46 protein-coding genes (1 of these 46 running past the window's edge) are annotated in these 57,671 nt (G+C 66.4%); 30 read left to right on the top strand and 16 right to left on the bottom strand.

Annotated features, from left to right (window positions below; genetic code table 11):
• Positions 1–191, top strand: partial view of a response regulator gene (locus tag BMX37_RS05570; protein ID WP_093664489.1) — the 3' portion only. 187 nt of this gene lie to the left of the window's left edge; 191 of the gene's 378 nt are visible here — the last part of the coding sequence; its start codon lies beyond the left edge, outside the window; the stop codon is at positions 189–191.
• A 164-nt stretch (positions 192–355) separates the two neighbouring features.
• Positions 356–1,135, top strand: a complete 780-nt coding sequence (locus tag BMX37_RS05565) for an SDR family oxidoreductase (protein WP_093664488.1) — start codon at positions 356–358, stop codon at positions 1,133–1,135.
• A 70-nt stretch (positions 1,136–1,205) separates the two neighbouring features.
• Here BMX37_RS05565 and BMX37_RS05560 read toward each other — a convergent pair whose 3' ends face one another.
• Complete coding sequence (locus BMX37_RS05560) at positions 1,206–1,721, bottom strand: GAF domain-containing protein (protein ID WP_093664806.1); 516 nt, start codon at positions 1,719–1,721, stop codon at positions 1,206–1,208.
• Between the two features lie 174 nt (positions 1,722–1,895).
• Positions 1,896–2,465: a hypothetical protein gene (locus BMX37_RS18985; RefSeq protein WP_212611399.1), complete on the bottom strand. Its 570-nt coding sequence runs from the start codon at positions 2,463–2,465 to the stop codon at positions 1,896–1,898.
• A 478-nt stretch (positions 2,466–2,943) separates the two neighbouring features.
• Between BMX37_RS18985 and BMX37_RS05550 the strand changes: the two genes are divergently transcribed.
• Both BMX37_RS05550 and BMX37_RS05545 read left to right on the top strand, forming a co-directional pair.
• Positions 2,944–4,002: a glycosyltransferase gene (locus tag BMX37_RS05550; RefSeq protein WP_139198028.1), complete on the top strand. Its 1,059-nt coding sequence runs from the start codon at positions 2,944–2,946 to the stop codon at positions 4,000–4,002.
• Entirely contained in the window at positions 3,999–5,084 is a 1,086-nt protein-coding gene (locus BMX37_RS05545) for a glycosyltransferase family 4 protein (protein ID WP_244501412.1), read from the top strand. Before BMX37_RS05550 ends, BMX37_RS05545 begins: the two co-directional genes overlap by 4 nt.
• Here BMX37_RS05545 and BMX37_RS05540 read toward each other — a convergent pair.
• The gene (locus BMX37_RS05540; protein ID WP_093664485.1) at positions 5,070–5,978 is read right to left on the bottom strand and encodes a glucosamine inositolphosphorylceramide transferase family protein; all 909 of its coding nucleotides are present in this window, start codon (positions 5,976–5,978) and stop codon (positions 5,070–5,072) included. The two genes, BMX37_RS05545 and BMX37_RS05540, sit on opposite strands and share 15 nt — an antisense overlap.
• Before the next feature lie 71 nt (positions 5,979–6,049).
• On the bottom strand, positions 6,050–7,270 hold the full coding sequence (locus BMX37_RS05535; protein WP_244501411.1) for a hypothetical protein: 1,221 nt from the start codon (positions 7,268–7,270) through the stop codon (positions 6,050–6,052).
• Between the two features lie 112 nt (positions 7,271–7,382).
• Between BMX37_RS05535 and BMX37_RS05530 the strand changes: the two genes are divergently transcribed.
• The 4 genes from BMX37_RS05530 to BMX37_RS05515 are packed head-to-tail and all read left to right on the top strand — an operon-like array spanning position 7,383 to position 12,603.
• Positions 7,383–8,723 carry a lipopolysaccharide biosynthesis protein gene (locus BMX37_RS05530; RefSeq protein ID WP_244501410.1) on the top strand — a complete coding sequence of 447 codons (1,341 nt, stop codon included), beginning with the start codon at positions 7,383–7,385 and terminating at the stop codon, positions 8,721–8,723.
• The gene (locus BMX37_RS05525; RefSeq protein WP_093664484.1) at positions 8,720–9,271 is read left to right on the top strand and encodes an RNA polymerase sigma factor; all 552 of its coding nucleotides are present in this window, start codon (positions 8,720–8,722) and stop codon (positions 9,269–9,271) included. Before BMX37_RS05530 ends, BMX37_RS05525 begins: the two co-directional genes overlap by 4 nt.
• Before the next feature lie 13 nt (positions 9,272–9,284).
• Positions 9,285–10,232 (top strand): FecR family protein, encoded by a 948-nt coding sequence (locus BMX37_RS05520; protein ID WP_170841875.1) that lies wholly within the window; start codon positions 9,285–9,287, stop codon positions 10,230–10,232.
• Entirely contained in the window at positions 10,219–12,603 is a 2,385-nt protein-coding gene (locus tag BMX37_RS05515; RefSeq protein WP_093664482.1) for a TonB-dependent receptor, read from the top strand. Before BMX37_RS05520 ends, BMX37_RS05515 begins: the two co-directional genes overlap by 14 nt.
• A gap of 48 nt (positions 12,604–12,651) precedes the next feature.
• On the opposite strand, the gene BMX37_RS18725 is transcribed toward BMX37_RS05515, so the two are convergent.
• The gene (locus BMX37_RS18725; protein ID WP_280139230.1) at positions 12,652–12,822 is read right to left on the bottom strand and encodes a hypothetical protein; all 171 of its coding nucleotides are present in this window, start codon (positions 12,820–12,822) and stop codon (positions 12,652–12,654) included.
• Between the two features lie 191 nt (positions 12,823–13,013).
• Between BMX37_RS18725 and BMX37_RS18445 the strand changes: the two genes are divergently transcribed.
• On the top strand, positions 13,014–13,253 hold the full coding sequence (locus tag BMX37_RS18445) for a hypothetical protein (RefSeq protein ID WP_139198026.1): 240 nt from the start codon (positions 13,014–13,016) through the stop codon (positions 13,251–13,253).
• A gap of 53 nt (positions 13,254–13,306) precedes the next feature.
• Here BMX37_RS18445 and BMX37_RS05510 read toward each other — a convergent pair whose 3' ends face one another.
• Positions 13,307–13,750 (bottom strand): hypothetical protein, encoded by a 444-nt coding sequence (locus BMX37_RS05510; RefSeq protein ID WP_212611398.1) that lies wholly within the window; start codon positions 13,748–13,750, stop codon positions 13,307–13,309.
• A gap of 90 nt (positions 13,751–13,840) precedes the next feature.
• Between BMX37_RS05510 and BMX37_RS19295 the strand changes: the two genes are divergently transcribed.
• Complete coding sequence (locus BMX37_RS19295) at positions 13,841–13,963, top strand: hypothetical protein (RefSeq protein ID WP_280139222.1); 123 nt, start codon at positions 13,841–13,843, stop codon at positions 13,961–13,963.
• 109 nt (positions 13,964–14,072) lie between these two features.
• On the opposite strand, the gene BMX37_RS05505 is transcribed toward BMX37_RS19295, so the two are convergent.
• Entirely contained in the window at positions 14,073–14,966 is an 894-nt protein-coding gene (locus tag BMX37_RS05505; RefSeq protein ID WP_093664481.1) for a DMT family transporter, read from the bottom strand.
• A 92-nt stretch (positions 14,967–15,058) separates the two neighbouring features.
• Between BMX37_RS05505 and BMX37_RS05500 the strand changes: the two genes are divergently transcribed.
• Positions 15,059–15,241 carry a hypothetical protein gene (locus BMX37_RS05500; RefSeq protein WP_093664480.1) on the top strand — a complete coding sequence of 61 codons (183 nt, stop codon included), beginning with the start codon at positions 15,059–15,061 and terminating at the stop codon, positions 15,239–15,241.
• 127 nt (positions 15,242–15,368) lie between these two features.
• Here BMX37_RS05500 and BMX37_RS05495 read toward each other — a convergent pair whose 3' ends face one another.
• The gene (locus BMX37_RS05495) at positions 15,369–15,806 is read right to left on the bottom strand and encodes a GFA family protein (RefSeq protein ID WP_093664479.1); all 438 of its coding nucleotides are present in this window, start codon (positions 15,804–15,806) and stop codon (positions 15,369–15,371) included.
• Between the two features lie 407 nt (positions 15,807–16,213).
• Here BMX37_RS05495 and BMX37_RS05490 point away from each other — a divergent pair, with 407 nt between their 5' ends.
• The 3 genes from BMX37_RS05490 (at position 16,214) to BMX37_RS05480 (ending at position 17,575) form a co-directional block, all read left to right on the top strand.
• Positions 16,214–16,420, top strand: coding sequence for a cold-shock protein (locus tag BMX37_RS05490; protein WP_093664478.1), 207 nt, complete (start codon positions 16,214–16,216; stop codon positions 16,418–16,420).
• 64 nt (positions 16,421–16,484) lie between these two features.
• Positions 16,485–16,721, top strand: a complete 237-nt coding sequence (locus BMX37_RS05485) for a hypothetical protein (protein ID WP_093664477.1) — start codon at positions 16,485–16,487, stop codon at positions 16,719–16,721.
• 53 nt (positions 16,722–16,774) lie between these two features.
• Positions 16,775–17,575: a spermidine synthase family protein gene (locus BMX37_RS05480; RefSeq protein WP_212611397.1), complete on the top strand. Its 801-nt coding sequence runs from the start codon at positions 16,775–16,777 to the stop codon at positions 17,573–17,575.
• Here the strand turns inward: BMX37_RS05480 and BMX37_RS05475 are convergent.
• Complete coding sequence (locus tag BMX37_RS05475; RefSeq protein ID WP_093664476.1) at positions 17,479–18,696, bottom strand: ROK family transcriptional regulator; 1,218 nt, start codon at positions 18,694–18,696, stop codon at positions 17,479–17,481. The two genes, BMX37_RS05480 and BMX37_RS05475, sit on opposite strands and share 97 nt — an antisense overlap.
• Before the next feature lie 224 nt (positions 18,697–18,920).
• On the opposite strand from BMX37_RS05475, the gene BMX37_RS05470 reads away from it, so the two are divergent.
• Together BMX37_RS05470 and BMX37_RS05465 are read left to right on the top strand one after the other, a co-directional pair.
• Entirely contained in the window at positions 18,921–20,384 is a 1,464-nt protein-coding gene (locus BMX37_RS05470) for a glycoside hydrolase family 125 protein (protein ID WP_093664475.1), read from the top strand.
• 33 nt (positions 20,385–20,417) lie between these two features.
• On the top strand, positions 20,418–22,733 hold the full coding sequence (locus BMX37_RS05465; protein ID WP_244501407.1) for a GH92 family glycosyl hydrolase: 2,316 nt from the start codon (positions 20,418–20,420) through the stop codon (positions 22,731–22,733).
• A gap of 60 nt (positions 22,734–22,793) precedes the next feature.
• Here the strand turns inward: BMX37_RS05465 and BMX37_RS05460 are convergent, their stop codons facing one another.
• A complete protein-coding gene (locus BMX37_RS05460) occupies positions 22,794–24,029 on the bottom strand; it encodes an amino acid deaminase (RefSeq protein WP_212611396.1) in 1,236 nt (411 codons plus the stop codon).
• Between the two features lie 89 nt (positions 24,030–24,118).
• On the opposite strand from BMX37_RS05460, the gene BMX37_RS05455 reads away from it, so the two are divergent.
• Genes BMX37_RS05455 through BMX37_RS05445 form a run of 3 tightly spaced genes read left to right on the top strand, consistent with a single transcriptional unit; the run spans position 24,119 to position 27,304 of the window.
• Positions 24,119–25,561, top strand: coding sequence for an N-acyl-D-amino-acid deacylase family protein (locus BMX37_RS05455; protein WP_093664473.1), 1,443 nt, complete (start codon positions 24,119–24,121; stop codon positions 25,559–25,561).
• Between the two features lie 15 nt (positions 25,562–25,576).
• Positions 25,577–25,969, top strand: a complete 393-nt coding sequence (locus tag BMX37_RS05450) for a RidA family protein (RefSeq protein WP_093664472.1) — start codon at positions 25,577–25,579, stop codon at positions 25,967–25,969.
• Complete coding sequence (locus tag BMX37_RS05445) at positions 25,970–27,304, top strand: GntT/GntP/DsdX family permease (RefSeq protein ID WP_093664471.1); 1,335 nt, start codon at positions 25,970–25,972, stop codon at positions 27,302–27,304.
• A gap of 9 nt (positions 27,305–27,313) precedes the next feature.
• On the opposite strand, the gene BMX37_RS05440 is transcribed toward BMX37_RS05445, so the two are convergent.
• From BMX37_RS05440 to BMX37_RS05430, 3 genes are all read right to left on the bottom strand, one after another.
• Complete coding sequence (locus BMX37_RS05440) at positions 27,314–30,781, bottom strand: glycosyl hydrolase 2 galactose-binding domain-containing protein (protein WP_093664470.1); 3,468 nt, start codon at positions 30,779–30,781, stop codon at positions 27,314–27,316.
• A gap of 147 nt (positions 30,782–30,928) precedes the next feature.
• On the bottom strand, positions 30,929–33,502 hold the full coding sequence (locus BMX37_RS05435) for a glycoside hydrolase family 3 C-terminal domain-containing protein (RefSeq protein ID WP_093664469.1): 2,574 nt from the start codon (positions 33,500–33,502) through the stop codon (positions 30,929–30,931).
• A gap of 65 nt (positions 33,503–33,567) precedes the next feature.
• Complete coding sequence (locus BMX37_RS05430) at positions 33,568–36,516, bottom strand: TonB-dependent receptor plug domain-containing protein (RefSeq protein ID WP_244501406.1); 2,949 nt, start codon at positions 36,514–36,516, stop codon at positions 33,568–33,570.
• 913 nt (positions 36,517–37,429) lie between these two features.
• Here BMX37_RS05430 and BMX37_RS05425 point away from each other — a divergent pair.
• Entirely contained in the window at positions 37,430–39,427 is a 1,998-nt protein-coding gene (locus tag BMX37_RS05425; RefSeq protein WP_093664467.1) for a glycoside hydrolase family 84 protein, read from the top strand.
• Positions 39,428–39,681: 254 nt separating this feature from the next.
• Here the strand turns inward: BMX37_RS05425 and lldD are convergent, their stop codons facing one another.
• Complete coding sequence (lldD, locus tag BMX37_RS05420) at positions 39,682–40,830, bottom strand: FMN-dependent L-lactate dehydrogenase LldD (protein WP_093664466.1); 1,149 nt, start codon at positions 40,828–40,830, stop codon at positions 39,682–39,684.
• A gap of 194 nt (positions 40,831–41,024) precedes the next feature.
• Here lldD and BMX37_RS05415 point away from each other — a divergent pair, with 194 nt between their 5' ends.
• From BMX37_RS05415 to BMX37_RS05390, 6 genes are all read left to right on the top strand, one after another.
• On the top strand, positions 41,025–41,852 hold the full coding sequence (locus BMX37_RS05415) for an SGNH/GDSL hydrolase family protein (protein ID WP_093664465.1): 828 nt from the start codon (positions 41,025–41,027) through the stop codon (positions 41,850–41,852).
• A gap of 38 nt (positions 41,853–41,890) precedes the next feature.
• On the top strand, positions 41,891–43,495 hold the full coding sequence (locus BMX37_RS05410; RefSeq protein ID WP_093664796.1) for an alpha-L-fucosidase: 1,605 nt from the start codon (positions 41,891–41,893) through the stop codon (positions 43,493–43,495).
• A gap of 228 nt (positions 43,496–43,723) precedes the next feature.
• Positions 43,724–44,671: an aldo/keto reductase gene (locus BMX37_RS05405; protein ID WP_093664464.1), complete on the top strand. Its 948-nt coding sequence runs from the start codon at positions 43,724–43,726 to the stop codon at positions 44,669–44,671.
• 180 nt (positions 44,672–44,851) lie between these two features.
• Positions 44,852–45,580 (top strand): SDR family oxidoreductase, encoded by a 729-nt coding sequence (locus BMX37_RS05400; RefSeq protein WP_093664463.1) that lies wholly within the window; start codon positions 44,852–44,854, stop codon positions 45,578–45,580.
• 47 nt (positions 45,581–45,627) lie between these two features.
• Positions 45,628–46,470, top strand: a complete 843-nt coding sequence (locus BMX37_RS05395) for a fumarylacetoacetate hydrolase family protein (protein ID WP_093664462.1) — start codon at positions 45,628–45,630, stop codon at positions 46,468–46,470.
• A complete protein-coding gene (locus tag BMX37_RS05390; RefSeq protein ID WP_093664461.1) occupies positions 46,470–46,826 on the top strand; it encodes an L-rhamnose mutarotase in 357 nt (118 codons plus the stop codon). The genes BMX37_RS05395 and BMX37_RS05390 overlap by 1 nt, the downstream gene beginning before the upstream one ends.
• Before the next feature lie 7 nt (positions 46,827–46,833).
• Here the strand turns inward: BMX37_RS05390 and BMX37_RS05385 are convergent, their stop codons facing one another.
• Complete coding sequence (locus BMX37_RS05385; RefSeq protein WP_244501405.1) at positions 46,834–47,619, bottom strand: GDSL-type esterase/lipase family protein; 786 nt, start codon at positions 47,617–47,619, stop codon at positions 46,834–46,836.
• A gap of 280 nt (positions 47,620–47,899) precedes the next feature.
• On the opposite strand from BMX37_RS05385, the gene BMX37_RS05380 reads away from it, so the two are divergent.
• A complete protein-coding gene (locus BMX37_RS05380; protein WP_170841855.1) occupies positions 47,900–50,776 on the top strand; it encodes a TonB-dependent receptor in 2,877 nt (958 codons plus the stop codon).
• 105 nt (positions 50,777–50,881) lie between these two features.
• Here the strand turns inward: BMX37_RS05380 and BMX37_RS05375 are convergent, their stop codons facing one another.
• A complete protein-coding gene (locus BMX37_RS05375; protein ID WP_093664458.1) occupies positions 50,882–52,516 on the bottom strand; it encodes a DUF5597 domain-containing protein in 1,635 nt (544 codons plus the stop codon).
• 207 nt (positions 52,517–52,723) lie between these two features.
• Here BMX37_RS05375 and BMX37_RS05370 point away from each other — a divergent pair, with 207 nt between their 5' ends.
• The 3 genes from BMX37_RS05370 to BMX37_RS05360 all read left to right on the top strand — a co-directional run bounded on the left by BMX37_RS05370 (position 52,724) and on the right by BMX37_RS05360 (position 57,563).
• On the top strand, positions 52,724–53,485 hold the full coding sequence (locus BMX37_RS05370) for an IclR family transcriptional regulator (RefSeq protein ID WP_093664457.1): 762 nt from the start codon (positions 52,724–52,726) through the stop codon (positions 53,483–53,485).
• Positions 53,486–53,754: 269 nt separating this feature from the next.
• Entirely contained in the window at positions 53,755–56,082 is a 2,328-nt protein-coding gene (locus BMX37_RS05365; protein WP_093664456.1) for a glycoside hydrolase family 31 protein, read from the top strand.
• 185 nt (positions 56,083–56,267) lie between these two features.
• On the top strand, positions 56,268–57,563 hold the full coding sequence (locus tag BMX37_RS05360; protein ID WP_093664455.1) for an L-fuconate dehydratase: 1,296 nt from the start codon (positions 56,268–56,270) through the stop codon (positions 57,561–57,563).
• The last annotated feature ends 108 nt before the right edge of the window (positions 57,564–57,671 follow it).

Genomic DNA, 57,671 nt, shown 5'->3' with positions numbered 1-57,671 from the left:
AGATGCCCGGATCGATGGATGGGCTGAAACTGGCGCATTACATCCGCGACCGCTATCCGCCGACCCTGCTGGTCGTCGCGTCGGGCGCGATCCGTCCCAGCGCGGCCGAGTTGCCCGAGCATACCATCTTCTTTGCCAAACCCTTCGATCCGCGACGTGTGCTGGCCGAGATCGACCGGCTGACCGCGTAAGTACGGCACGGCGGTCGCGCATGATGCCAGCGGCTTGCCCCCGGCATGGTACGCGGCTAGCGTCGCCGGGAGCCAGGGAGTTTTCGAGATGATCCAGCGTCACCGCTGAGGCGGCACATCCGGTTGCGGAGCCATCCGCTGATTAGACCTGATCCGGGATCATCATGCAAAGACTGAACAACAAGACGTGCGTCGTGACCGGCGCAGCGCGCGGCATCGGCCGCGCCATCGCCGCCCGCTTTCACGAAGAGAGCGGCACTGTCGTCCTCACCGACATCGACACACGTGCAGGTACCGCCGCGGCCGCCGCGATCGGGTGCCGCTTCGAACCATTGGACGTGGCCGAGGAAGCGGACTGGGCGCGACTGGCCGAGGTCGTTCCGGCCGCCGACGTGGTCGTCAACAACGCCGGTATCACCGGGTTCGAACAAGGACCCGTCGCCCATGATCCGGAACATGCCAGCCTGGCCGACTGGCGCGACGTGCACCGCGTCAATCTGGACGGCACGTTCCTTGGCTGTCGCTACGCGATCGCGGCGATGAAGGCGCGGGGCAGCGGGTCGATCATCAACATCTCGTCGCGGTCGGGCATGGTTGGCATCCCCGCGGCGGCGGCCTATGCCTCGTCGAAGGCGGCGATCCGCAACCACAGCAAGACGGTGGCGCTGTATTGCGCGCAACAGGGCTGGACGATCCGTTGCAACTCGATCCATCCGGCGGCGATCCTGACGCCGATGTGGGAGCCGATGCTGGGCACCGGCGACGATCGGGAGGCGCGCATGGCGGCGCTGGTCGCGGACACCCCACTGCGCCGCTTCGGCCTGCCGGAGGAGGTCGCGGCGGTCGCCGCCATGCTGGCGAGCGACGAGGCGGCGTACCTGACGGGGACGGAGGTGACGGTGGACGGCGGCCTGCTCGCGGGGTCCGCAGCTTCGCCGGGCTGATCCTGGCGGCGGAGCAGCGCCTGGCTGGTCCGCCACCGCCCCGGCCGGAGCGGGGGCGGTGGGACCCCGGTCAGGCGTTTCCGGCCGTCATGGTCGCGCGGCGATGCTCCATGGCCAGCACCACCCGGTCGGCCAGCTCGTGCAGCAACGCCTGTTCCTCGGTCGTCAGGACGCGGCCCGGCTCGGTGTCCAGGACGCACAGCGTACCCATGCGAATGCCGTCCACCGTCTTCAGCGGCGCGCCCGCATAGGAACGGATGCCCGGATCCTCGGTGACCAGCGGATTGGACGCGAAGCGCTCGTCCCGCGTGGTGTCGGGGACGGAGAACACGCCGTGCCCCCGGATGGCGTGGGTGCAGAAGGAGATGGAACGCGGCGTTTCCGATGCCTCCATGCCGACCTTCGCCTTGAACCACTGCCGGTTCTCGTCGAGCAAAGAGATCAGCGCGATCGGGGTGTGGAAGATCGCCGCCGCCTCTCGGACGATCTCGTCGAACTCGGGCTCGTTCGGCGTGTCGAGGATGCCATAACCTTCGAGCGCGGCGACACCGGCGCGTTCGGAATCGTCGAGCTGATGAAGGGACATGACCATGCGCCGGGGAATACGCCCCCGAATGCTAACGGTCGGTTAGCGGCAGGGCGCTCCGCCCCTGCACCGCTGACACGACAAGGGGCGCAGCGGATCCGCCACGCCCCCTCTGTCGTCTCCCGGCGCGGACCCTGGGGCGGCTGACTGCCCAAGGGTGCCGATCTGCTGCGATCAGAAGCGCATCTTGACCGAACCGCGATACGCCTGGTTGCGGACGTCGTCGCGCGCGAAGGTGGTGTCCGCGCTGGCCGACAGGGTCACGCGCCCGGTGTCGACCGACAGGCCCAGGCTCGCCTCGCCCCAGTTCTTGTCCTGGTCGGGCAGAGCGAACAGCGCGCTGGGGCCGATGCCACCGACGAAGTTCGCGCCGAACGATCCCAGCGAGTCCGGGTTATAGGTGACCTGGCCGACGTTATAGAAGACGTTCGCCTTGTTGTTACGGTACTGATTGGCACCGGCGTAATACCAGTTTGCGATGCCCGTATTGTTGTTGGCCTCGAACCCGAACCCGATCGGCAACGGGCCTTGGCCCGTGCCGTAGTTCCACGGGTTCATCGTCGCGCCCGTCGGGCTTTCGTTGACACAGTGCGCCGCGAAGATGACCGTGCGCGGGTTGATCAGCGTACCGGTGCACAGGCCGATACTGCCGTTCGGCGTTTTCAGGTCGATGACCATCTGGCCGACGCCCGTGATGTTGACCGGATCGACCGCGCTGCCCGGCGTTCCGGGCTGGGAAATCACCAATTGCGGTTCCGTCACTACTCCAGACGGTGAACATCGCTGACGGCTTCCTGCGCAAAGGCAGCGGCAGGCATCATCGCCGGGAACGCGATCAGCGCAGAAGTCCCAAGCAAGAGATTACGCGCACGCCGCACCGTCGAACGGACGCATCATGGAAAACTCCCCCTGTTCCAGCCGCCCCGTTGAGATCGGCTCATGACAACGGACAGGATCAACCGGACAGGGACCGTCAATCAGCAGAAATGTCACACAAGCCACTTATCGTTATACAGTCCTGCGCCATGTGAAGCCGGAGACCGACCCCCGGTCGACCCGTTCGTTTCCGCTCGCAAACGGCGCGCGGCCGGGGCAGGACGGCGACGGAACTGGCGGTTGCCTCAGCGACACGCGCTGGCCGCCTTCTCGACATCGGCGTCATGGGAGCATTCGTCTGGATCACGGCACTTCAACACCGGCGACGCCCCTCGCCATTCTGGTCGTGCTGCATGATTTCGCGTTGGGCGGCACCGAGCGGATTGCCGTGCGGCTGGCAAATCGGTGGGCGACGGACGGCGCGACGGTGACGATCTTCTGTGGATCCAAAGCAGGTCCGCTGCGCGCCATGCTCGATCAGTCCGTGAAGGTTGTCGTGGCCGATCCGCCCGTCGCGCGCGGGCCCGCCTCCCGCCGGGTGCTCGCTGCCGCGCTCAGGCGGTGGGGACAGGCGGCGAGGTTCGACGTCGCCTTCGTCCCCGGCAACTTCCACTGGCCGCTGATCCCGGAGTTGTCGCGGCAGGGCGTGCCCGTGGTCGCCCAGGTAAGCGCGGCCCTCGACAAGCCGCAGCGGGGCCGGTTGCGGCAATCGCTGTTCGACGCGCGCATGCGCCGCCTGCTGGGCCGGGCGGACGCGGTGGTCACACTGACCGGACGCGCGCGCGGTCAGGTGGAGCGCGCGATCGGGCGTGGCACGAGCCATGCCATCCCGCTGCCGGCGCTGTCCGATGCCGACGCCCCGCCCCGCCCGGTCGCGCCGGATACGCCGCCGGTCGTACTGGCGGCGGGTCGACTGGTGCCGGAAAAGGGCTTCGCGACGCTGATCGCCGCCTTCGCGCGGATTGCGCAGCGCGACGCCAAATTGACGATCGTCGGTGAAGGACCGGAACGCCAGGCGTTGGAACGCCAGGTACGCGCGCTGGGTCTGAGCGATCGGGTCGATCTGCCGGGATACGCGCCCGACGTCCGGCCGTGGCTGGATGCGGCGCGGCTGTTCGTGCTGAGCTCGCAGTTCGAGGGCTATCCGGCGGTGCTGGTGGAGGCGCTGGCGGCGGGCCGTCGGGTGGTGGCGACAGACTGCACGCCCGCCACGGACCTGTTGCGCGCGCCCGGTGCCGGCGCGGTGGTGCCGATCGACGATGAGGCAGCCATGGCCGCGGCGATCGAGCGCCTGCTTGGTGCTCCGCCGCCGTCCCCGGATGCCCTCGCCTCGCTGGTCGCGCATCATCGTATCGAACAGGTGGCGCCCGCCTATCGCGCGGTGTTCGAGGCGGTGGCGCGGTGAGCCGGCCCCTGCGCATCGCCTATGTGATCAACTCGTTGGAGGGCGGCGGCGCTGCCTCGCCGGTGCCGGCGGTACTGTCCGTGTTGCGCGACGGCGGTGCGGAGGTGGCGGTGTTCGCCCTGACGCCGCGCGATCGACGCGGAGAGGCGGCGATGCTGGCGGCCGGCATCGACGTGACCGTGCGCGACGGCGGCACCACCGATCACCTCGCGGCGCTGCGCTGGCTCGACCGGACGCTCACCGCATGGCGGCCGACGCATGTCTGGACCTCGCTCAGCCGGGCGACGCTGCTGGGGCAACTGGTCGGCCTGCGGCGCGGGTGGCCGGTGGTCAGCTGGCAGCACGCCGCCTTCCTGAAGCCCGCCAATCGCCGGCTGTTGCGCGCGACGCAGCGCTTGTCCTGCCTGTGGGTGGGCGACTCGCCTGCGGTCACCAGATTGACGGCAGAACGGTTGAAGGTGCCTGCCGCACGACTGACCCAATGGTCGATCTTCCGCGCCAACCCGGATGCGCCACAGGGCCGGCCATGGCAGCCGGGCGAGCCGATCCGGATCGGCAGCCTGGGGCGGCTGCACCCGGTCAAGGGCTATGACGTGCTGGTCGAGGCGCTGGCGATGATCGACCCGGCGCAAGTGCCCGCATTCGAGGTGATCGTCGCCGGAGACGGCGCTGCCCGCGACATGCTGGAGCAACGCGCAGCGGCGCTTGGTGTCACCACCCTGCGCTTCCCCGGCTATGCACCGCGCCCCGCCGACTTCCTCGCCGGATTGCACCTGTACGTGCAACCGTCCCGGTCGGAGGGGCTGTGCATCGCCGCGCACGAGGCGATGCAGGCAGGGTCGCCGATCATCGCCTCGGCCGTCGGCGAGCTGCCGGGCACCGTGGTACAGGGCGACACCGGTCTGCTCGTGCCGCCCGGCGATCCGGCGGCGCTGGCGGATGCGTTGAGGAAGTTGCTCAGTCAACCCGATCGGCTGGCCGGCATGGGGCAGCGTGGCCGCGCGCGCGTTCTGGATCGGTTCGGGCCGGAGCGCTTCGTCGCGGCGGGCCGGGCGATCCTCCATCGGTTACGCGCGCAGTGAACGGACCAGCTTGCCGAGTTCGCGTCGCGCCTCGATGAACAGGCCGTGCGGCGACAATTCGGTGCGCTTCATGTCGACCAGGGTCACCGGCCCCGCCGCCGCCAGCGTGTGCAGCCCCTCCACATAAGGTGACGCGCTGGCCGGCGGCGTCAGGGGCGCGCCGACGCCGGCGGCGAAGTCGGTGGTGGTCAGCGTCGTGATCGTCAGCGGCCGGATGGCGCCACCATAGGTGCGGCTGCAATCCTGCACGGGCAGCACGATGCGACCCTCCACCACGACCGGCGTGCCCCCCGGCCGGGCGCTCGCGACATCGATGCGCACCGGGTTCATCGGATGCGGGCTCCACGGCCCCGCCAGCCGGTCGGCATAGGCGACGTGAAGCGCGCTCATCTTGTCCGCCTCGCGATCGGCCGAGGTGTAGAACAGCCACCATCGCCCGTCATGGAACAGTGGCGTCGCATCCACCGCGACATGATCCAGCGCGATGACGTGCGCCGGCTCCCACCGATCGGGGAAGCGCGCGGCGCGGTACAGTGTCAGCCGGTTGGAGCGGTGCGCCTCCGGCAGCATCCACGTCTCCCCCTCCCCCTCGAACACATAGGGGTAGGACAGGTGCCACGGCTCCGCCAGCGCGGGACGGCGGTCGATCAGGGACATGTCGGCGGCGTAGACCAGCACCTCGATCGCGCCGACCCGGACCCGATAGTCGTAGGTTTCGACGAACAGGTACAATCGTCCGTCTCGCCACAGGCCGAACGGGTCCGCCAGGAACTGGAAACTGCCCATCGGCGGCAACCAGGTCAGCGGCAGGCCGTCCAGCGTCCCGCGCCGCCACAGCTCGGCGGCGTCGACCGGCACGATGGCGGGCCGCCATATGTCCTTGCGCAGTCCCATGGGTTCAGCCTTCGATCGTCCGGGTCGGGCCGCCGGCCTTTGACCAGCATCGCACCGCGTGCAAGCCCACGTCAGGCGACGCGCAGGCCCTCCGCCGCCTCCGGCTGGACGTCGGGTCCGATCGGCGCGGCCTGGGCAGAGCCGCCGAGCACGCTGATAACCGCCCGCGCCGCGCGCACCGCCGATGGCTCCGCCGTCAATTCGAAGCTGCGTGCGAACAGGGCGCGCTGGACCGGCCGATACCGATCATGCGTCGCCACTGCGCGGTCCAGCGCCGCGCCCAGATCGGCGGCGGACCCGATCACCTCCCCCGCCTGCCAATGCGCATAGTTCGCGTCGCCCTGCCAGGCGGTCGCGTGGGCATCGAGGAACAGACAGGGGCGCGGGCGGTGGAGGAACTCGTACACCTGGCTGCTGACATCGCCCAGATAGATGTCGGCGGCGGCGGTGTAGGTCATGTCCGTCGACGCGGAACTGCCCAGATCGATATGGATGTTGGGCGCATCGTAGAAACGCTGGTCGATGGTCCCGGCGCGATCGAACCGCAGCTTGTCGATCGTCATCACGAACTTGCGATGGAACAGCATGACATGCGGGGCGAAGATCAGGTTGTAGCGGTCGTCGTACAGGAAATGCTCCAGCACCGCCCGCCCCTGCTCGTACCAGGACGACAGATGCGGCGATGGGTGCGGGTTGTAGAGCACCGTCGGCTTGCCGTTCGCCTGGAACGGCAGGCGCGGCGCGGGATCGGGCATCAGGTCGAACTTGGGATATCCGACCAGGCTGGTACGCTCCGGCGCGACACCCGCCTCGCGGATCAGGCGCTCGCGAACCTTCGCGCCGGACACCAGCACGTGATCGAACAGCGCGCTCTGCCGGTTGAACCCGATCGCCCGGTCGCCCGCGCCGTGCCGGGTGTGGATGATGCGCAGGTCCTTCAAACCGTAGCGGGTCTTCAGCAACAGCGACGTCTTTTCCGCCACCACCAGCGCATCCAGCGACCGGAAGAAAGGCAGGTTGTCCCGGTACACCCCGATCTTCGTCACCGGCACCGCCCATTCCAGCGCGCGGGCCGCGACGCGGGTGGACGGACGGGTAAGGCCCAGCTGGACCAGCTCCACATCGACGCCCAGACGCGCGCAGAGCCGGCGCACTTCCGCCGTCAGCGTGGCATTGGTCGTCGCCACGACCACCTGCGCCTGCGGATAGCCGCGCGCCATCGCAAGCGCGACCGGCAGTGCGTGCGCGACCTGATGGACCTGATCGTGGTTGAACAGAAAACCGATCTTCATGTTCGCTAGACGACGCCGACTTTGACGATCCCCAGATAATTCTCGGCGCCTGCGCAAAAAAGGGGAACATTTCCTGTCGCCCGGCGTGGCCGGCCGATCTACAGCACCACCCATGTCGCCTGCCCCGCATATCGCCACCGCCGATGGGGGAGCGGTATCAGGGCTGCGCCGGGTGCTCGCCAATCTGGCGAAGCTGCTGGGTGGAAAGGCGGCGGCCGGGCTCATCAGCCTGATCTATCTGGTGCTGGCGACGCGCAGGCTGGGGGTGACCGACTACGGCGTGCTGGTGCTGGTCAACGCCTATGCCGTCCTGATCGGCAGCGTTGTCGCGTTCTCCGGCTTTCATGGCGTGGTGCGATACGGTGCCATCGCGCTGGAGGCCGGCGATCGGGCGGGCTTTGCACGGCTGGTGCGCTTCATGGCGGTGATCGAGGTCGGCTGCGGCGTGGTCGCCGTCCTAGTCGCGGCGATCCTGGCGCCGGTGGTCGGACCGCATCTCGGCTGGTCGCCACGCACGATCGCGCTCGCGACCATCTATGCGCTGGCGGTTGTCGGAACCGTGCGGGCGACGCCGCAGGGCGTCTTGCAGATCGCCGGGCGTTTCGACCTGCTGGGGCTGCACCAGGCGGTGTCGCCGCTGGTGCGGCTGATCGGCGCGACGGGTGTGTGGGTGACGGGCGGTGGGCTTTACGGCTTTATCGCGGTGTGGCTGGCCTCCGCGATCGCGGAGGGCGCGGCGATGTGGTTGCTCGCCCTGCCCGCGTGGCGGCAGCTGGCCGAAGGAGAGCGGGTACGCGGCCCCTGGCGCGAGCCCCAGGGCGAAGGGTTCCTGCGCTTCATCCTGGTCACCAACGCCGACATCACGATCCGCGAACTGGCGCCCAACCTTGCCCCGTTGACGGTCGGCTGGCTGCTCGGACCACCGGCGGCGGGCCTGTTGGCATTGGCGCAGCGCGCGACATCCCTGCTCGCCCAGCCGACGGTACTGCTCAGCCACGCCAGCTATTCGGTACTGACCGAACAGGTCGCGCGGCGGGAGATCGGCCTGTTCAAGCGCACCGTGTCGCGCAGCACCGCGCTGGCGCTGCTGGTCGCGGCGCCGATCGTGCTGGCGCTGGCGTTCGGCGGCGAACGGCTGATGGTGCTGATCGGCGGGTCGTCCTTTGCCGGCGGCACCCTACTCCTGATCCTGATCGCGGCGGCGCGCGCGGCGGGTCTGGCGAGCGCGCCGCTGGCGGCGGGGCTGACCGCGCTCGGCCGGCCGCAGCGATCAATGGCGGTGGGATTGGCGACCAATCTCCTCATGTATCCATTGCTGCCGCTGCTGTTGTGGACGACCGGTGCGGACGGCGCGGGGTGGCATGCCCTCGCGCAGGGGTGGGTCGGACTGATCGTGCTGGCGATGCTGTTCCGCCGCGACGCCGCCGACGAGGAGGCGAGCGACCGGCAATGACCCAGGGCGGGCTGCGCGCGATCTTCCTGGCCGAGCGGACGCAGTTCCGACGGTTGTTGATCGCCCGCACCGGCAGCGCCGACGAGGCGGAGGAGGTGTTGCAGGAGCTGTGGCTGAAGCTCGACCATGCCGCTGGCCCTGTGGCGGAGCCGGTCGGTTACCTGTTCCGCATGGCCGCGAACCTCGCCACCGACCGCCGCCGCAGCGCGACCCGGCGCGAAGCGCGCGAGGCGGATTGGGCGGGCGCCCAGCCGGACGCGCAGGCGCATCCCGGCATGGAGCGTGCGATGCTGGCGAGAGAGCGGCTGGCCGAGGTGGAGAGTGCGCTGACCACCATGCCCCCGCGGGTGTCGACCGCGTTCCGGCTCTATCGCTTCGAGGAACTGCCGCAGAAGCAGGTGGCCGAGCGCATGGGGATCAGCGTCAGCCGGGTGGAGCAACTGCTCCACGACGCCTATCGGCGGCTGCACCTCGCGGCCACGGGGGGTGGGGATCCTCGCCCGCCGCGCCGTCTGTCGAAGAAGGAGGATGGTCGCGATGTCGGGTGAGGGAGGCAGGTCGATGGATGAGGCGATCGCCTGGCACCTCCGCCTGCCCGATGCCCGCCCCGACGAATGGAACGCGTTCGTGGCCTGGCTGGAGGCATCGCCGGATCATGCGGCCGCGTATGATCGGATCGCTGCGGACGACGCGCTGCTGACCGATGCGCTGCGGCCGGCGGAATGGGCGCCCGCCCCCTCCCCCCAGGTCAACGCGTCCGCCGATCGATGGTGGGGTCGTTGGCGCTGGGGCGCGACCGCGGCCGGGTTCGCTGTCGCCGCCGCCCTTGCGCTCCCGCTCTGGCCGGATGGCTCCTCCAACCCGGTCGCCCCAATCCTGCTGGAAACCGCACCGGGCGTGCGGCGCAGCGCACGGCTGGAGGACGGCAGCGTGGTCGCGATGAATGGTGGCACGCGGCTGTCGATCGACCGCGCCAGCCCTCGCCTGGTCACGCTGGAGAAGGGCGAGGCGGTGTTCACGGTCGTTCACGACGCCGCGAAACCGTTCGAGGTGCGATCGGGCGGCGTGCGATTGCAGGACGTCGGAACCGTGTTCAACGTGACCAGCGAAGGGCGCGGAGTATCGGTGCAGGTCGCGGAGGGTGCGGTGCTGTTCCGCCCGGATCGGGAGCGGCTGACGCTGACGGCAGGCGACGCGCTGTCGATCGCGGACGCGGCGGGACGGCCGCGCCTGACGCGCGTCCCGGCGGCCGACGTGGGGGGCTGGCGCCGCAATCGCCTGGCGTTCAGCGCGACGCCGCTGCCGATGGTCGCCGCCGCACTGGCGCGCAATCTGGGCACGGAGGTGACGATCGACGCGGCGCTGGCCAAGACACTGTTCACGGGGTCGCTGTCCCTGGCGGGTGGCAGCGAAAGCACCGTGCCGCGTCTGGCGCGGCTAGTGGATACCGGCTGGAGCCGGGTTGGTCGGCGCTGGACACTGACACCGCGGAACCATGTCACGCGCTGACCGCCGACTGAGCCTGCCCGCCGTCCTGCTGATCGCCGCCGCCCCCACGCCGGCGTTGTCGCGGGAGGCGAACGTGCCGGTGGCGGTGGCGGCGGGGCCGCTCGACCGGGCGCTCGCCAGCCTGGCGGAGCAGGCGCGGATCGACATCGGCAGCACGGAACCCGGACTGGCGGCGATCCATGTGCAGGGCGTGCGCGGCCACCTGACCGCATCGCGCGCGCTGGCGATGTTGCTGCAGGGGACGCCATTCCGGGCCGAACGCATCGACGCCACGACCTATCGCCTGCACCGCACGATGGCGCGCGCCAAGCCGATGCCGAGACGCACGGTGCCGCCCACGCCGCCCGCCGTTAAGCCTGCCGCAGACGCACCGCTTCCGCCGGACGTGATCGTGACCGCGGCGAAGACGGGTGTCGGTGCCCTGCGCCTTCCCGGCGCGATCACGGTGATGCGAGCCGGGGCGGGCGACGCGTTCGGGCATGACGCGGCCGGCGGACTGAGCGAGGCCGCGGCCACGACGCCGATCCTGCAGGAAACCGCCCTGGGCGCGGGGCGGAACAAGCTGTTCATCCGGGGTGTGGCAGACAGCAGCTTCAGCGGGCCGACCCAGTCGACGGCGGCGGTATATTGGGGCGACGTGCCGGTGGCCTATACCGGGGCCGATCCGGGGCTGAACCTGTACGACGTCGACCGGGTGGAGGTGCTGGAGGGTCCACAGGGCACGCTGTACGGCGCCGGTGCGATCGGCGGCGTCATCCGGATCGCGCCGCGCGCGCCCGATCTGTCATCGCCATTCGGCCAGGTGGCGAGCGGCATCACCCTGACGCGCGGCGCCTCGGCCGGCGGCGATGTCGCCGCGATGCTCAATCTGCCCCTGGCGACGGACAGCCTGGGGCTTCGCGCGGTGGGATATCGGCGCAACGAGGGTGGCTATATCGACGATCTCGGCCGGGACCGGCGCAACGTCAACGACGTGCGCACCACCGGCGGCCGGCTGACATTGCGGGCGAGGCCGGCATCGGAGGTGACGATCGATCTGGGCCTGATCGGTCAGCGGGTCATGGCGGACGACCTGCAATATGCCGAACGCGGGCTGCGCGACCTGGCCCGCTCCGCTGCGCTGGCACAGCCGTTCCGGCAGGATTACGGCCTGGCCCAGATATCGGTGGAACAGCGTTGGGCAAGCGGGCTGACCTTCGTCTCCGCGACCGGCTATGCCCGGCGTCACGCGGAAAGCCGGTTCGACGCGACCCGCCAGCGCACCGTTCCCGTCGCCTATGACACCGACGAGCGCAGCCGGCTGTTCTCCCAGGAATTCCGTCTGTCGCGCAAGGGCGACAATGATGCGGGTTGGCTGGTGGGCGTCGCCATGGTGCGCGCGATCGACCTTTACGGCCGGCGGCTGGGTCCGATCGATCGCCAGCGCGAAATCGTCGGTACGGCCAACCGCACGACCGATGCCGCCCTGTTCGGGCAGGTCGGTATCGCCCTCACCCCCAAGCTGGCGGTGACGCTGGGCGAGCGGCTGACCCACCAGCGATCCGACGGGGAGCCGATCGCGGGCAAGCGGGCCCGCAACTTCATCCGCGGGGTCAGCGTGACCCGGCTCGATCCGACGGCCGGCCTATCGTGGCTGGTCGCGCCCGGCACCGCCCTTTACGCGCGCTATCAGTCGGGATTTCGGACTGGGGGGATCACCGTCGCGCCGGGCGTCGGCCGCGTCGCGAATCTCGCACCCGACACCATCCATGTGGCGGAGGCGGGTGTCCGGCACGAGCGGCAGGGACCGCTGGGGCTCGCCGGCAGCATCGGTGTATCGCGGGCCGACTGGCGTGACGTGCAGGCCGACCTGATCGACCCGTCGGGTTTCCCGTTCACCACCAACATCGGCAACAGCCGGGTGGTCGGGCTGGAAGCGACAGGAAGCTGGATTCCGTTGGCGGGGCTGACGCTGGCGGCGGCGGCTTTCATCGCCGATACCCCGCTGGAGGCACGGTCCAGGCGGATCATGCAGCTGCGCACCGACCGGGTGCCGAACACGCCGCATGTGTCCGCGTCCGGCAGCGTGGAATATGCATGGCGTCCGACCGCGGTTGCCTCCGCGTCGATCGGATTGGATGGCCGCTATGTGGGGCATTCCGTGGTCGGATCGGTCGCGCCATTCGACCTGCGACAGGGTGGCTTTGCCATCGCCGACGCGCATGCCGAGTGGCGGCAGGACCAATTCCGGTGGACGTTGAGCCTGGACAACCTGCTGGATGTCCGGGGCGACCGCTTCGCCAGCGGAAACCCGTTCGCCATCGCGACCCGGCCGGCCTACACGCCCGTCCGCCCTCGCGCGGTGAGGATAGGCGTTGCCGCGGATTTTTGAGACTTAGCCGGACGAGCAGCCCCACGGCGTGCCTTGACCCGGCGGGGGTCAGCGATCCTGCAACCCCTTGAAGCCGCAGGCGAAGATGCGCACGCTGGTCCGCAACACCGCGCCCATGTCCGTCGAGGTGCAGGCGCCGTTGGACAGCCGGTCGATGCGGCCGCTCTGCGCCATCGAAAACGTTAGCGAGCCGAGCAGATGGTGCACGAACCAGAGCAGGTAAGGCCGGCGATAACGGAACTGGCGGAGGACTATTTCGGACTATACTGTCTGCGAGCGACATGACCTCGCATGCCGTGGCAGGGCACCGACTGTCCCAATCCGGTACAGCCGTAAAATGTGCGGATCGGACGGGCTGTCCGGCTGTTTGGCTCCCTCATTCCGCTCGTCGGGATCACGAGGAGCGGAATTTGCAATCTGACGTAAACTGGCGGGCCCCTGCCCGCCTCTGCCGCCGTCACGGCTTCGTTGCCTATCGCGCGACCGAGATCGGGCGCGGCGATCTTGCGGAAATGGTGGCCCTGGCGTTGCGGCAACCAGAAGACCAGCAGGCCGAACTGTACGTGTCGTGTGAGGCCGTACGCCGCAAGCTTCCCTGGCCCCGCATCCGCGAACTTGCCGCCCGTGCGGACTTCCCGACGTTCATCTGAGATCGGCGGAAGCGACAGTGCGCCGTCGGGCCGTGATGGTCGGACGAGCCATATTACTTGCCGATGTCAGCCTTGTTCAGCAGGACGTCCAAGCGATACACGTGCGCGGGCTGCAAGAGGATATCGTTCATGCGGGCGTTGTCGCGGAAGATATCGCCTCCCCCACCCGCGACATGCGCATGACGCCCCGCGATGTTGGGAAATGACTCAAAGATGCCGAACACCCGTTCCGAGTAGCGCACCCCCAACCAGGGGCCAGTAGCCGGTTCGTCGAGCACACAGCCGTAGATGTCCCGGAGCATCTGCACGATTCCGTCCCCCCTGCCGGGCTTGGCCTCTATATGGATATAGAAGGCCTCGCGCCCGTCCTCGCGATTTTTGCCGGTGACGATGGCCCCATCGTGACGCGCCTCCGATGGTTGTTTCGCAAAGGGGATGGGACCGGGCATGGTCGCGAGGCCTTCCGGGCGGGTCGATGGCGCGGTCGCGTTGGTCATTTCCTGCTCTACGAGGGCACGGTAAGCGGGGCAGCTGTCGCGATCGGCATCGAGCCGCTGGTCTCCCGCCTGTTGGAGGAGAACCGGCTGATGGCCCTGACATCGTGCCGGCTTCGTTCGGCACGCAGCTTCTTCCTGCTCCAGGCACCCGCCCCGCCGACGCGTGCGGCGCGCCTGTTCCACGATTGGCTATGGAGCGAGGCGCGGCGCTGAACGACGCCCTGGTGCGTGCGCGGCAAGCGGGTGAACGATGTCGCGCCGGGCGTGATCCGATGGTGGCTTTGCCATCCCGCGCTGTTCTCAAGACGCAACGTCGGAGGGTTCAGGCCTGCTCGGCTGACGCGCTTGATCGTTTCGGCCGCGATTGCCCGAGCAACACACCGCCAAGGGCCAGTCCAAAGCCGATCAACTGGAGCACACCCAGCCGCTCGCCGAACAGGGCCCACGCCTCCACGGCGGCGAGTGGCGGCACCAGAAGCAACAGCATCGACATGCGCGTCGGCCCTTGATGACGCACCAGCCAGACGAGCAGGCTGAGACCACCGACCGACAGGCCCGCCACCGACCAGCCGAGGCTCAGCCACAGGACAGGGTGGCCATCCCAACGCCACTCGCCGACGACCAGGGCCGCGGCAACCGCGACCAGCGCGCCACCCAGGTTCTGGACGGCGCCCGATACGAGGATCGGGTCCCCCGACAGCGCGCCGCGCTGAATCAGCGTGCCGCCGGTCATGGCGATGATCGCGATCAGGCCGGCCACGGCGGGAACGACCGGTATGCCTCCCACGCCTGCGCGCGCGATCGCCGGCAGCAGCACGCAGGTGACCCCGGCGATTGCGATGGCAAGACCGATCCAGGCGCGACGTGGAAGTCGATTCCCCAGCAGCAGGACGCTCGTCAACGCGACCATCAGGGGCTGGGTCGCACCCAGCAGCGCCATGATTCCGGCCGGCATGCCCCGGCTCACCGCCCACCAGCTGATCGTCAGGTACAGGCCGTGAAGCATCGCGCCCGCCATCAGGTGCAGCCGAAGCTGCCGCCCCCGCGGCCAACGTTGCCGCGCCATGCCGGCCGCTCCCGCCAGCACCAGCGTCGAGATCGTCAGGCGCGTCGCCAGCACCAGTTCCGGTGCGGCATGCGGCGCAGCCGCCCGCGCCACGATGAAGCCGGTCGACCAGATCAGGACGAAGGCGAGCGATGCGAACAGGCCGAACATGCCGCATCCCTTTACGGAAATTGCCCCGACGTCGAGCCTGTCAGAGACGGGTTGCGGGACCGTGCCTGCATCCGCAGGTCTTCTTTGACACGATGAAGCGGGGCGAGAGCGACCCGGCATGCCTGTCGACCCTCGTGGCGACATTGTTGCGTGACCTGTTCCGCTACCATGTCGTCATGAACTTCCAGGCCCCGCTCCTCGCGTTGCAGGAGGGCTGGGTCGACACGCTCTTCCTCCCGCTGCTGCGGCCTGCGGGGTATAGGAAGAAGAAGTGAGCGATGTCTTCGCGGGGATGCGCTCCCTGGTGGCACCGGCCGCGCGCCTGCCCGGCGGGCTGACAGTGTTGAAAACCGAGAAGGATCATCGAACGCACGCTCGCCGGCGCCCGAGAGCGGACGCGCGTCAGGTCTTCTCTTCGTCAAGCTTCACGAATCGGAGCGTGCCGATCTGCCGCGACCGACCGCCTGTGTCGCTGGGATGATGAACACCATCCACCACCAGAACCTCGGCGAAGTCGAAGGGGCTGACCCCCTCGAGGCACGCGACATTGACGCCGTACTCGTTCGGATTCGATCGGCGCTGATGATGCGTGTAGATGCCGCAGCGCGAGCAGAAGAAGTGTTCGGCGACCCGCGTGTTGAACCGATAGCTGGTAAGGGAGTCGGCTCCCTCCAGGATGGTCACCCCATGCATCACTGCTGATACGACAACAGCACCACGCATCCGGCAGTAGGAACAGGTGCAGCGGCGGGCGGTCGCCAATCCGTCGCTCAACACCGCTTCGAAGCGCACGGTGCCGCAGTGACATCGACCGGCTACGGTCTGTGATCCCTGTGACATCGCGTTCAAACCTCCAGCCTTCCTGCTCGCGCGACCGCCTCGACCCCGATGGCCGATCAGGACGGCGCCTGTAGCGACGACGACGCGCGCGGTGATTATGTAGCCGGTGGACGCTTGCTCAGGAAGAAGCGGCCGCTCGACGCGGCGAAGACAATGCTCTCAGCGCGGTGGTGCAGCGGTGCCCCCTCACATTAATGTCGACGTATCAGTCCGGCCACCAATCGACCGCCTTCTACGATGCCGGCACTATCTTTCCAGCACATGCGACCTATATCGGCAGGGCTTAACGTCGCCTGCGACGGATATCGGGCCGCTCATGGCTCCCCTTGTCCCTTTCTAGCCTCACGAAGCCGGGATGCGCCGCGATTGGCGCATGCCCGACCACGCATGGGACAAAGGATACCCATATGATCACCGGCACCGTCAAATTCTTCAACGCCGACAAGGGCTATGGCTTCATTGCGCCCGAGGATGGCAGCACCGATGCCTTTGTTCACATCACCGCCGTCGAGCGCGCGGGCATGCGGACGCTCAACAAGGACGACCGCGTTTCCTACGAACTGGAGACGGATCGTCGTGGCAAGACATCGGCGGTGAACCTCAGGTCTGTCTGAGCTTGACCGGTCGGCGGAAGCCATAAGGGTTTCCGCCGAAGCGTCCCCCTGCACAGGAGCCGTCATGTCCTTACAACTCTACCGCGATGAAGCTGTTCGACAGCGTTCGGCGGCCGAAGCATCAACCCTCCAGAATGTTCGCGAGCGGTGCGAGCGTGCCGCCCAAGCATGGGATGCGCTGGCCGTTCGCAGCGAGCGGGCTGACGCCGCGCGCGCCAAGGCGGCGTCCGACAAGCTGGTCGCCGAGTCGAGCGAAAACGCGGACGACGGGCTTCCCGCACCCGTTCGTCGCGACACCTGACGTTGGCGAGGACCGAAGCCGCTCTTCCCGAGGACACTATAGAGCAGGACGGGGTGCTCGTCGATACGGCCGACGTGCCCGGTGGCGGTCAATTGCGCCTGCTGCGCCATGGGCCGGACTTCGAGATCATGTTCGGCGACGAGCAGTTGATGGGAAGTTGGTCCTACCGTTCGGAGCAGGCGCTCGCGACGCTGGCCCTTGGCCATATGGGCGAACGGCCGCGTGTCCTGATCGGCGGCCTCGGCATGGGGTTCACCCTGGCCGCAGCCAGATCCGTGCTGCCAACGAGCGCCGGCATCGTCGTTGCGGAGCTTGTGCCCAAGATCGTGACCTGGGCTGGCGGCCACCTGCGCCATCTGTTCGGCGACTCCCTGGATGACCCACGGGTATCGGTCGAAGTGCGCGACGTTCACGACGTGATCGTCGAGCAGCCGGGCGGTTTCGACGCCATACTCCTCGACGTCGACAATGGCCCGGACGGGTTGATCAGCCTTGCCAACGAACGGCTTTATTCCGACTGGGGCCTACGCGCAGCACGTGCGGCGCTGCGGCCCGGCGGGGTGCTGGCCATCTGGTCGGCCTACCCGGACCACAGCTTCTCCTATCGGCTGCGAACCTCCGGCTTCGAGGTTGAGGAGGTCAGCCTGGATACGGATGGTACCGAGGACAACCCCCATCACACGATCTGGCTCGCCATCGCTGGTGGAGCGGGCGGGATATCCAGCGATACAGGCGGGACCCTACGGAGCAGCCGCAGTCAGGAACTGCGGCCCGCTTGCATCAGGGTCGCGTCCGACGGCAGCAGCCGATCCAGGAACGGCAGGATAGCAGCGCCGATCGCCGGCCCATCCTGAGCCATCTTGGCCCGATAGATGGGCGCGTTGGTGGGCAACCGCATGCTCGCCAAGGCCTGCTGCAATCGTGCGATCAACGCCTCCATCAGCTCGCCGGGTAGACGCCCCCCCAGGATGATGGCGTGCGGATCGATCAAACCGTTGACGTTCACCAGGGGCGGGGTCAGCGCGCGCGTTGCGTCGTCGAGCCAACGATCCACCACCGCCTTCACCTCCGCGTCGGCGAAGCAGAGGTCGGCCGGTTCGTTGCAGGCGATCCCTGCCTTGGCGAGATACTGGGCCAGGGCGGACAAGGACACGACGTCCTGAACCACGGCGCCGGGCGTCGCGCTGGTCACGTCGGGCAAGAGCCCGAGTTCCGCGCTGCGCCGATTGGCACCCTCGACATAATGCCGGTCGATCATCAGCCCGCCACCCAGGCCCGAGCTGATCAGGATGTAGAAGAAGCTGGGAAGCGTCAGCCCCGTACCCGAATGCGCCTCCCCGATCGCTGCCGCGGCGGCATCGTTGTCGACAAGAATGGGCCAGGGCACGATCGGTGCGAGCAGCTCCGGTATCGAGAGGTTCGCCCAGAGGTCGTACTGCGCAGGGCGGCCCGGCAGCGTGATCTCTCCAAGATCGTCGGGAATGGCCACGCCCATGCCGAGGACGCGATCTCGCCCCACCCCCACCTCGGCCAGCAAGGAATCCAGTGCCTCTCTGACGAAACGCACTACATCATCGGGCAAGGCGAACGCGACGTCGCGAACGCGGCGCGCGCACACATCGCCGGCAAGGTCGAGAGCGAGCAAGGTCAGGTGGTCGCGATCGATGTTCAGGCCGATCGCTATACAGCCAAGCGGCTCCACCTTCAGCCGTATGGCGGGCTGGCCGCGCGGCCCTTGCAGGCGCCCGACCTCCTTCACCAATCCTGCGTCCATCAGGCGCCGCGTGATATTGGCGATCGTGGGAGCGGTGAGGCCGGTTGTACGACTCAGCTCGGCCCGGCTCGTTTCGCCGTTGATCCGTATCGCCTGCAGGATAACGCGCTGATTATAGTCGCTCGCGCGCGCCAAGTTGGTGCCCGACAGCGTGACCGCCAGGCGCGCCCCTCGCCCTTCATTCGCTTGCTCTGAGGTCATACGCCACCCTTTCGGCCGGTGGTTACAGCCACCACCGGCAGCCGATAAACCGAAACACCGCGTTCGGCAGCCAGCTGCTAAACACAATTTGAAATATCTATCTGCTTGCGCCGGGCGCGCCGTGAATCTTACGGTGGGGAAAGGCCGGGAAGGTCGCAGCTGTGCCGGTCCGGCAACCGGATGCAGGAGAATGGAAAGAGAACGCGACGATCATGGAAGCCAGGATGCAAATGCCCCGCCGTGCAATCCTTGCCGCTGGCCCAGCCGCCCTGTGTTCCTTCGCCCTGTGTTCCCCCGCGCTGTCCTCCGGCACCGTTGGTCTTGCTCGCGAAGGAAGCGGCCGACTCCCGACCCGCCGCCCCCCGCTGGCGGAGCGACGCTTCACCAGCCGCGCCGTGGAGCGCGAGATCGCACGGGTAAAGGCGCGGATCGCCGATCCCGAGATCGCGTGGCTGTTCGAGAACTGTTACCCAAACACCCTCGACACCACCGTTCATGCCGGCACCGTCGACGGCAAGCCCGATACGTTCGTCATCACCGGCGACATCGAGGCGATGTGGCTGCGGGACAGTTCCGCACAGGTCCAGACCTATGTGCATCTGGCGCCGCAGGATGCCAACCTGCGCCGGATGTTTCATGGGGTGATCCAGCGTCAGGCCCGGTGCATCCTGATCGACTCCTACGCAAACGCGTTCATGGCCGATCCGACTGCCAAGTCGAACCTCGGCGCCATCGACGACCTTACCGACATGAAGCCGGGCGTCGCCGAGCGGAAGTGGGAGCTGGACTCGCTCTGCTATCCCATGCGGCTGGCCCATGCGTACTGGACCGCGACGCGCGATCCGGCGCCGTTCGATGCGCTATGGGCGGAGAGCATGGCGCGGGCCGTTGCGACCATGCGTGAGCAGCAGCGCAAGAATGATGACGGCCCGTACCGTTTCGAGCGGGTCAATCGCCACGCGACCGAGACCCTGATGCTGAAGGGTGTCGGCGCACCGACGCGCAAGGTTGGACTGATCCACTCGATGTTTCGTCCCTCGGACGATGCATGCACCCTGCCCTTTCTGATCCCCTCCAACCTGTTCGCCGTGGCGGCCCTGCGCATGCTGGCGCAGGTTCATGCGGAGGCCCGGCACGACAACGCCGCGGCCACAGACTGCTCCGCCCTGGCCGACGAAGTCGAGCGCGCCCTGCACGCCCATGGCCTGATGAGCGATGGCCAGGGAGGCCAGGTTTGGGCGTTCGAAGTCGACGGCTTCGGGAACGCGATCTTCATGGACGACGCGAACGTGCCCAGCCTGTCGGCCCTGCCGCTGATCGGGGCCGCAGCATCGAACGATCCGCTGTACCGCCATACTCGCGCGCTCGCCTGGAGCACGCGCAACCCGTATTTCTTCAGCGGCACGGCAGCGGACGGGATCGGCGGCCCGCACAAGGGGCTGGGCATGATCTGGCCCATGTCGGTCATGGCGCGCGCGATGACGGCCGACAACGACGCGGAGATCCGGCAGTGCCTTGGCTGGCTGAAGACGACCCATGCCGGATCGGGCTTCATGCACGAATCCTTCTGGAAGGATGATCCGGCCCGCTTCTCACGAGCGTGGTTCGCATGGGCGAACGGCCTGTTCGGCGACCTGATCCTCGACCTCGATCGGCGTCGCCCCACGTTGCTCGCCGAGCGCTTCTGACCGCAACCGATGCTCCGTCCGAAAGGAAGTAACTTGTTCCGCGCCAATCGTCGCGAGCTCCTCGCGGGCTCCGCTCTCGTCGCCCTCGGTTCCACCGTGCCGGCCATGGCCGCCGCCCCCGATACCATGGCGGGCAAGCCGGACCTGTTCGTCGGCACAGGCGGCCATGGTCACACCTTTCCGGGCGCCACCCTGCCCTTTGGCATGGTGCAGCTTTCACCCGACACCAACAATTTCGGCTGGGACGCCTGCTCGGGCTATCATCAGTCGGATCGATCCATCATGGGATTTTCCCATACCCATCTGTCCGGCACCGGCATCGGCGACATGCTCGACGTGCTGGTCGTGCCCACCCGCAAGCCCCTCGCTCTCGCGCCCGGCACCACGCAGGATCCAGACGCCGGCTATCGGCAGCGCTACTCGGAGGAACATGCGGAGCCCGGCTATTACCGCGTTCGCCTGGAATCGGGCGTGCTGGCCGAGCTGACGGCTACGGAGCGCACGGGCCTGCATCGCTACACCTTCGCCAAAGGGCCGGCCCACATCCTGATCGACTTCGCGCACTGCAAGCAGGAGACGGCAGAAGAGCTGGTGCGCATCGAGGACGCGTCGCTCCAGATCGATCGAAACGGCGTGCTGTCCGGCAGCCGCCAAGTTTTCCGCTGGGCCGAAGGACGCCGTATCCACTTCGCGATGCAGCTGTCGCGCAAGCCGGACCGTGTCCAGTTCTTCGGCGATGACGACAAGCCGGTCGCCGCCGGTGCGTCGCGAGTGGCGGGTCACCGGCTGAAGGTAGCCTTGTTCTTCGACGACGCCGGCTCCGCGCCGATCCTGGTCAAGACCGGGATCTCCGCCGTCGATGTCGCCGGCGCCCGCCAGGCGCTGGCGGAGGTACCGGATTGGGACTTCAACCGCGTGGTCTCCGTCGCGCGGCGCACTTGGGCCCAGGAACTCGACCTGGTCCGCGTGTCGGGAGGGACACCGGCACAGCGCACGATCATGGCCAGCGCGCTATATCACAGCTTCATGGGCCCGACGCTGTTCAGCGACAGGGATGGCCGGTATGTTGGCCTGGACAAGACGGTCCATACCCTTCCCGCCGGCGAGTTCGCGTATAGCGCGTATTCCCTTTGGGATACCTACCGCGCACTCCACCCGTTGATGACCCTGATCCGCCCGGACATGGCGCGCCGCTTCGTCCACGATCTGATCCGCCAGACCCAGCAAAGCCCCGACGGTCCGCCCACCTGGCCGCTTCAGGGGTATGAAACCGGCTGCATGAACGGATGGCACTCGGTCGTCGTCCTCGCGGAGGCACAGGCCAAGGGGATCGACGCGGACTACGCCGCAGCCTGGCCGAACATTCGACGCCGTGCGTTTGACGCCGGGTTCAAGGACAACCGCGCGACGCTGGGTCGCGGTGAGTACATGAAGCTCGGCTACATTCCCGCGGACAAGGTGAAGGAGTCGGTCAGCCGCACCCAGGAATATGCGTATGACGACCACGCCATGGCGATCATCGCCGATGCCGTGGGTGCGAAGCAGGATGCGGCCGCGCTGCGCAAGCGGAGCGGCAACTGGCGCAACGTGATCGATCCGTCGATCGGTTTCGCCCGCCCACGCTTCTCCGATGGACGCTGGTGGACGCACTATGATCCGATCCAGCTCGGCCACATGCCCCAGCCGCGCTGGCGCGATTATACAGAGGCGAATGGCTGGCAGGCGACCTTCCTCGTCCAGCACGACCTGTATGGGCTGATCGACCATTTCGGTGGCGACGCTGCATATGAGAAGAAGATCGACTCCTTCTTCAACGGCCCGTCGACCCTTCCTGCCAATGCGCCGCCGGACATCGCCGGCCTGGTCGGGCAATATGCGCACGGCAACGAGCCGGATCAGCACGCGCCCTATCTTTACGCCTATGTCGGCGCCCCATGGAAGACGCAGGCCATGGTGCGGCGCCTGTGCACGGAAATGTACAAGGACGATCCCGACGGGGTGATCGGCAATGACGATTGCGGGCAGATGAGCGCATGGTTCATCCTGTCGGCGCTCGGCTTCTACCCCGTCGATCCCACCACGGGCGTCTACGTGTTCGGGTCGCCGCTGTTCGACACGGCGGAATTGCGGGTCGGCGAAGGCAAGACGCTGCGGGTCCGGGCGGTCGGCAACGCGCCGGATCGGCCCTATGTCCAGTCGGTACGCTGGAACGGCCGCCCCTGGACGCGCAACTGGATCGCCCACAGGGACCTGATCCAGGGCGGTGAGCTGGAGTTCACCATGGGTGCTCGTCCATCCCGCTTCGGCACCGCTCGCGAAGACCGCCCACCCTCGCCGCGCAACACCTGACCAAGCCCCGGCAGCAGGCGCGGATATCGACCGGTCCGCGCCTGCTGCCGCTACCAAGCGTTAGAAGAACGTGTCGACCACGTCGATGCAGCAAAATTCCTCGTCGACGACGAGCAACCGCCGCCATTTGTCGAAGGTCAGGCACGGGTGCGAGATGTCGAAGACCAGCACGTCGCCGACCGCGATGTCGTCGCCCGGCGCGATCTGCAGATAGGCATGTTGGTCCATCAACCCCGTGACTTCCCAATGCGCCGGCACGTCGACGGGCCGCGCATCACGGCCGGGCCGGAACATCTTGACCGGGCGCGGCAGGCCGGCGTCGAACGCCACGTCACGCTTGCCCATCGCGACGACGGCACGCGCGGGATCGGGCACGGATTGCACGACCGCCCAGATGCGCAGCGCCGGACGCAATGCGTCGCCAAGCGTCGGGGCGACCGGGTTGCGCTCCAGGATGCGCTCCTGCGCGGCACGGTACAGCCCGTCGTCATGGCTGATGTAGCAGCCGGGGCGCAGCACCACCTCCACGTCGCCGCTCTGCGCCAGTTCGGCACTTTCCTCCGCGACGATGTCGTACCAGGCAGAGCCGGCGCCGGAGAAGATCGCAGGCGTGCGCTCCAGTCGTCCCTCCTCGCGCAACGCGCGCGTCACCGACACGGCACGTCGCACGAAACGGCGCACTTGCGCCTCATCGGGCAGCACGCCTTCATAGAATTCGACTCCCGCCAGACGCAGATGCCCCTTCCAACGGTCCAACTCGGTCAGCAGCGCCCCGAGTTGCTCCTCGTCCCTAACCCCGGTGCGGAAACCGGGCTGGTCGCGTTCGGGCGCCAATTCCACCAGCACGTTCAGCTCGGCGCCCCGCGTTCGGCATGCATCGCCCAGGCTCGCTGCGCCCGCCGGCGAGTCGACCAGGCAGAACAACTCCATCCCCTCGATCGCGAGCAGGTCCATCAACGACGCGATGTTGGCGGCGCCGACGACCTGATTGGCGATCAGGATACGGCGAATGCCATGCGCAGCCGCAACCCGTGCCTGCTGGCTGGTCGCCACGGTGATACCCCAGGCCCCCGCCTGAACCTGGCGGCCGAACAGCTTCGGCGCCATCGTGGTCTTTCCATGAGGCGCCAGCGCCATGCCATAGGCGTCGATGAAGCGTCGCATCCAATCGAGATTGTGGCTGATGCTGCCCTCATCGAGCACCGCGGCGGGAAAGGGCACATCGCCGGCCAGCAGGTTCCACGGCTGCTCCGCATTCCCGCCGACGCCCTTGTGCAATTCCAGTCCTTCGCTCACCGCCGCCTCCTCTTAAAGAAATTTGTTTACATTATCCGGATGCCGGGTGACAACGTCGCAACTGGTTAGCCGCGCACGGACGTAATGGCATGTCACGACTGATCATCGCCGGCGCTGAAATCTTCGATGGCACGGGTGCCCTCGGCTTTCAGGCGGACGTGGAGGTGCGCGATGGCATCATTACGTCGGTAGAGCCATGCTCTGCCCGACCGCACCCGGATGCGATCGACGCGCGCGGGCTGGCCCTCGCCCCCGGCTTCATCGACGCGCACACGCACGACGACCTGGTCGTGGTCGCGGCGCCCGACATGACGCCCAAGATCACACAGGGCGTGACCACGGTAGTTGTGGGGAATTGCGGCATCAGCGCCGGCGGCGATTTCACTCGGCACGAGCAGTTGCCCGACCCGATCATGCTGCTCGGCACTGCCGATCAGTTCCGCTATCCCGATTACGCCGCTTATGCGGATGCGGTCGACAAAGCCGTGCCCGCCACCAACGTCGTCGCGCTGATCGGTCATACGACGCTGCGTGCCCTGCACATGGATCGGCTCGACCGGGAGGCCACCGATGCCGAGCGTTCGGCCATGCGCAGCCAGATCGAGGCCGCATTGGCGGCGGGCGCCTTCGGCCTGTCGACGGGCCTCGCGTACGCCAACGCTGCCTGTGCATCGACCACCGAGGTGAAGGATCTGGTGGAAGCGTTGCGCGGCACCGGTGCACTGTACTGCACCCACCTGCGCAGCGAAGGGGCGCAGATCACCGCCGCGCTGGAGGAAGCCTTCGCGATCGGGCGCCATGGCGAGGCGCCGATCGTTGTCTCGCACCTCAAATGTGCGGGCGCCGAGCAGCACGGCCGCAGCACCGAGATCCTGTCACTGTTGGACCAGGCGGCCGAGGCACAATCTGTCGGTTGCGATTGTTATCCCTACACCGCCAGTTCCTCGACGCTCGACATCAAGCAGGTCGTCCCCCAAACCCCGATCAAGATCACCTGGTCCGACGCCGAACCGGCGCAGGCGGGACGCATGCTGGCCGACATAGCGGCCGACTGGGGCACCAGCCTCCGCGCCGCGGCCGAGCGGCTGCAACCCGCGGGTGCGGTCTACCATTGCATGGCGGACGCGGACGTCGACACGATCCTGAGCCATCGCATCACCATGATCGGTTCGGACGGCCTGCCCTGCGACCCCCGGCCACATCCGCGTCTGTGGGGCAGCTTCCCGCGCGTGCTGGGCCATTATGCGCGAGAGCGTGGGCTGTTCCCGCTTGCGACCGCCATACGGAAGATGACCGGGCTGACTGCGGACCGCTTCGGGTTGGCCGATCGGGGCTATGTGCGAGCGGGCATGGCCGCCGACCTGGTCCTGTTCGATCCGGCGACCATCAGCGACCGCGCAACCTATGACGATCCGACCCGTCCGGCCGGTGGCATTCACGGCGTTTGGGTGAACGGCACGCCTGCTGTGACACTCGACGGACCCAAGGGGCAACGCGCCGGGCGCATGCTCCGCCGGGCATCACCTCTTTAACAACAAGGGACAGTTATGACGGATGGTATCACGCGCTACGGCGTGGAAGGCGGCAGCGGGACCGGGGGCCAGCACCTCCCCTTCGCCCGTGCGGTTGCGGCGGACGGCTGGCTGTACGTATCGGGCCAGGTCGCAATGGTGAACGGCGAAGTGATCGACGGCGGCATCGTCGCCCAGTCGCACCAGGCGATCCGCAACGTTCTCGCCATCCTGGAAGAGGCTGGATACGGCCCCGAGCATGTCGTGCGCTGTGGCGTATGGCTGGACGACGCCCGCGACTTCCAGTCATTCAATCGCGTGTTCAAGGAGTATTTCGGCGCCCACCCGCCTGCCCGCGCCTGCGTCGTGTCCCCTATGGTCGTCGACTGCAAGGTCGAGGTCGACTGCGTCGCCTGGAAGAAGCCCTAAGTGTCGGCGGACGGGCTGCTTCTCGTTGAGGCGGTTGTCGCGATCGCCCTGTTGATCGTGTTGATCGTCCGGTTTCGGCTCAGCCCGTTCATCGCACTGATCCTTGTTTCACTCGGCTTGGCGCTCACTGTCGGCATTCCGGCGGCGACGATCGTCAAGAGTTTCGAGGCCGGCGTTGGCGGCGCACTCGGCCACATCGCCCTGGTGGTCGGCCTCGGCACCATCCTGGGCAAGATGATGGTCGAGTCCGGCGGTGCGGAGCGCATTGCCGACACCGTGATCGGCTTCTTCGGACCACGCCGGGCCGACTGGGCGACCATGACCATCGCCCTGATCGTCGGCCTGCCCGTGTTCTTCGAGGTCGGGTTCGTCTTGCTGGTCCCGATCGTGTTCACCCTGGCGCGCCGACTGGGGCAGCATCCCATGCGCCTCGGCCTGCCGATGGCGGCGGGGCTGTCAGTGGTTCACGCCATGGTGCCACCTCATCCCGCGGCGCTGCTGGCGACCCAGGCGTACCACGCCGATGTCGGACTCACCGTCCTTTTCGCCTTGATCGTCGGCATCCCGACGGCCGCGATCGCCGGGCCTGTCTATGCCCGGTTCATCGTTCCCCGCCTGTCACAGGCAACGGCACCGTTCCCGCAGCCGGTCGCCGAACAGGCGCGCGCGCTGCCCGGATTCGCGGTCACACTTGCGACGCTGTTGCTTCCGGTCGTCCTGATGCTCGCGGGCAGTGTGGCGGCGGCGGTCGCGGTACCCGGCTCGGCAATCGACGGCGCGCTACGCTTCATCGGCACGCCGGTCGTTGCGCTGCTCGCGGCAGTGCTGGTCAGCTACTGGACGCTGGGCCTGGCGCGGGGTCTCAACCTGACGACCATCCAGGCCTTCACCAACGAATGTCTTGCCCCCACCGCCATGATTACGCTGGTCGTGGGCGTCGGTGCCGGCTTTGGCCGTATCCTGACCGACAGCGGCGTGTCGGACGCGATCGTTGCCGCGGCGGCAGGCGTTCACCTGCCGATCGTGCTGCTCGCCTGGTTGATCGCCGCGCTGATGCGGGTGGCCACCGGGTCCGCCACCGTCGCGATGGCGACCGCGGCCGGCATCGTAGCCCCGCTCGCCGCGGCCAATCCGGGTGTCCGGCCGGAACTGCTGGTGCTCGCGACGGGAGCGGGTTCGGTGGTGCTGAGCCACGTCAACGACGGCGGCTTCTGGCTGGTAAAGGAGTATTTCGGCCTCAGCGTCGCCGACACGGTCCGCAGCTGGACGGTGTGCGAGACGCTGATCTCCGTTGTCGGCCTGCTGCTGACGCTGGCACTGTCGGCCATGGTCTGACCGGGCCGGTTAGCGACCCGTGCCGGACACCTCCCGGTCCGGCACGTTCCAGCCCCGGACCCGCACCGTCGCCACGCCGCGATCCTGCGGATAGCGCACGGTGACGCGCCGGTTCTCACCGGGCAGCAGCGACACGTAATTGTCGCTGAAATACGCCGGCAGGATCTGCTCGCCCTTCGCATCGAACAGCGTGATCTTCGTTTGCAGCGCGGGTGCGGAGCCCGTGTTGGCCAGGTCGACCGCGATCGTCCGTTCCGTGCCGGCTCCGGCTTGCGGGGCGGAGGTGACGGCCAGCGTCGCCTTCGGGACGGCGTCCAGCGCGCGAAGGTCCTCGGGCTTGGCCGCTTGCCAGTAGAAGTTATCGGAAAGGCGTTGGCCGTCCGCTCCGACGGCTTCCAGCCGGATCAGCACCGGCCCCTTCGCCACCGCGTCCTTGATCTCCAGCGGGAATGCAGGCGTAACCCTGCCCGCGGGGACGTTTAGCACCTGCTCCTGCGACAGCAGCAACGTGCCGGACAGGTCGGTTACGCGCGCGGTCACCTTCACCCCCGTCAACGGGTTGAGCGTCGTGTTCACCATCACCACGTTCCGGTCCGGCTGGTTCATCTGGACATGGACCGGCTCCGCGCCCTTCCTGGTCCCGTAGAAGGCGGCGTGAGTGTCGTAATCGGATGAGTAGATCTGGAAATCCGTCGACGGCCATGCGGGATGTGTCATCCATAGCATGCGCGCGCTGTTGGTGGTCCACAGCCCGGCGTTGAACCCTTCGAAGATGGCGCGATAAGACTCGTAGTTGAGCATCTGGGCCTTGCGCTCGAAATCGACGAGGTCGCGAGGTGTCCCGAACTCCTTGTCCATTGCCGACATGAAGCTGGCCATCGATACGCCGCGCTCCTGATGCCAGTCATGATAGACCCAGGTGTCGCTGATCGGCCACCGATCGGCCGCCGGCGCGGTACGCTGCCAGGATTCGAGCGTCGGGAAACTCGACGTGCCGACCTCGACGGCAAAGCCGTGCGGATAGCTGGTGAAGTAATCCTCCGGCGGGTGCCATTCATAGGGGCCCGAGCCGCCCAGATTGATGATCCGCGAATTGCCCTTGTACAGGCGGCTGCCATCCTCCTGCCAGATCATGTCCTGCAACGCGGTCTGCAACGCCGGTTGCGGCACGCCTTCGTTGCGTCCGAACCACAACACGATCGAGGGATGGGTGCGGTAGCGGCGCACCACGTCGCGCGCATTGGCCACGAACAGCGGCACGTCCTGCGCCTCCGCATCATTGTCCTGGGTCGACTCCCAGAAATCGTTGAGTACCATCAGGCCGTGACGGTCCGCCAGCGCGTAGAACGCCTCCTCGGTGCTTTGCCCCATCCAGTTGCGGATGATGTTCATGCCGGCCTCGCGGTGGAGGCGGAAATACGGGTCCAGACGCTCGGGCGCGACACGTTTCATCATGTCGTCCATGCCCCAATTGCCGCCCCGTGCCGCGATGCGCACGCCGTTGACCCTCAAGACCATCTGCGTACCGAGCGGGTCATCGGGCAACGTCTTCACCGCCGGTGAGCTTTCCGCACCGGACATCAGCGAATTGGCCCAGCCCCCGCGCACCTTGCGCAACGCCGGATGCCGCTCGTCAACGATCGGCGTGCGAAGCCGGTGGGCCAGATCGGGGTCGATCAGGACCCGGCGCAATGCTCCCTCGCTGTCCAGCGATCCCAGTTCATAGGTGACGGTCCGCATGCCGAAATCCAGGCTGCGGTTATCGGTGATGTCGTTGTTCACCCTACTCGTCAGTTGCAGGCGATGCAGCGCCGGATCGCCATACCCGTTGGGCCACCACAGGCGCGGCTTCGACACGGCGAGTTGTGGATGATCCTTCGGCACGAACCGGACGACCTCGGTCGCCCCCGGTGCGACAGTGACGCTGCGTTCGACAGCGACATCGTCGAACGCAGCGCGGACTACCGTCGTCGCGGCAGTGATCCCGTGGTTGGTCACCGGCACATCGATCGAGACTTCGGCAATCGCATTGTCGGGCCGGGGCAAGCGGGTCGAAATCGCGGGATCGCCGATCGTGACCGCGCCCGTCGCGGCCAGGTGAACGCCCTGCCAGATACCGGTGTTGCGATCGCGTACCGCCGGTATCCAGTCCCATCCCTCGCTCGCGCCGAAGGTCGGCCCGTCGCTCATCATGGCGCCGCCATTGTCGCCGCGGCCGCCGGCGAGCGATTGTTCGTGCGCGATGCCGGGATTGGGTGGAGGCGATACGAGGACCGCGACGCTGTTGCGCTCGCCGGGCCTCAGTCGTCCGGTCACGTCGAACGTGCCGCGGATGAAGGCGCCCTTTACGTCCCCCACGGACATGCCGTTGACCCAGACCTGCGCTGTGTAGTTCACGCCGTCAAAGGTCAGGGTCAGCCGCTTGGCTCCGGTCGCGGGAGCAACGAATTCTGTGCGGTACCAATAGGATTGCCGCGCCAACTGCTCCGGGATCGCCATGTTGTTGAGCCCGACCGTCGGGTCTGGATAGACACCGCGATCGACCAGGGTCGTCAGCACCGTTCCCGGAACGGTTGCAGCATGCCAGCCCTTCGCATCGAAGCCGGGTCGCGAGATCACCTCGCCATCGGCGGTGACGCGCGGCGCCTCGATCAGCCGCCAACCGTTTACCGCGTATCGGCCGTCACCCTCGGATGTGAGCGGCTGTGCCGAGGAGACGGGCTTGGCCACCGGACGCGAGAACGGCGCCTTGCTGACCGGCAATTCCCAGGCCGGCTGAGGGGCCGAAAGTCCATATTGCGTCTTGACCTGCAGGGGCCATGACGGACTCGCATCTTCGAAGCGAACAAGCGCTTCGCTTGGCACACTCTTGTACAGAGCGGCGATGTCGCGGCCGGTCATAAGTGACGGCTGATAGGTGAAATCGGCAATCAGGCCCGCGAACGCCGAGCCGACGGGCTGGCGCTGCCCCAACAAGACGGTCGCGAGCGGTGCCGCAGAATCGACACGTCCCGACCCTGCGAGACGCCCATCGACGAAGAACCGCAGGCGCCCCGCATCGCTTGTCGCCACCAACAGATGCCACCGGCCGGCAGCTATCGCCTGCCTGGCAAACACGGTCGTGCCACCGGCGACGAATACCGGGCGGCCCCGATCCAGGGCCAGCGACCAGCCGGCACCGCCCTCCGGCTTCCCGATGCTCCCGATCGTTGCACGTCCCTCGGGCAGCGCGGTTGGTTTCACCCAGGCGTGAAGCGTCCATTGGGAGGCGTCGGGCAGCCTCTCTTCAGCGGTGTAGCCTTGCGCGACATGCTCGAGTCCGTCGGATCCCGCCAGGAATGCGGCATTGTACGGGCCGATGACGGCGCGCTTCGGATGCGCGATGCGGGACGACGGCCAATTGATCTGCTGGGCCAGCACCTGCGCGCCTGCGACACTCGCGATCAGACATGCGGCATACGCATTGATCCTGCTCATTCGCGGCTCCTCACTGAATAATGTGCTGGCTGACCACAACAGCCGCTCGGTGAAACCTGCCTCAGGGAGACCCAGAGCGGCAAGAGTTAATGAGATCATTTTATTTAATGGTGCTACGGTCGCTCGCCCGCCCTCAGCGGCAGCGGCTTACTTGGGCAATATCGTCCGTATTCCCGTGATCGTCACGTCCGTCCAGACACCCGCCACGTCGCCCGGCTGCCCCCCGCCGACGAAAAGGCGATAACGGCCCGGCATCACCGCGCGGGTGCCGTCATGCTCGACCAGGCTGAGGCTGCGTGGGTCGATCGTCAGGCTGACCTGCCGGCTTTCTCCCGGCTTCAGCGTCACGCGGCTGAACCCGACCAGCTGACGCTGCAGCACAGCCGTGGTGCGCCCCTGTGGCTGAGGGGCCGTCGGCGCAAGATAGGCCTGCACGACCTCGTCAGCGGGGACGGCGCCGATGTTGCTGACCCGAACGGAGGTAACGAGCGGCTGCCCTGCACCAACGCTGGCAGATGCTGGCGTGACCGGTGCATAGGCAAAACGGCTATAGCTGAGTCCATGTCCGAAGTGGTACAAAGGCGTGCCCGCGAAGAACCGATAGGTCCGGTTCTTCATGTGGTAATCGATATAGGCGGGCAGATCCCGCGTGGCCGCGTAGAAGGTCACGGGCAGGCGTCCGCTGGGACTGACATCGCCAGCCAGCACCCGCGCGATCGCAGTGCCGCCGGCTTGGCCAGGGTACCACGCCGCCATGACCGCGTCGGCATGTTCCTTGCTCCACCCGTCCGCGATCGCGGCTCCGGTCATCTGCACGACGATCAATGGCTTGCCCGCCTTGCCCAGCGCTTCCAGCATGGCCCGTTGCGGTTCGGGAAGCTCGATTGCGGTTCGGTCGCCGCCGTTGAAGCCGGGAACCTCCAGCCGAAGAGCCTCACCCTCAAGGGTGGGCGACAGACCGACGAACGCGACCACGACATCGGCGTCGTTCGCAACCGCGACCGCTTCGCTGCGCTGCGCTTCTGCCGGTGCCACCCATCGCAGACCGATGCCGCCGTCCTGGCTGGAATGAACATAGTCGATGCGAATGTCGCGCGGCCGTGCATCGGCGAACTCTACGGCGGCCTCCACCGCCTCGTCGCTGCCGTCGTCGGTAATGACCTGCTGGCCGTCGACCCACAGCCGCACCGGGTCGTGGCCGTCGCAATCGAAACAGCGCGGAACATCCAGTCGCAAACGATAGCGTCCGGGCGCCGGCGGCACGATCTGCCCGGTCCAGCGCACCGAATATCCGGCCTCCGCCAGACCCGATACGGGCGGGGCACGATCCCAGTCGAAGTCGATCTTCCGGTCACGACGCGTGGCAAGCGGTGCACCCGCAAAGTTCACGCCGCGAAAATAGGTCCCCAGCAATCCGACCGAGCCATTCGCACGCAGCGCCGTTTCCGGCACTGTCACCGGCACACCGTCCGCCAGCATACTCCCCTGGGCATAGCGGATACGGCTTGCCCCGAACCGCGAGCGAATGCCCTCCAGCGGGGTGACGGGAGCAGCCGCGGTGCCGTGGTAGTTCGCCTCGAGCACGTCCAGCGAATCTGCATTGGGCCCGATCACGGCGATCGTTGCCCCCGGTTTCAACGGCAGTCGGTCCTTGTTCGTCAGCAGGACAAGCGATTGCTCGGCGGCTTTCAGGGCCAGCTCACGATGTTTCGCGGTGCCGATCTGCGACGCTTTGATGCGATCCCATGGGCTGGTCTGGCCGAATGCGATGCCAAGGGCTGCACGAGAGGCGAAGACGCGACGCAGCGACGTGTCCAGCGCCGCTTCGGGAACAAGGCCGCGCTGCACCGCCTCGGGAAGGGCGCCGTAGCTCGGACCGCAATCCAGGTCGGTTCCGGCGCGGAGGGCAGCTGCGGCCGCGCCCGGCAGGTCGAGCGTGTAATGATGAAAGGTCTCGATATAGCCGACCGCATCGCAGTCGGACACGATCGCCCCGCCAAAGCCCCAATCGCCCCTCACGCGCTCGCCAAGCAACGGCGCGGAGGCACAGGCCGGCACGCCGTGGATCGCATTGTACGCACACATGGTCGACAAGGCCGCCCCTTCGGTCAGGGCCATGCGGAATGCGGGCGTATAGGTTTCGGCCATGTCGCGGGCCGACGTGTCGACGTCGAAGCTGTTACGGCCAGCTTCCGGCCCGGAATGAACCGCGAAATGCTTCGGCGTCGCGATCGCCTTGGGATGAGCGGGGTCGGGCCCCTGGATGCCGCGCACGAAGGCGACGCCGAGCTTGCCCGTCAGGTACGGGTCTTCGCCATAGGTTTCCTGCCCCCGCCCCCAGCGCGGATCGCGGAAGATGTTGATGTTGGGCGACCAGATGTGCAGCCCCGAGAAGCGGCGGCGATCCGCCGTTCGCGGCAGGCTGTTGTACTTCGCCCGTCCCTCCGTCGACACCACGTCGCCGACCGATTGCAGCAGGTCGGTGTTCCAGGTCGCGGCGAGCGCGATGGCCTGCGGAAACACGGTCGCGATCCCGTCGCGCGCGAAGCCGTGCAGCCCCTCGCTCCAATAATCATAGGCCGGAAGGTCGGCCTTCGGGAGGGCGGGTGCGCTGCTGCCCAGCTGCGCCGCCTTTTCCTCCAATGTCATTGACGCGATGGCCTGGTCGATCTTCTTTGCAACAAGCGGCGCATCGGCGGCCATCAACAACAGCGACAACATGAACGTACCTCACCGGTGAGCGCCATGGCGGCTCGGGCGATCACTGTCCCGAGCCGCCCAAGGCGTCAGAAGTTGGCGCGGAAGCCCAACCGGAACGCGCGCCCGACGACGTCGTACAGCGTCGGCGTAGTGATGTTGCCGGGGACCGTCTCGGCGTCACGGTTCAACAGGTTGTCGATCTTGAAATAGCCCGAGATGTGCGGCGTGAACTTGTACGACGTGCTGACGTCCAGGTAGAACGCGCCGGGCACGCGGTTGTAGTCGTAGGTCGGGTGGTTGACCGTCGACACCGGGCAATTGGTCGAGCAGACGATGTTCTCGTTGGACAACACGCCCGCGCTGAACCAGCGCTCCTGAAGCGTGAAGCTGAACAGGTCGGTGCTGTAGTCCTGCGTCGCCAGCAACTTCCAATGCGGAACCGCCGTCGCCTCGATGTTGGTGCCCGCGAGCTGCTTCGGGATCGTGTTCGGCAGACCGGTATCCTGGATGAAGTTCATCGTGTGCGTGGCAAGCGCGCGCACGGTGAACCGCCCCGGCAGGCCGATCCCGTCCAATTCGGTACGGTAGCTGCCCTCGATATCGAAACCGTCGGTCTTGATCGACGCGAAGTTGAACGGCTGCACCGTGACATAGGCCGAGTCGAGGTTGCTGAGGTCGAACGACCCGCAGGTGAAGGAGACGCCCCCGAAACACAGGTTGATCTGCGTCTGCGCGTCCAGTGCGGAGATCGCGTTCCTGATGTCGATCTTGAAATAGTCGAACGACAGGCTCAGCCCGGGCAGCCAGCTCGGCCGGGACAGGACCATCCCCAACTCGGTGTTGCGCGCAATCTCCGGCTTCAGGTTCGGGTTGCCGGTGGTCGTCTGCAGCACCGTGATCGAGCGGTTGTTGTTGAACGGATCGATCGTGCCGGTCCGGTTGCTGGTCACCGGCGCCGCGAACAACTCGCTGAGGTTGGGCGCGCGGATGTCGCGCGACGTGACCGCGCGGAGGCGGAAGCCGTCGATCGCCGTGTCGAACGTACCGCCGATCTTCCACGTGTAGACCGTGCCCGACGTGCTGTAGTTGGTGGCGCGGCCGGCGACGTTCAGGTTCGCCCGTCCGAACTCCTGCGAGTTGATGATCGGTGCATTGAGCTCCAGGAACGCCTCCAGCACATCATAGCCGCCGCCGCCATTCCGGTAATTGCCCGCGTACCAGTTACCACCGCCCTTGCTGAGCAGGGGATCGGCCGGATAATCCGCGCCATAGGCACTTCCCGCGACGTTCACGCCGTTGCCATAGGGATCGGCGTTCACGCGGTAGAATTCATGGCGGAACTCGGAGCCGAGCGCGACCGCCAGCGGTCCCGCCGGCAGGTCGAACGTCTCGCCGCTGACCGACAGGCCGGCGACGTCCTGCGTCTGGCGCGTGTGCTGGAACGGGCCGTTCGGCGGCGTGATGTAGTCGCGGGTCGCATCGGACGGCGTCACGTTGCCGAACACGTTCAGCGGGGAGCAGCCGTTCGCCACCGCGATCGGATCGGCGCAGGTGATCACGCCGTTCGGGCCGCGCACCGCCTGCACCGCCGCACGATAACGCGGCATCAGCGCGATGTTGCTGACGTTGATGTCGGTGATCTCGGTGCCGTGCTGGTAATAGGCATCGTAACGCCAGTCGGTGCCGAACACGGCCACCTTGCCCTTGGCCCCGCCGACGAAGCGGTACTGACGACGCCGCGTGTTCACGTCGATGAAATCGAACATCGGGTTTACGGTGCCGAAGCGGAAACTGGTGATGCCGTTGGCCGCGCATGCCGCCTGAACGGCCGCCGGTACGAACGGGTTCGAGCATTGGATCGTCAGGTTGTCCTGCGCGAAACCCGGATTTGGCGTGTTGCTGGTCTTCACCTCCGCGACGTTGAAGGTGCCGTAGATCTCGTTGTTCGGGTCGATGTCGAACCCGACCCGGCCATAGGTGTTCAGGCGCCCGATCGCCGATTTCAGGCTGTTGCCATTGGCGACACTGCCGCTCAGGTCGCCGCCGACGCAGGAGCCGGGCACACATTCGGTGCCGTAGCGGAACGGGACCGGATTGCCGTTGCCGTCAAAGGCCGTGCCTTGCAGCGGGCCGGAGTTGATGAGGCCGAATCGGCCGAACAGCGTCGACTGAACATGGTCGCGGTACAGATACTGCGGCAGGCCATCGCGGGTGATGCCACGGTTCAACACGCCGCGCGCGACCAGCCAGTCGCGCCCGTTGGGGCCATCGCCATCCGGGCTGTTGCCGACGCCGAAGCCGGCAGAGGGAATCCCGTCCTCGTGGCTGTACTCACCGCTCAGGATGACGTGGAGGCGATCCTGCATGAACGCCCTGCCCAGGGCGGCCTGGAACGTATAATTGTGATCGTCGCCATAGGTGCTGATCCCGGTCTGCGCGTTTGCCCGGAAGCCCTCGAAGCGCGTGTTGGTGATGAAGTTGACGACACCGCCAACCGCGTCCGAACCGTAGGAAGCAGACGCGCCGCCTGTCACGACGTCGACCCGCTCGATCAGCAACTGCGGAAACAGGCTGACGTCCGCGACACCCGTGACGTTTGCGCCGACGACGCGCTGCCCGTCGATCAGCGTCAGCGTGCGGATCGGCTGTAGGCCACGCAGACTGAGCGTGCTGAGACCCTGAACGCCCGTCGAGGTCCCGTTGGCGCCGACCGATGCGCCCGTGCTGCCCTGAAGCGAGGGAAGTTGCGCCACGGTGGTGAAGATGTTCGGCTGCGCGTTCTTGGTGATCGCCTCGTAGCTCAGCACCTGCGTCGGCGTCGGCGCGGTGAAGCCGCTGGAGATGATGCGCGATCCCGTCACCACCACGTCGCGCTGCGGCTCAGCTTGTGCCGGTGCGACATCCTGCGCAACCGCGCCCTGCACCGTCGCATCCGGCGCGGTGGCACCGGCCCGCCCAGCGGCAGCGTTCGCGCCTTCAGCCGTGGGAGCCGGCTCCGTTGGACGCTGCTGTGCCATCACCGGCGAAGCAAGCATCGTCGATGCTACCAAGGACGCACGCCACAAAGCTTTGCTGATTACCTGCCGCATAGATCTCTCCCCGTTTCGAGCTGATCCGCCTTGCTCACCCGGATCATCGCTCGGCGCAGGATAGTTCTAAATTTAGCGCTATCAAGATAAGTTTTGTCATTTTCTTTAATTAAATCGCCCGCTGCTCCCGCCTGTCAGAAAGGCACTCTCCTGCACGATGGCGTTGCGAGTGTTTGGAAAGCTGAAAAAACCAGAACGGACGGCCGAGAAGCCGGCAGGTGCGCGGCGCCTAAACCGTTATGAGGTCGCAGGTTTTTACTTCGACGCAGTTGTCTCGCGGTCATCGTACTCGACCCTTCGGAATGACGAGAGTGTCACGGGCCGCCCCGTCGCGTCGCATTGCGTCTCGCCGCAGTGATCGAGATCAGCGGGGAAGCCGACCTCGTCACTATGGCCGCCGTGAGCGCCATTCATACTCAGTCACAGCCGAATCGAGGCACGCTCGACTGGGCCAGCCGAATTGGCTTCCTGCATGAGAAAGCTAGACCGAAGAGGTTAAGCCCGCACCATCCGTTCCCGCAGCAGCGAGCGCTCTCGCAGCGCACTCTCAAAGCGAAGAATGGGACTGGATCACCGCGCTGCTCACCGAGGTGCTGATACCAGCCTTGCCGATCGAGACTTATAACGCATTCAACGGCACGCGTGCGGCTGGAAGATCAAGCCGCGCGGCGAGCCACCAAAAGGCGCGTGAACGGAGGACTGACGGCACCGATCGTCTCGACCCAACCATGGCGAGCCTCCACGGCTAGCCATCGCTTCTCTCCGCCCATCGGTTTCGACCGTCACGATCCGAACTCTTGCCGTCCGCGCGAAAACAATACACTTCGCGACGCAACCACCCACATATCGCGAGAAGCCAATGATCCGCCGTTCCGGCAAACCGGCTACTCTGCCGTCGCTGATCACGGCAGCCAGTGTCCTGGGCGTCGCCACGGCGGCGGTTGCGGAGCCAGCGACGCTTCCCGTGCTGGTCCCCGCCCCCGTCTCGATCGAAGCGAGCGGCGGTGCCATCACCGTCGGTCGATCGGTCGTCGTGATCGCGGAACCCGGCACCGATGCCGACACCGTCGCGCTCGTCCGCGATATCCTCAACTCGGCTGGTGTCGAAACCATCGACACGGCGCGGCGCCTGCCGGCCATGGCCGACCGACTGCACGTCGTCCTCGGCGTTGGGGATACCGGCGTGGTGCATAAGGCGCTCGAACGCAGCGCGGCGACCATCCCGGACAAGCCGGAGGGATATAACATCGTCAGCAAGGTCACTGGCGATGGCGGCATCGTGACGCTGGCCGGGCATGATGCCGACGGCCTGTTCCATGCCGTTCAGACGTTCCGACAACTGGCGATGCGCGGCCGCATTCCAGCGATGGTGATCCAGGACCATCCAGCCATGCCGATCCGCGGCACGATCGAAGGGTTCTACGGCAAACCCTGGTCGATGGCGGATCGCACCAGCCACCTGAACTTCCTCGCGACGGTGAAGGCCAATACCTACGTCTACTCGCCCAAGGACGATCCCTTTGCGCGGGACCGATGGCGCGACGCCTATCCGGCAGCCATCTTGAGCAATTTGAGCACGCTCGCTGCCACCGCCCGGCGCAACCACATCGATTTCGTCTATGCCATCTCGCCCGGCCCGACCGTCTGCTTTTCCGACCCCGCCGATGCCCAGACGCTGGAGCGGAAGTTCGACGCGCTGCGTGGGATCGGCGTCTCCAGCTTCTATGTCGCACTCGACGATATCGAATATGCCAAGTGGAATTGCGACCGGGACAAGGCGACGTTCGGCCCGTCGGGACCGCAGGCGGCGGGTGTCGCGCAGGCCCGGTTCCTGAACGGCGTGCAGGCGTATCTGACCGCGAAGCTGCCGGCAGCGCGGCCGCTGATCATGGTCCCGACCGAATATTACGACGCCAAGGACACCCCGTACAAGGCGGCGTTGCGCAAGGAGCTCGACCCGAGGATCGTGGTGCAGTGGACCGGTACCGATGTCGTCCCGCCTGCCATCTCGATCCCCGATGCGAAGGCGGCGACCAAGGCGTTCGGGCGAAAAACGCTGCTCTGGGACAATTACCCGGTCAACGATTATGCCCAGACGACCGGACGGCTGCTGCTCGCCCCCTATGTGCGCAGGGAAGCAGGGCTGGCCGGCGAGCTGACCGGCATCCTCTCCAACCCGATGAACCAGGAGGCACCGAGCCGCGTCGCGGTGGCAGGGGTCGCCGCCTTCGCGTGGAACGACAAGGGATATGACGCCCAGGGCACCTGGATCGCGACCGCGCGCGATCTGGCCGGTGGCGACGATCGTGCGACACGGGCGCTGCTGACCTTCTTCGATACGCAGCACATGGCACCGACCTTCGGCACCCAGCCTTGGCAGGAACAGGCGCCACGGCTCAGGTTGCTGTTCGATCAGGTGCGGGATGCGATCGCGAATGGCGATGCCACCGCGCGCGCGGTGGCGATCGCCGATCTCGGCGCGCGGGCGGACGACATTGCCAACGCGCCGGACATCATCCGCGCCGGCACGATCGACCCCGCCTTCATCGCGCAGTCGCGGCCATGGCTGGATGGGATGCAGCTATGGGGTCGGGCGTTGCAACTGACCGCTGCCGGCCTTCGCGCCGCCGATCAGGGCAGTTCCGCCACCGACCGCTATTTTGCCGATGCCGGCGAACTTGCAGCCCAGGCGGCGGCGACCCGATCGATACCCGGTGCCACCCGCTTCGACGGGCCGATCAAGATCGCCGACGGGGTGCTCGACCGGTTCATTTCCGACGCGCCAACATTGTTCGTGACGCACCGATCGACGAACGCCACAGCGGCACCAACCCGGAGGCCGCGGCCGGGTCCATGAAGGCGTCGTCGCCGATCTGTAATGGTGACCTCAGGCGGTGAGCCGTAGCGTCCAGCGCCTTCGTCATGAAGCAAAGGCTGCACCCTTGTCGTGTGTCTTCGTGATGACCGCCAACCGGATCACCCTCGGCGGGGAGTTCAACCTACAAAAACAGACTGAGTAACAGCGCCCGTGATTTGCGGCTCAGCGCCTTACGCCATCAGCAGGCCACCCGACCTGCCACGTTGGTTTAACAGGATCGAGCACTCCAATGCTCACCGTACCACGAGAGCGTCCGTACCGATCCGATCGATGCTGGTACAAGCGGTGAGGGCCATGGCTACGCGCATCTCGGCCTCAATCAGCTTGAGGACATGGGCCACGCCTGCCTCTCCCCTGGCGGCCAAGGCATAGACCCAGGCACGTCCCAGCAGCACGCCTTTGGCGCCAAGCGCCAGCATCCTGATCACGTCGAGCCCAGACCGCACGCCTCCGTCGGCCAGCACCGTCAGTTGATCGCCAACCGCATCGACGATGGGCGGCAGGGCGGTCGCGGTGGATGGTACGCCGTCAAGCTGGCGCCCGCCATGATTGGACACGACAATTCCGTCCGCGCCGAGCGCCGCCGCGGCCCGAGCATCCTCGGGGTCGAGAATGCCCTTGATGATCAACGGGCCGTCCCAGCTGTTCCGGATGAAGTCCAGGTCGGCCCAGGTGACTGCGGGATCGAAATTGTCCCGCATCCAGGCGAAGAAATCCTCCAGCCCGGTATTCTTGCCAAGAACCGGCGCGACGTTGCCCAATTGGTGCGGGCGGCCGCGCACGCCGACATTATAGGCCCATGCCGGACGCAGCACGCCTTGCACCGCTCGACGGAGCGCCCCCATCCGCCCCGACGCACCTGCCAATCCGGAGCGGTAATCGCGGTAGCGGGAGCCGGGCACCGGCATGTCGACGGTGAAGACCAACGCCGTGCACCCCGCCGCCGTCGCCTGGGCGAGCAAATCCTTCATGAAGGCACGGTCGCGGATCATGTAAAGCTGGAACCAGAACGGTCCGGCGCCGGCGCGGGCGACCTCGTCGATCGAACAGGCCGACACCGTGGACAGGCAGAACGGCACCCCCGCCCTGGCGGCTGCGCGAGCGGCCTGCACCTCGCCGCGACGGGCGTTCATTCCCGCCAATCCGATCGGAGCCAGCGCAACCGGCAGGTTGAGCCTTTGGCCGAACAGGGTGGTGCCAAGATCCAATGACGACACGTCGGTCAGCACCCGCTGGCGCAGCGCAATCGCCTCCAGGTCCGCGACGTTGCGGCGCAACGTCACCTCGGCATAGCTGCCGCCGTCGATATACTCGAACAGGAAACGCGGCAGCCGCCGGCGGGCAAGCTCGCGATAATCGAGCACGGAAGCGGCCTTGGACATCAGCGCGATCCTGAAAACTGGCGGTAAGCGGGGTTCGCGGCACATCTCGCGATCATCAAGTTTTATATCCGAACACGGTTTTCATTTCTAATCCGCTGTGCCAGCTACTACGTCAATGGCCACCAACGGCGTGCGCCCCAACGGCATACGCAAGGTACCACAGAACGAGCGCGGCGGCACGGCCGACGGGAGAGATGATGCGGACGACAGGGCCCTGGATCATGGCGATCGGAACAGCCGCATTGTTGGCGACGGGCGTCTCGGGACAGACCAGCGTTCCCGGCGATCCGCACGCGGACGATTCGGTCGGTATCGTTGCGGCCCCCTGCCCACAGCACCCCGCTCCCACCGATGGCGATGGCTGGAAGCTCTGGAACCTGCACATGCTCACGCGCGATTTCGGTCAGCTTTGCCGCTATAAGGCCGCCAACGCGCAACTGAGGGCGTCGGGGCAGAAGCCACGGGTCGTGTTCATGGGCGACTCCATCACCGACAACTGGCAAAATCTGGGTCGTGATTTCTGGAAGGACGGTCGTGTCGATCGCGGCATCAGCGGTCAGACCACGCCGCAGATGCTGGTGCGGTTTCGCAACGATGTGATCGACCTTCACCCCGCCGCCGTCCACATCATGGCGGGCACCAACGACATCGCCGGGAACACGGGCGCGGCCACGATGGAGACCGTTCAGGGCAACATCCGGTCCATGGTCGAATTGGCGCGGGCGCATGGAATCAGGGTGATGCTGGCGTCCATCCCGCCGGCCGACGCCTTTCCCTGGGCCAGGGACAAGAAGCCTGCACCGCAGATCGCCGCGATGAACGCGTGGCTGAAAAGCTATGCCGCCGCCAGCGGCGCCACCTATGTCGATTATTACGGCGCGCTCGCCACGCCGGATGGCGCGATGAAGCCGGGTCTGTCCAGCGATGGGGTGCATCCGACTGCGCAGGGCTATGCCGTAATGGCACCGGTCGCGCTGGCGGCGATCAGGCGGACGCTCGGCGGTCGCGCGGTGGTCAGGTGACGCCGCCCTTGTTCACCCGCCGCGCCGCACTGGCCGGCATGGCCGCCCTGCCCTTCGCCCGGTCCGCGCTCGCGCGAAGTCCGATGGGGCTGGCAAGGGGTCCCGTGCAGCCGACCTGGTCGTCGCTGATCGAGCATTATCGGTATCCCGAATGGTTTCGCGACGCGAAGCTGGGGTTGTGGGCGCATTGGGGGCCGCAATCGGTGCCTGAGCAGGGCGACTGGTATGGTCGCTTCATGTACATGCAGGGTCACCCGATGTACGAGCATCACCTGAAGACCTACGGCCATCCGTCGGACTTCGGCATGAAGGACATCCAGCACCTGTGGACGGCGAACCGCTGGGATCCCGAGGCGTTGGTCGCGCGATACAAGAAGGTCGGGGCCAAGTACTTCGTGGCCCTGGCCTGCCACCACGACAATCTCGACTGCTACGACAGCCGTTACCATGCGTGGAACTCGACCCGCGTCGGACCCCGGCGCGACGTGGTCGGGACCTGGGAAAAGGCAGCGCGTGAGGCGGGGCTGAAATTCGGCGTGTCCAACCATGTCGCGCACAGCTGGCATTGGTATCAGCCGGCCTATGGCTATGACCCGACCGGGCCGAAAAAGGGCGTCCGCTACGACGCGCATCGGCTCACCATGGCGGATGGGCGCGGGCAATGGTGGGACGGCCTGGACCCGCAGGAACTCTATACCGGCCCCTTTGCGCCGATGCCCGACGGCATCGACACCGTGGATGCCATGAACCGGTGGCACGACCAGCATGACGGCCAGTGGATCGAGACCCCGCCCGCCGGCGTGCGCGGCGAACGCTTCGTGACCAACTGGCTGCTGCGTCAGACCGACCTGATCGACAGGTATCGCCCCGACTTCTGCTACTTCGACGATTACGGGCTGCCCTTTGGCCCGGTCGGGCTTCAGGCCGCGGCGGACTATTACAATCGCTCGATCGAATGGCACGGCAAGATCGACGTGGTGCTTACCGGCAAGCAGCTGAAGCCGCACGAGCGGTTCGGGATCGTCCAGGACGTGGAGCGCGGCTTCACCGACCATCTGTGGGACGAACCGTGGCAGACGGACACCTGCATCGGCGACTGGTTCTACAACGTCGCCCGGCTGAACGACAAAAGCTACAAGACCGCCGAGGACGTGATCCAGCGTCTGGCCGACGTGGTGTCGAAGAATGGGAATCTGCTCCTCTCCGTGCCGCAGCCGGGCAGCGGCATCATCGACAGCGAGGAGGAGAGGATCCTCGACGACATGGCCGGCTGGATCGCGATCAACGGCGAGGCGATCTTCGGCTCACGGCCATGGCGGACGTACGGAGAGGGGCCGACCGTGCTGACGCCCGGCATGCAGAACGAGGGCGGGATGAAGCCGTTTACGCCGCAGGATGTGCGCTTCACCACCAACAAGGGGGCGTTGTACGTGCTGTTTCTCGGCTGGCCCACCGGGGCATCGGCGGTGAAGGCGTTGGGACGGCAACACTGGCGGGGCGGAGCGATCGAGCGCGTCACGCTGCTGGGTGGCGGGCCCGTGGCGCACCGCCATGCCGCCGAGGCGCTCCACCTGGACATACCTCGCAGGGTCGACGGTCGCTTCGTACCGGTGGTGAAGATCGAGGGACAGGGCATCGCATGATCGCGAACCGGCCCGGTGCACATGCCATTGCGGCGACCGACCGTCCGGGCATCGGAACGGGGGACGGCCGCCCTCATGACGGCTCTCGCGATGTCGCGGCGGACCTCGGGATGAGCCGATGACGATTGAGAGCGATAGGGCGATGCTGACGCGCGATCCGGCATCCCGGCTGGACATGACGTGCACGCTTGCGCGGCAAGATGCTGCGCTTGTTTGTGGACCGCTGGCATGATCGCACTCCCTGAACTCGGCATGGGCTGCGCGGCGATCGGGAACCTGTATCGCGCCGTCGACGACCAGACCTCGGACGCGACCGTGGCGGCTGCGTGGGACGCGGGGATCCGCTTCTTCGACGTGGCCCCGCATTATGGGTTCGGCCTGGCCGAGATACGGCTGGGACGCGTGCTGGGCCACCGTGGGCTGGTGTCGACGAAGGTCGGTCGCCTGCTGGAGCGAACGGACAGCACCGCAGCCGAACGGCACGGGTTCGTGAACGCCAGGCCATATCAGGGACGCTTCGATTATTCAGGCGATGCGGTCAGACGCAGCCATGACGAAAGCCTGGCACGGCTGGGGCGTTCGCGCGTGGACGTGCTCCTGGCGCACGACTTGGGGGAGCGACAGCATGGCCCGGATAATGCGCGCCACCTGCGCGACTTCCTCGACAGCGGCTATCGCGCGCTCGCCGATCTGCGCGACCAGGGCGCCGTGGACGCGATCGGGATCGGCGTGAACGAGATCGCAGTGTGCGACACGTTGCTGGACGCAGTGCAGCTCGACGTGATCCTGCTCGCCGGGCGGTACACGCTGCTGGAACAGGAGGCCGCGCGGCCGTTGCTCGAACGATGCGCGGCGAAGGGCACGCGCGTGGTGATCGGAGGGCCCTATAACAGCGGCATCCTGATCGACGGCAGCCGCAACGCGATCGCCTCCCACTTCGATTATGGCGCGCCTCCACCCTCGGTGATCGACCGTGTCCGCCGGCTGGAGGCGGTGTGCGATCGATACGGCGTATCGCTGCCCGCCGCCGCCCTCCGGTTTCCGCTGCGCGCACGCGCCGTGGTGTCGGTCATTCCAGGCCTGGTCGGTACCGATCAGGTACAGGCGACGACACGATTCGCGGAAACACCGATCCCCGACGCCTTCTGGGCCGACGCCAAGCGGGCCGTCGCATGATGGCGCCATGCGCATCATGGCCGGGCGTGCGGCGATGTTCGTCGATCGGCGCGGCCACGCTGCACAGGCGTTGCAAAGGATGCCACCCCCGCGCGGCGTATCGGAACCATCAGGGCATCAGGAGTTCATCTTGACGGAAACCAGTTTCGCATCGCTCCGTCCAGTATCGCAGCTTGCCGCATGACCGGGCGTCTGCAGGGCAAGGTCGCGCTGATCACCGCGGCCGGCCAGGGCATCGGCCGAGCCAGCGTCGAACTGTTCGCGGCAGAGGGCGCGCAGGTCATCGCAACCGATATCGATGCGGGAAAGCTGACCGGGCTGAGCTGTCGGACCATGGCGCTCGATGCGACCGACAGGGTGGCGGTGGCGGCGTTGCCCGAACGAACGGGGCCGATCGACGTGCTGTTCAATTGTGCGGGCGTGGTGCACAACGGGACGATCCTGGACTGCGACGAGGACCAGTGGGCGGACGCCACCGCGCTGAACGTCACCGCCATGTACCGCACGATCCGCGCCTATCTGCCCGACATGCTGGCCAGGGGCGCGGGCAGCATCATTAACATGGCCTCCGTCGCCAGTTCCGTGAAGGGCATCCCCAATCGCTTCGCCTATGGCGCGACCAAGGCGGGCGTGATCGGCCTGACCAAGTCGGTGGCGGCGGATTTCGTCCAGCGGGGCATTCGATGCAACGCGATCTGTCCGGGCACGGTGGACTCGCCCTCGTTGCAACAACGGCTGCGAGACACCGGCGATTACGAAAGCGCCCGGCAGGCGTTCGTCGCACGACAGCCGATGGAGCGGCTCGGCCGACCGGAAGAGATCGCGGCACTGGCGCTCTATCTCGCCAGCGACGAGTCGGCCTTCACCACAGGCCAGACGCACGTGATCGATGGCGGCTGGGCGAACTGAAAGCGGCAGGGTCGACGCGATCCGGTCGGAACAACAGGAGAATTCGCATGAAACTCATCCGCTATGGATCGCCTGGTGCCGAACGCCCGGGCATGATCGACGCGCAGGGTCGGTTGCGCGACCTGTCGGCGCAGATTGCGGACATCGCCGGCGCGGCGCTGTCACCCGCGAGCCTGGCGGCGCTGGCCGTAATCGACCCGGCGACGCTGCCGCTGATCGAGGGCACGCCGAGGCTGGGTCCGTGTGTCGGCCAGGTCGGCAAGTTCCTGTGCATCGGCCTCAACTATTCGGATCACGCAGCGGAAACCGGCGCCACCGTGCCGCCCGAGCCGGTGCTGTTCACCAAGGCGACCAGCGCCATCATCGGCCCCCATGACACCGTCCGCATTCCACGCGGATCCACCAAGACCGACTGGGAGGTCGAACTGGGCGTCGTGATCGGCTCGACCGCGAAATATGTGGACGAGGCCGAGGCGCAGGCATGCATCGCCGGCTATTGCCTCATCAACGACGTGTCGGAGCGGGAATACCAGCTTGAGCGGCACGGCACCTGGGACAAGGGCAAGGGCTGCGACACCTTCGGGCCGCTGGGTCCATGGCTGGTGACGAAGGACGAGGTCGACGATCCCTGCAACCTCCGCATGTGGCTGGAGGTGAACGGCCACCGCTATCAGGACGGGTCCAGCGGCACGATGGTGTACAAGCCCGCCTTCCTCGTCAGCTATCTCAGCCAGTTCATGAGCCTGCATCCCGGTGACGTGATCTCCACCGGCACCCCGCCGGGGGTCGGCATGGGTCAGAAGCCCCCCGTGTTCCTGAAGGCGGGGGACGTGATGCGGCTCGGTATCGATGGGCTGGGGGAGCAGCGGCAGGAGGTCGTGGCGGACTGATGCCGGGCACTACGCGCCATGTCCTGTTCCTGGACCTGAAGGACGATGCCGGCCTGATCGCCGAATATGAGCGCTGCCACGCGGCGGGCGCGGTGCCGGCGGCGGTGGTGGCGAGCATCCGTGCCGCCGGTATTGCCGACATGGACATCTACCGCAGCGGCAACCGGCTGGTGATGATCATGGAAACGCTGCCGGATTTCGAGCCGGCAGCGAAGGCAGCGGCCGATGCGGCGGACCCGGCAGTTCAGGCCTGGGAGCGGCTGATGGACCGGTTTCAACAGCGCCTAGACTGGGCCGACAAGGACGAGAAATGGGTGGCGGGCCGCACCATCTTCTCACTCACGGAGCAGGACTGACCGGCCTTCAGCGGCCGGCCAGCGCGCGCCTGATCGCAGCCTCCGCGATGGGCGCCATCCTCGCGTAGCCAGCACGCAGCGGGTGAATGCCGTCCACCGTCATGTCACGCTGCAACAGGCCTGTGCCGTCGACCAGCGCCGAATAATAATCGGCATAGACGTAGCCGCGCTCGGCGCAGAACCGGCGCAGCCACGCGTTCAACGCGCGCAGTTCGGCGGGATCACGTTCGTTCAGCACGTCCTTTGCCTGATCGGAATAGTTGTTGATCGGCAGCAGCGACGCGAACACGACCTTGATGCCGTGGCGGTCGGCCATGTCGGCCATCGCCTCGTAATTCTGCTCGATCGACCCGGCGGTCTCCTTTTGCAGGAAACCTTGCACGTCGTTGACCCCGGCCAGGATCACCACCGCCGCCGGATGGAGGCCGATCACGTCCTGGCGGAAGCGCAGCACCATCTGTGCCGTCACCTGGCTGCCGATCCCGCGGTTGATATAGGGCTTGCCGGGAAAGCTGCGCGCCAGGTCCCAACGATCGGTGATCGAGTCGCCCAGGAAGACGACCCGCCGTTCGCCGGGCTTCGGCGCGGCAAGCGCCTGGTTGGCCGGCGCGTAGAGATAGCGTTCGCCGAAATCCTGCATCAGGCTGGGCACCAGCTTGGCGCGGAACGGCCCTAACCACGGTCCCCAGTCCTTGTCCTGTACCGTCCTGCGCTCCGGTGAGCTTTGGAACACCGGTTCCGACGCCATGTCGGCCGCGCAGGCAATCTGTGTGCACAGGCCGGTGAGAGCCATGGCCAATCCTGGCGTCCACCGCTTCGCACGCGTCACCAACGATCCCCTCCGTCCAGCCGCATGGCGCACTGTGCCATTTCTGCATCTTGTACGCACGACTGCTGGTGCACGCAAAATTTATATATGAATTTTTGGAGGCTTGGCGTAAGCGACACGACTGACGGCAATGACGCCCGGCAGTTCGTCGGCGACGTACGTCCAATATGAGGTGAGGATGATGGAAGGTGGGACCTGTCGGCTGCGTCGCGGCCGCCTTGGCTTGACGATCACGGCGTCGTCGATGGCCCTGATTGCGCTTGGATGGAGCGGCACGGCCGGCGCGCAGACGCAGCCGTTGGACGGCACCACGCAGCTTCCGGCCAGTCAGGCCCCCGCCGGCCAGACGGACTCCGATCAGACCGGCGCTACAACGGCACCGAGCGGCGATCAGGGCACGCAGGACCCGAACAACGGGAACAGCGGTGCCGCGACCACCGACATCGTGGTGACCGGCGTTCGCGCCAGCCTCAGCTCCGCGCAGAGCATCAAGCGCAATTCCGACCAGATCGTCGATTCGATCGTCGCCGAGGACATCGGCAAGCTGCCCGATCGCAACGTGGCCGAGGCGCTGCAGCGCATCACCGGCGTCCAGATCCAGCGCCAATATGGCGAGGGCAGCTCCGTGGCGATCCGCGGCCTCAGCCAGGTGCGGACCGAGATCAACGGGCGCGACGTGTTCACCGCCAACAGCGGCCGCACGCTGAGCCTGGAGGACGTGCCCTCCGAACTGCTCGCAGGCGTCGACGTCTACAAGAACCCGTCGGCCGACCTGATCGAGGGCGGCCTGGGCGGCCTGATCAACCTGCGCACGCGCAAGCCGTTCGATTTCGACGGGTTCAAGCTGTCGGCCAGCGCCAGCGCCAACTATTACGACCTGCGCGACACCACGAAGCCGCAGGCGAACCTGCTCGTGTCCGATCGCTGGAACACCGGCATCGGTGAGATCGGCGTGATGGTCGACCTGGCCTATCAGCAGACCGCGTTCCGGCAGGACCAGATTTCCAGCCAGCCCTTTTACCTGGTCAATGACGGACTGAACGCCGACGGCACGCCGATCAACGCGAACGATCGCGCGCTGGCACAGGCCACCGGTCGCCTGGGCACGCCGACCTACATCTCGCGCGGTGTCGGCATCGGACAGTATCTGGGCGATCGCCGCCGCATCGGCGTCGATGCCGCCATTCAGTGGAAGCCGACCGACACCCTGTTGTTCACGGGCGAATATGTCCGGTCGGACTACAAGTTCCAGTACGGCGACTACAGCTTCTTCTCCTACAATGACGCCGGCCTGGTGCCGGACCTGACCCAGCCGTTCACGTTCGACAAGGATGGGAATTTCCGCAGCGGAAGCTTCCTCAACGTTCCCGAAAACGCGAACACCAGCCTGGAGCGGCGCAAGTCCGTCACCAACGACTTTTCGCTGAACGGCAAGTGGACGCCGAGCAGCAACCTGACCGTCAACGGCGACTTCCAGTACATCCGTGGCACCACCGATGGTCAGCGCTCGATCGTGATCCTGAACTCGACGGCCGAACGGCTGAACTTCGGGGTGAGCGAGGATGCTCCGCCGGTTTACGTCATCTCGCCCGACGCCAACCCCGCCAATGGGGATGGGTCGCAGCTGAACCCGGCCAATTACGCCCAGCCGGGCGGCTACCTGGATCACGTCGAGCGCTCCGTCGGGCGCGAATATGCCGGGCGGCTGGATGCCGAATACCGCTTCGACGACAGCATCCTGAGGTCGATCGCTGTCGGCCTGCGCTACACCGATCGTGCCGCGGTGACCGACAGCAGCAACTATTACTATTACGGCCTGACAAGCACGCCGAACGCCCTGATCCAGCCGCGCCTGTTCCGCGGCGACCTCTATCGCGGGTACCAGAACGTGCCCGAGGGCGCGCTGTTCTTCAATCGCGACATCGTGCTCGACTATGATGCCACGCGCAACGCGCTGGCGCCCTATGTGTCGGCGGATCAGCGCCAGGCGCTGCTCACCGGTGCAGGCTATCTGCCCAGCGACCGCAACACGCAGGGTGAGAAGACCTACACCGCTTATGGTCTGGCCAAGTTCGGCTCGGACGACTTCGTGGTGCCGATCGACGGCAATATCGGCGTCCGCGTCGTCAAGACGAAGGTCAATACGGACGGGTTCTCCGTTGAGTCCCGCACGATCCAGACGGGCGTCAACGATGCCGGCGTGCCGATCTTCGGCAGCGGTCCGGTCAGCTACGTTCCGATCTCGGGCAACGCGGACTACACCAAGGTCCTGCCGAGCCTGAACCTGCGCTTCCGCTTCACGCCGGAATTCCAGCTGCGCCTCGCCGCGTCGAAGGCGCTGACCCGGCCCGACTTCAACCAGCTGAACCCGAACATCACGATCAGCGAGTTCAACAGCGGCAATGGGCGACGCACCGCGTCGACCGGCAATGCGAACCTGCGTCCGCTGACCGCGGATCAGCTCGACGCGTCGCTGGAATATTACTTCTCGCGCACCAGTTCGATCTACGCCGCAGCCTTTTACAAGAAGGTCGACGGCTTCATCGCGAACGTCACCACGACCGAGACCTACAATCTCGGCAACGGTCCGTTCGAGGTGGATGTGACCCGGCCGCTCAACGGTGACGATGGCAAGATCAAGGGGTTCGAAGTCGGCGGCAACACCTTCTTCGACTTCCTGCCGGGCTGGCTGTCGGGCTTCGGCGCTCAGGCGAACTTCACCTATGTGGACAGCAAGGCGCCGTCGCCGGACGCCAGCGCCATCGACGATCCCAGCCAGAAGCTGCTGGTGCCGCTCGAGCAGTTGTCGAAGTACAGCTACAACCTGGTCGGAATCTACGACAAGGGTCCGCTGTCCGCACGCGTCGCCTATAACTGGCGGTCGAAGTACGTGGCGACCACGCGTGGCAACGGGTCGGGCAACCTGCCGATCTTCAACGACGCGCGTGGGCAGCTCGACGCATCGGTCACCTACACGGTGGCGCCGCACTTCGCCCTGACGGTGGACGGCACCAACCTGACCAACACCGAGAACAAGACCTTCTACGGCATCAAGAGCCGCCCGCAGTCCTACGTTCTGAACGATCGTCGCATCAGCGTCACGGCTCGCCTGACCTACTGACGCGAGGTCGTTCGACCCCTCCCCCTCTGAGCGCCGGAGCCATGCTCCGGCGCTCTCTTTGTTTGTGCGAGGCCGCCGGGATCGAGGGTGCCTCCCGGTCGGGCGCTATTTGTAACTGGCCATCGTGACCTTCAGCCACACCGGCTTGTCGAGCAGGTTGAGGCCATAATCCGTCTGGTCACCATTCCAGACGCGCTCGAACACCCAGGCCCCATTCTCGTAATGCCCCTCCTCGACGCGAAGCATCATGCCGTTCGCCGGGCCGCCCTTCGCCGTGCCGAAGTTCAGGCGGACGTGATTGCCAGTGACCAGGAACTCGTTGGCGGACAATTGGGCGATCACGGCGCCGCCGATCGGCTCCTTGTCCCAGGCGGGCGGCGCCGCCTTCAGCCATGCGGCGTTCTTGAACCCGAACTGCCATTCGCCATAGCTGGTGGACACGGTCCAGTCGCCGATCGTCACCATCTGCGACGCGCCATCGTCCGGCTTGGAAAAGCCCCAGGTCGGATGCTCGAAGGCGATGCGCGCCCAGTCGCGCTGCATCGGCGCAAAGGCCGCGTAGGGACCGCCGAACGCCTCGATGATCTCGGGACCGAGCGGACCGCCGCCCAGCGGATAGTTGTAATAGCCCGTTTCATCCATGCCGAACGGCGCAAAGCCGATCGCCCCCTTGCCGATCGCCGACCAGAAATAGCGCGCGAACTTGGGCGCGTTGCCAATCTCCGGCACCATCAGCGGATTGTCCGCGCGGGTATAGCGGCGGAAGAACTCCTCCACGTTCCTGCTTTCGGACTGGTAGATGTCGGGCGCGCCGAGGTCGATCGCGGGTGCCGCCACCTTCCAGATGTCGAGCACATCCTGCTGCGGGCCGCCGCTGGCGACGTTCTTCGGATCGGGCGTGCCGAATGCCTGCGCCAGCGCGGCGTTGACGTACATCGGCAGCGGCTTCACGCCCTTTCCCGCGGCGGCGATCTCGTTGATGTACGATGCCAGATGCCAGGTATTGAACGCGCGGTCGGCCTGGGCGCCGAAGACTTCGGCCCAAGTACCGGACTTGCGCTGGGCTCTCGCCAGCGCCGCGGGTACGCGACCGGCGAACAGCGTGTTCGCGGCGGCGGAATAATCGCGCGGATTGGCGTAGCTGCCCGCCTCGTTCTCCACCTGCACCATGATGACCGTATTCTGCTGGTCATGCTCCCTGAGGTAGGCCATCAGCCGCAGAAAGGCGCGCTTGTCGGCCTCCAGCGTCGTACGGCTCATGGGGGATAGCGACCCGCCGTCCGTGCCGTCCGGCTTCTTCATGCGTGGGAAGCGACGATTGTCGGTGACCACCCAGGCTGGTGCATAGGCCGGCCCGGTGTTCTTCCACGTACCGAACCACAACAACACCAACCGCTTGTCATGCTCACGCGCCTGATCGAGCAGCGTCTGTACCCAGCTGAAATCGAACCGGCCCTCGACCGGTTCGACCTGTTGCCAGGCGACGGGCATCTCCAGCGTGTTGGCGTGGATACGGTCCAGCACCGACCAGACCTTAGGCAGTGCGGCTGGATAGTTGCTGGAATTGTTGGCCTGCGCGCCGAGCATCAGGAACGGTGCGCCGTCCACCATCAGCGCGTGGCGGCCCCCACGGCTGACGATATGCGGGATCTGCGCCCCTTGTTGCGCGATCGCCGGCGTGTTCGTTCCGATGACCGTGGCCAACAATGCCGTGCTGGCCGCGACGCGTAAGAAGCCCATCCGTCCCTCTCCTCATCCTATGTGGCTCGCCAGAGCGGCCGGACTGTATGTGTCGATTTGATGATGCGGCTATACTGGCCGCGGCCGGCCACCGCATTCAAGCATAAACCACATCTTCACCAGCGCACGCGATTGCCGCGGCCCGGCGAACATGCTTTCTGAATGCGCCACTTTTAGGGGCGGCATAAGGGGGAGGCACCAGCACGCATGTCGTCGGAACCAAAGTACCGCGCGCCCGCGCTCGAAAAGGGATTGATGATCCTGGAAACGCTGGCGCGTTCCTCGGAACCGATGACGATGTCGGATATATCGGCGGCGGTCTCCCGTTCCCGCAACGAGATCTTCCGCATGCTGCAGGTGCTGGAGGAGATGGGCTATATCAGCCGCGACACCGCCGGAGCCTATGCGCTGACCAACCGCCTGTTCGCACTCGGGATGCAGCAGCCGCCGATCCGCGATCTGGTGTCCACATCGCTGCCGGTCATGCACCATCTGGCAGAACAGGCTGGTCAGTCCTGCCAGCTCGCCGTCGCGTCCGGCGCGGAGATGGTGGTGATCGCCCGGGTCGAGGCGCCTGGCATGTTGGGATTCGCCGTCCGCGTCGGATACCGGCGGCCGCTCCACCTGTCGGCGTCGGGGGAAACGATCCTCGCCTTTCAGCCGGAACGCGCGCGCGATCAGATGATCGACGAAATCGAGCGGCTGGATCCAAGCGTCAGCCGCGCCGCACTGCTCAAGACGCTGGCAGCGGTACGCGAAGCGGGTCATGTCACCCATCATAGCCCCGTGCTGAAGGGCATCGTCGACATCTCGGCGCCCATCCTGGTGCAAGCCACGGCCATGGCGGCGCTGACTGTCCCCTTTGTCGAAGGGACGGAGGATCATGCCGATATCGACCGCGCGACGGCGCTGGTGATCGAGGCGGCGGACATGGTCAGCCACGCACTGGAAGGAACCCGCATCGATTGACGCGACGTAGCGGCCCACAGTGTCGGTCCCGCTTTGCGCGTCGTCACTGGATCACCCTTCTCCGCAAAATGGCTGGAGGGCAGGTCCGCTCCTCTTGCCGCGGGAGAAGCGTTGCCTGCTATGCTCTTGCTCTGCTGGAACGTCAGCGCGTGCTCCTGGAATTGCATTTATCCAGCCGCATTCATGGGCGATACGGACTTTTATACTTGAGCATCCCTGCACGGGTGGGCACAACGGGTTGAACAGAGAAAACGAGGAGGGGCACCAACATGGACCGGATACTCAGGCGCATAGCGTGGCTCGCCGGCACCGGCCTGATGGCGCTCGCCATGCCTGCCATGGCCGATCCGCTCGCGACTGTGGATCGCAACGGCAGCATCGTGGCGGTAGAGCCCTATGCCCCGAACATCGTCCGCGTGACGCTCGCGATCGACCGCGATCAGGCGGATGGAAAGCCCGGTTACGGCATCAGCGGCAGCGCCGACATGGCCGGATGGACCCATTCGACAAGCGCGGCGGGCGATGTGTTCGCCTCATCCGCGCTGACGCTTACCGTCAACGCGCAGCCCTGGCCCAAGGCGCCTAGCCAGATGGAGCGCTATTTCGCCCCCTCCCTGCCCCCGGTATCCTTATCGATCCGCACAGGCGACGGGCGTACCGTCACGATGAACGGATGGTCGATGGCCCCGCATCAGGTGTCGGGTGAGGATACGTTCCTGGTCGGCGCGAACTTCGGCGCGGATCGCAACGAGCATTTCTACGGGTTTGGGCAGAACCAGGAAGGTGCGCTGGACCTGCGTGGCCGCACCATCGATTGCAGCCATTGGTACGACGCGCCCGCCGGCGAACAGGTCTGCGTACCGATGCTGGTGTCGAGCAAGAATTATGCGATCGTGTGGGACAATCCTTCCGCGACCAGCGTGACGCCGGGTATGCAGGGGCAGACCCGGTTTCAGTCAAAGGTCGGCGAGCGCGTCAGCTTCTTCATCATCACCGGCCAGTCCTCCGACGACCTGTATGCGGGCTATGCGAAGCTGACGGGTAGGACGCCGCTGCCGCCAAAGGCCGCGTTCGGCCTGATCCAGTCAAAGGCGCGCTATGAAAGCCAGCAGGAGCTGATGTCGATCGCCGACGGCTATCGCAGCCGTGGCTATCCGCTCGATATCATGGTGCTGGACTGGTTCTACTGGACGCGGATGGGCCAGTTGGACATCGACCGCACCTATTTCCCCGACCCCAAGGGCATGAACCAGCAGCTTCATGATCGCGGGCTCAGCACCATCATCTCCGTCTGGCCGCGTTTCGAGAAGGAGAGCCGCTACTTCAACGACCTCGCGGCAAAGGGCTGGTTACTGAAGGACAAGGACGGCAAGCCCGTCGATGGCCTGCCGGTCCGATCCGATCGTGCCGGCGGGCTGATCGATTCCACCAATCCAGACGCCCGCCGCTGGTTCTGGAACACCACGCGCGACAACATCATCAGCCAGGGCTTCGACTATCTGTGGCTGGATGAGACCGAGCCCGATCTGGTGCCGGACGGGTATTTCTATTCGATCGGCTCGGGCGACCGTTACCACAACGTGTTCCCGCTGCTGCACACGGGTGGAGCGGCGGAAGGGTCCGCGCATGACCGACCCAATTTCCGGGACATGATCCTTTGCCGCGCCGCCTATCTTGGCACGCAGGCGAACGGCTGTCTGTTCTGGTCCTCCGACGTCCAGTCGACGTGGGAGACGTTGCGTCGCCAGGTTCCAACGGGGCTGAACATGACGGCATCGGGCATCGCCTATTGGTCGAGCGATACCGGCGGCTGGCAGTGGCCCTCCGGCCCCAAGGCGTTGCACGCGCCGCTTGTTGACCCGGCGGGCGCAAAGGCAATGGGGCCCGACTATCCCGATTACCCCGAACTGTTCGTGCGCTGGTTCCAGTATAACAGCTTCACGCCAACGCTGCGTATCCATGGCCAGCGACCGGCCACCGCAATCTGGGAATATGGCGCGGCGGCGGAGCCGATCCTCGCCGCCTGGACGCGCCTGCGCTATTCGCTGATCCCCTACATCTATCCGCTCGCGCGGCAGACCTATGACACGGGCGCACCATTCATGCGGGCGCTGTGGATGGACTTCCCGAAAGACGCGGCGGTGTCCGACATCCGCGACGAGTACATGTTCGGCCCCGCATTCCTGGTCGCGCCCGTGACCGAGCAGGGGGCGACCAGCCGCCGGGTCTATCTGCCCGCCGGCACCGACTGGTACGACTGGTGGACGAACCAGAAACATGCCGGCGGTCAGTGGATCGATGCGGTCGCGCCCATCGACAGGATGCCGCTGTTCGTGCGTGCCGGTTCCATCGTCCCGCTCGGTGCCCAGGTGCCCAGCACCGCGACGCGACAACTCCTGTCGGAAATCCGCGTCTTTCCGGGCCGCGATGCCACGGCGATGCTGTACGACGACGACGGCAAGACCAACGCCTATAAGAGCAAGGGCGCGAAGGGCACGACCCTGACCTGGAACGAGGCCTCCGGCCGGCTGACCGCCAGCGCCACCCTGCCGACCGGGCAAGCACCGCAAGCCTTGGTGAAGGTGGTAGGACGCTGAACGTATCGCCGTCATTGCCTGAAGGGTGGTGGCGGCGCTTGCCACCCGTTCGCGCTTGCGGCACCATTTTTGATCACTTATGAAAACCGGGATCAAGGGCGAACGCCCGTTGCCGGGGGGAGCGATCACTTGAGCACAGGGTATCTCGGACGAAGCCGCGCGGCGCAAAGTGGAGCAGCGGCTGCGTGACCCTTATCACCGGTCTCAAGGTTCTCGACCTCCGCTTCCCCACCTCCGCCTCTCTCGATGGGTCGGATGCGATGAATCCCGACCCGGATTACTCGGCCGCCTACTGCATCTTGGAAACGGACACGCCGGATCTGGCGGGCCATGGCCTGACCTTTACCATCGGGCGCGGCAACGACCTGTGCTGCGCCGCGATCGAGGCCCTGGCGCCACTCGTCGTGGGTCTGGAACTCGACTGGATCCGTGAGGATGGGGCACGCTTCTGGCGGCACGTCACGGGCGACAGCCAGCTTCGCTGGGTCGGCCCCGACAAGGGAGTCATTCACCTCGCAACGGGCGCCGTGGTCAACGCAGTGTGGGACCTGCTGGCCAAGGCGGCGAGCAAGCCCCTCTGGCGTCTGATCGGCGAAATGGAGCCGGCCGAAATCGTCCGCCTGATCCCGTTCAGCTACATCACGGATTGCATCACACCCGACGAAGCGCTGGAGTTGCTGACCCGACGCGCGGAAGGCAAGGCGGAGCGGATCGCTCGCCTCCAACAGGACGGCTATCCCTGCTACACCACCTCAGCCGGCTGGCTGGGCTATTCGGACGAGAAGCTGGATCGCCTGTGCCGTGAGGCGATGGCGCAGGGCTTCCGCCACGTGAAGCTGAAGGTCGGGCAGAGTCTGGACGACGACATCAGGCGTGTCCGCATCGCGCGCGAGGCGATCGGCGAAGACGCGGTCCTGATGCTGGACGCCAATCAGGTGTGGGAGGTCGGCGAGGCGATCGATCATGTCGCCGCGCTCGCGTTCGCGCGGCCCTGGTTCATCGAGGAGCCGACCAGCCCGGACGACATCGCCGGCCACGCTGCGATCCGTGGCGCAGTTGCACCGGTGAAGGTCGCAACGGGCGAGATGTGCCAGAACCGCGTCATTTTCAAACAATTCATGGCGCTGGGCGCGATCGACGTCGTGCAGATCGATGCGTGCCGCCTAGGCGGTGTGAACGAAGTCCTCGCGGTCCTGCTGATGGCAGCCAAGTACGACCTGCCCGTTTGCCCTCATGCCGGCGGCGTCGGCCTGTGCGAATATGTTCAGCACCTCGCGATGATCGACTATCTCTGCTTCGCCGGCACGACTGACGGCCGTGTCGCCGAGTATGTCGACCATCTGCACGAGCATTTCCTGGAGCCCTGCGCGGTTAAGGACGGCACGTACCAAGCGCCGACGCTGCCTGGCTATTCAATCGAAATGCGGCCCGATACGCTGCTGGGGTTCCGTCATCAGGCAGCGGCGCAAGATGAGCTGTGAGCCTCACAGGGGATTTGACATTAATGTCACCTGTTTGAACCACGGTCGCGCCAGCCTGCTATAGACATCACATCTGGTACGCCCGGACACTTAAGCCACGCATGTAAA

The sequence above is a fragment of the Sphingomonas gellani genome, from assembly GCF_900110035.1.
In the GTDB taxonomy this organism is placed as follows: Bacteria; Pseudomonadota; Alphaproteobacteria; order Sphingomonadales; family Sphingomonadaceae; genus Sphingomonas; species Sphingomonas gellani.
The sequence above is the reverse complement of the archived record's forward strand: the minus strand, read 5'-3'. Positions and strand labels throughout refer to the sequence as shown.

What these genes read in the sequence shown, in the direction of transcription:
- BMX37_RS05525 (WP_093664484.1), top strand. Translation starts at nt 8,720, where the DNA reads ATGACCCAGGGCGGGCTGCGCGCGATCTTCCTGGCCGAGCGGACGCAG.
- BMX37_RS05455 (WP_093664473.1), top strand. Translation starts at nt 24,119, where the DNA reads ATGTCACGACTGATCATCGCCGGCGCTGAAATCTTCGATGGCACGGGT.
- BMX37_RS05365 (WP_093664456.1), top strand. Translation starts at nt 53,755, where the DNA reads ATGGACCGGATACTCAGGCGCATAGCGTGGCTCGCCGGCACCGGCCTG.
- BMX37_RS05380 (WP_170841855.1), top strand. Translation starts at nt 47,900, where the DNA reads ATGGCCCTGATTGCGCTTGGATGGAGCGGCACGGCCGGCGCGCAGACG.
- BMX37_RS05385 (WP_244501405.1), bottom strand. Translation starts at nt 47,619, where the DNA reads ATGGCTCTCACCGGCCTGTGCACACAGATTGCCTGCGCGGCCGACATG.
- BMX37_RS05530 (WP_244501410.1), top strand. Translation starts at nt 7,383, where the DNA reads ATGTCGCCTGCCCCGCATATCGCCACCGCCGATGGGGGAGCGGTATCA.
- BMX37_RS05490 (WP_093664478.1), top strand. Translation starts at nt 16,214, where the DNA reads ATGATCACCGGCACCGTCAAATTCTTCAACGCCGACAAGGGCTATGGC.
- BMX37_RS05450 (WP_093664472.1), top strand. Translation starts at nt 25,577, where the DNA reads ATGACGGATGGTATCACGCGCTACGGCGTGGAAGGCGGCAGCGGGACC.
- BMX37_RS05520 (WP_170841875.1), top strand. Translation starts at nt 9,285, where the DNA reads ATGGATGAGGCGATCGCCTGGCACCTCCGCCTGCCCGATGCCCGCCCC.
- BMX37_RS05375 (WP_093664458.1), bottom strand. Translation starts at nt 52,516, where the DNA reads ATGGGCTTCTTACGCGTCGCGGCCAGCACGGCATTGTTGGCCACGGTC.
- BMX37_RS05400 (WP_093664463.1), top strand. Translation starts at nt 44,852, where the DNA reads ATGACCGGGCGTCTGCAGGGCAAGGTCGCGCTGATCACCGCGGCCGGC.
- BMX37_RS05395 (WP_093664462.1), top strand. Translation starts at nt 45,628, where the DNA reads ATGAAACTCATCCGCTATGGATCGCCTGGTGCCGAACGCCCGGGCATG.
- BMX37_RS05515 (WP_093664482.1), top strand. Translation starts at nt 10,219, where the DNA reads ATGTCACGCGCTGACCGCCGACTGAGCCTGCCCGCCGTCCTGCTGATC.
- BMX37_RS05565 (WP_093664488.1), top strand. Translation starts at nt 356, where the DNA reads ATGCAAAGACTGAACAACAAGACGTGCGTCGTGACCGGCGCAGCGCGC.
- BMX37_RS05435 (WP_093664469.1), bottom strand. Translation starts at nt 33,502, where the DNA reads ATGTTGTCGCTGTTGTTGATGGCCGCCGATGCGCCGCTTGTTGCAAAG.
- BMX37_RS05495 (WP_093664479.1), bottom strand. Translation starts at nt 15,806, where the DNA reads ATGTCACAGGGATCACAGACCGTAGCCGGTCGATGTCACTGCGGCACC.
- BMX37_RS05500 (WP_093664480.1), top strand. Translation starts at nt 15,059, where the DNA reads ATGAAGCGGGGCGAGAGCGACCCGGCATGCCTGTCGACCCTCGTGGCG.
- BMX37_RS05370 (WP_093664457.1), top strand. Translation starts at nt 52,724, where the DNA reads ATGTCGTCGGAACCAAAGTACCGCGCGCCCGCGCTCGAAAAGGGATTG.
- BMX37_RS05535 (WP_244501411.1), bottom strand. Translation starts at nt 7,270, where the DNA reads ATGAAGATCGGTTTTCTGTTCAACCACGATCAGGTCCATCAGGTCGCG.
- BMX37_RS05510 (WP_212611398.1), bottom strand. Translation starts at nt 13,750, where the DNA reads ATGACCAACGCGACCGCGCCATCGACCCGCCCGGAAGGCCTCGCGACC.
- BMX37_RS05440 (WP_093664470.1), bottom strand. Translation starts at nt 30,781, where the DNA reads ATGAGCAGGATCAATGCGTATGCCGCATGTCTGATCGCGAGTGTCGCA.
- BMX37_RS05485 (WP_093664477.1), top strand. Translation starts at nt 16,485, where the DNA reads ATGTCCTTACAACTCTACCGCGATGAAGCTGTTCGACAGCGTTCGGCG.
- lldD (WP_093664466.1), bottom strand. Translation starts at nt 40,830, where the DNA reads ATGTCCAAGGCCGCTTCCGTGCTCGATTATCGCGAGCTTGCCCGCCGG.
- BMX37_RS05405 (WP_093664464.1), top strand. Translation starts at nt 43,724, where the DNA reads ATGATCGCACTCCCTGAACTCGGCATGGGCTGCGCGGCGATCGGGAAC.
- BMX37_RS05470 (WP_093664475.1), top strand. Translation starts at nt 18,921, where the DNA reads ATGCAAATGCCCCGCCGTGCAATCCTTGCCGCTGGCCCAGCCGCCCTG.
- BMX37_RS05415 (WP_093664465.1), top strand. Translation starts at nt 41,025, where the DNA reads ATGATGCGGACGACAGGGCCCTGGATCATGGCGATCGGAACAGCCGCA.
- BMX37_RS05430 (WP_244501406.1), bottom strand. Translation starts at nt 36,516, where the DNA reads ATGCTTGCTTCGCCGGTGATGGCACAGCAGCGTCCAACGGAGCCGGCT.
- BMX37_RS05410 (WP_093664796.1), top strand. Translation starts at nt 41,891, where the DNA reads ATGGCCGCCCTGCCCTTCGCCCGGTCCGCGCTCGCGCGAAGTCCGATG.
- BMX37_RS05390 (WP_093664461.1), top strand. Translation starts at nt 46,470, where the DNA reads ATGCCGGGCACTACGCGCCATGTCCTGTTCCTGGACCTGAAGGACGAT.
- BMX37_RS05560 (WP_093664806.1), bottom strand. Translation starts at nt 1,721, where the DNA reads ATGTCCCTTCATCAGCTCGACGATTCCGAACGCGCCGGTGTCGCCGCG.
- BMX37_RS05540 (WP_093664485.1), bottom strand. Translation starts at nt 5,978, where the DNA reads ATGGGACTGCGCAAGGACATATGGCGGCCCGCCATCGTGCCGGTCGAC.
- BMX37_RS05505 (WP_093664481.1), bottom strand. Translation starts at nt 14,966, where the DNA reads ATGTTCGGCCTGTTCGCATCGCTCGCCTTCGTCCTGATCTGGTCGACC.
- BMX37_RS05475 (WP_093664476.1), bottom strand. Translation starts at nt 18,696, where the DNA reads ATGACCTCAGAGCAAGCGAATGAAGGGCGAGGGGCGCGCCTGGCGGTC.
- BMX37_RS05425 (WP_093664467.1), top strand. Translation starts at nt 37,430, where the DNA reads ATGATCCGCCGTTCCGGCAAACCGGCTACTCTGCCGTCGCTGATCACG.
- BMX37_RS19295 (WP_280139222.1), top strand. Translation starts at nt 13,841, where the DNA reads ATGGCCCTGACATCGTGCCGGCTTCGTTCGGCACGCAGCTTCTTCCTG.